The sequence below is a fragment of the Pseudomonas sp. RT6P73 genome (assembly GCF_054897715.1).
Genome location: NZ_JBUBUV010000002.1, coordinates 569,935 through 627,478, shown reverse-complemented (window position 1 = coordinate 627,478; position 57,544 = coordinate 569,935). Strand labels below are relative to the sequence as shown.

Here is a 57,544-nt window from a genome sequence, read left to right as displayed (position 1 = left end):
AAGAAGCGATCTTCACCGCGCACCTCGCCTTGCTCGAAGACCCGGCGCTGCTGGACGCCGCCAACGTCTCCATCGTTCAAGGCATGGCCGCGACACACGCCTGGAGCCAATCGATCGATGCGCAGTGCGACGTCCTCCAGCAACTCGGCAGCGCATTGCTGGCCGAACGCGCAAACGATCTGCGCGACCTTAAACAGCGGGTGCTGCGCGCCTTGCTCGGCGAAGCCTGGCATTACGACGTACCGGCCGGCGCCATCGTTGCCGCCCATGAACTGACGCCGTCGGACTTGTTGCAACTGAGCCAGCAAGGCGTCGCCGGGTTGTGCATGGCCGAGGGGGGCGCGACTTCCCATGTCGCCATTTTGGCTCGCGGCAAAGGTCTGCCGTGCATGGTCGCACTGGGTTCGGCACTGCTGGATCAGGCGCAAGGCCAGGCTGTGGTGCTGGATGCCGACGGGGGGCGCCTCGAATTGGCGCCGACGGCCGAACGCCTGGCCGATGTGCATCAGGCCCAACTCGATCATCAGCAGCGTCGTGCGCTTCAACAATCACAGGCTCACACCCCGGCACTGACACTCGATGGTGTGCACATCGAAGTCGCTGCCAATGTCGCCTCCAGCGCAGAAGCGGTCGACGCGCTGGCCAATGGCGCCGATGGCGTCGGCCTGCTGCGCACCGAGTTTTTGTTTGTGGACCGCAACACCGCGCCGGACGAACAGGAGCAAAGCCTCGCCTATCAAGCCGTGCTCGACGCCATGGACGACAAGTCGGTGATCATCCGCACCATCGACGTCGGTGGCGACAAGCAACTCGATTACCTGCCGTTGCCGGTCGAGGCCAATCCGGTACTCGGTTTGCGTGGCATTCGCCTGGCTCAGGTGCGGCCGGAACTGCTCGATCAGCAACTGCGCGCGCTGTTGCACGTCAGCCCGCTGTCGCGCTGCCGGATCCTGTTGCCGATGGTGACCGAGGTCGATGAGCTGTTGCACATCCGTCAGCGCTTTGAGGCGTTGTGCACTGAACTCGGTGTGAGTGAACGCCCGGAGCTGGGGGTGATGATCGAAGTCCCGGCCGCCGCGTTGCTGGCCGAGCAACTGGCCGAACATGCGGATTTCCTGTCCATCGGCACCAACGATTTGTCGCAATACACCCTGGCCATGGACCGCGACCACGCCGGCCTCGCCTCACGAGTCGACGCGATGCACCCGGCGCTGCTGCGGCTGATTGCCCAGACCTGCGCCGGTGCGGCGGTTCATAACCGTTGGGTCGGCGTCTGCGGCGCTCTCGCTTCCGACCCACTGGCCACGCCGGTACTGATCGGCCTGGGCGTCAGCGAGCTGTCGGTCAGCCCGGTACAAATCGGTGAAATCAAAGATCGCGTGCGCCACCTCGACGCTGCCGAATGCCAACGCATCAGCCACGACCTGCTCAAGTTGAGCAGCGCCGGGGCGGTGCGTCATGCCTGTCACCAGCAGTGGCCTCTGAGCTGAACAACAAAAAGAATCCAGGGAGATACGCCATGTACCAATACTTTATCGAAGGCCTGCAACGGCTCGGTCGCGCGCTGATGCTGCCCATCGCGATCCTGCCGATTGCGGGATTGCTGCTGCGACTGGGCGACACCGATCTGCTGAACATCGCGATCATCCACGACGCCGGCCAAGTGATCTTCGCCAACCTGGCAATGATCTTCGCCATCGGCATCGCGGTCGGTTTTGCCAAGGACAACAACGGCACCGCCGGCCTCGCCGGGGTCATTGGTTACCTGGTGATGATCTCCACGCTCAAGGTGCTCGATGCGAGCATCAACATGGGCATGCTCGCCGGGATCGTCAGCGGCTTGATGGCCGGCGCGCTGTACAACCGTTTCAAGGACATCAAGCTGCCGGAGTACCTGGCGTTCTTCGGCGGCCGGCGCTTCGTGCCAATCGTTACCGGGTTCGCCGCCGTCGGCCTGGGCGTGATCTTCGGTTTGATCTGGCCGCCGATCCAGCACGGCATCAACGGCTTCGGCACATTGATGATGGAAAGCGGCAGCATCGGCGCCTTCGTCTTCGGCGTGTTCAACCGCCTGCTGATCGTCACCGGCCTGCACCACATCCTCAACAACATGGCGTGGTTCGTCTTCGGCAACTTCACCGACCCGACCACGGGCGCCATGGTCACCGGCGACCTGTCGCGCTACTTCGCCGGTGACCCGAAAGGCGGCCAGTTCATGACCGGCATGTTCCCGGTGATGATCTTTGGCCTGCCCGCCGCGTGCCTGGCGATGTACCGCAACGCCCTGCCGGAACGACGCAAAATCATGGGCGGGATCTTCCTGTCCATGGCGCTGACCTCATTCCTGACCGGCGTCACCGAGCCCATCGAATTTGCGTTCATGTTCCTCGCGCCGTTTCTGTTTTTGCTCCATGCGCTGCTGACGGGTCTGTCGATGGCGATCACCAATGCGCTGAACATCCACCTCGGCTTCACCTTCTCTGGCGGCTTCATCGACATGGTGCTCGGCTGGGGAAAATCCACCAACGGCTGGCTGGTGGTGCCGGTGGGGTTAGCGTATGCGGTGGTCTACTACGTGGTGTTTGATTTCTGCATTCGCCGCTTCAACCTCAAGACACCGGGGCGTGAAGAAGTGCCGATCGGTGACAAGGTTGTGGTCGCCGAGAATGAACGGGCCGGGGCTTACATCAAGGCGCTGGGTGGTGCGCAGAATCTGATCACCGTCGGGGCGTGCACCACACGGTTGCGCCTGGACATGGTGGATCGCAACAAGGCAAACGATGCGGAGTTGAAAGCCCTGGGTGCGATGGCGGTTGTGCGTCCAGGCAAGGGGGGGAGCTTGCAGGTGGTGGTCGGGCCGATGGCGGACAGCATTGCTGATGAGATCCGGTTGGCGATGCCGGCGTTGGGACGTGCGCTGGTCTCCTCCCCTCCTGCTGTTATCGATGCACCGAAACCTGCCGCTGTGGCGAGTTCAGAGGCACAGCAATGGCTGAAGGCCTTGGGCGGCGGGGACAATGTATTGCAGATGGATTGCATCGCCATGACCCGGATTCGGTTGCAACTGGCGGATGGCAAGGCGTTGTCGGAGGGTGATTTGAAGGCGTTGGGTTGTCAGGGAGTCAGTCAGCTTGAGGGGGGTGTTTGGCATTTGCTGATTGGTGACAAGGCGGCGAGTTTAAGCGGGGCGTTGGAGGTGTTGGTCAGTCGCAGTGAGGTGAGTGCCAAGGTTTAGATTTTGGGTGCCTGATAGTCCGTCATCGCGAGCAGGCTCGCTCCCACATTGGATCTATGTACACCGAACATTGTGGGAGTGAGCCTGCTCGCGATGAGGCCTTGGAAGGTACCGAAGGTTCCAGCACCCAACAAAAAACCGCTGACCGACACTGGCCCAGCGGTTTGTTCCTGATAGAGGAAACTGGATTCAGCATTTCTACTGCGGTGGCATCTGTCCCGTCCTGAATAAGGTTTACACCTGTTTCAGGACTAGACAATCACATTAAAAATCCAGTGTTGAGACGTTTCCCCATTGGCTTTTGCAAAGATTGTTTGCCTTCCCACAGCCAGGTGGGTCAACGTGATGGCCCAGTTGCCGCTTTTGTTGGCGACGACACTCCCCTGTGAGAAGTCATTTTTCAACAACTCAACGACCTGACCAGGCATTGCGCTACCCGAAACTGATACCTCGGTGTCGTCAGTGGTGCCTCCGTTGGGAATATCTCCTTTAGCTCCTGTAACTTTGGCGATGGTTGTTTTCACTAGCATTGCTGAAGTCATGGATGAAGCTCCTTTTGAATGACTTGAATTGGAGGTTCATCAAACCTCAACTTTTGAGGCGCGGCTACTGTAAGAACTAACAGGTTCAGGGGCTTTCCCGACTAGCGGCAGCATCGGGAACTTGAGCAATCTGTGACAGCGGGCTTGCCCGCGACTGGGCTCAGGCAGGCACCGAAGATTCCAGCACCCAACAAAAACCGCTGACCGACACCGGCCCAGTGGTTTTTTCCTGATAGAGGAGAACTGGATTCACCGTTTCTTCTGTGGTGTCTTCACAGTAAATGTCCAGGCAAGCGACGTTCCATCAACCGTGTTTGCCTTCATTTCATGATCCCCCACAACCACGCCGTCCCAAGGGAAAAACCAGTCGCCACTTTCGGATACGGTAGCTGATCCTGGTGAGCTGCCATTGTCGAGCAACTTAACGATCCGACGAGGCGTTGCGGTGCCAAAAATTTCCACCATGGTGGCTTCAGTGGTACCTCCATCGGGAATATCTACTCCGGATCCTTCAATTCTGGTGATGACCGGTCCCACTGTTTTTGTTGAAGTCATGGATGAAGCTCCTTTTGAATGACTCGAATTGGAGGCCCATCAAGCCTCATCCACTGAGGCGCGGCTACTGTAAGAACTAACAGGTTCAGGTGGTTTCCCGACCTGCGGCAGCATCGGGAACTTGAGCAATCTGTGACAGCGGGCTTGCCCGCGACTGGGCTCAGGCAGGCACTGGAGATTCCAACGCCCCAAAAAAAACCCGCTGACCGGTAAAGGTCAGCGGGTTTTTCCTTTCAGCGACAGTCAGATCAAAAATCCTCCAACCGCCACACCTCATAAGCCGGTGTCTCGTAGGGATGGCTGAGTTTCAGCTCGGCCACCACGGCCACGATCAACTCATCCGTCACCACCAGCTCAACCTTCCATTCCTCAACCTGCTCGACCTGCCCCGCCTCACCAATAAACGGCTGACTGCCATCCAAAGGCCGAAACTGACCCAATCCAAGCACCTGCCACGCGCAGTGATCATAAGCCCCGATCCGCCCACCACCGGCAGCGAACACAGCACTCTTGACCACCTCGACATGGCTGGCCGGAACGAAAAAGCTGAGCTTATACACAGCCCTTAGTTAACCCAGACGCGCGCATTACGGAACATACGCATCCAAGGTGCGTCCTCGCTCCAGTCTTCCGAACGCCACGAGTTCTGCACGGCGCGGAACACGCGTTCCGGGTGCGGCATCATGATCGTTACGCGACCGTCGCGGCTGGTCAAACCGGTGATCCCGCGCGGCGAACCGTTCGGGTTGGCCGGGTAGTTTTCGGTGACCTTGCCGTGGTTGTCGACGAACCGCATTGCCACGCAACCCGACAGATCGGCTTCCAGCAATGCTTCTTCGCTGGCGAACTCGGCATGACCTTCACCGTGAGCGATGGCGATCGGCATGCGCGAACCGGCCATGCCTTGCAGGAAGATCGAGTTCGACTCCTGGACCTGAACCATCGCCACACGCGCTTCGAACTGCTCGGAACGGTTACGCACAAAGTGCGGCCAGAACTCGCTGCCCGGAATCAGCTCGTGCAGGTTGGACATCATCTGGCAACCGTTGCACACGCCGAGGGTGAAGCTGTCGGTACGCTCGAAGAAGCCCTGGAACGCATCGCGAGCACGGCTGTTGAACAGCGCGGACTTGGCCCAGCCTTCACCGGCACCCAGTACGTCGCCGTAGGAGAACCCGCCGCAAGCGACCATGCCCTTGAAGTCGTTCAGGTCGACACGGCCAGCCAGAATGTCGCTCATGTGCACGTCGATCGCGTTGAAACCGGCGCGGTCGAATGCGGCCGCCATTTCCACCTGACCGTTGACGCCCTGCTCACGCAGCACGGCAACCTGTGGGCGGATGCCTTTCTTGATGTAAGGCGCGGCGACGTCCTGGTTGACGTCGAAGCTGAGCTTGACGCTCAGGCCCGGGTTGTCTTCTTCCAGCAGCACGTCGAACTCTTGCTCGGCGCACTCGACGTTGTCACGCAGACGCTGGATCTGGTAGCTGGTTTCAGCCCAGGTGCGTTGCAGCAGACGACGCTGGCCTTCGAACACGGTGTCGCCGTTGAAGGTGATGTTGATCTGGCCGTTGTTCATCGGCTGACCGATCACCGAAACGCAATCGCCCAGACCGGCTGCGCTGAACTGCGCGAGGATGTCTGGCGTGGCGTCCTGACGAACCTGGATCACGGCGCCGAGTTCTTCGTTGAACAGGATCGCGGCGATGTCGGCGGAGGTTTCTGCCAGACCGTCGAGGTTCAGGCTCAGACCGCAGTGACCGGCGAAGGCCATTTCCACCACGCTGGTCAGCAGACCACCGTCGGAACGGTCGTGGTACGCCAGCAGGTGACCGTCGGCGTTGAGGCCCTGGATCACGGCGAAGAAGGCTTTGAGGTCTTCGGCATCATCGACGTCCGGTGCTTGCGAACCGAGCTTGCCGTGAACCTGGGCCAGGATCGAGGCGCCCATACGGTTCTGGCCACGGCCCAGATCGATCAGGATCAGGTCGGTGGTGCCCTTGTTCATACGCAGTTCCGGGGTCAGGGTCTGACGGATGTCAGCCACTGGTGCGAAACCGGTCACGATCAGGGACATCGGCGAGGTGACGGTCTTGTCGACGCCTTCGTCGTTCCAGCGCGTGGCCATGGACATGGAGTCCTTGCCCACCGGAATGGTGATGCCCAGCTCAGGGCACAGCTCCATGCCGACCGCTTTCACGGTGTCGTACAGACGCGCATCTTCACCCGGGTGACCGGCAGCGGACATCCAGTTCGCCGACAGTTTGATGTCGGAGATCTTGTTGATGCGCGAGGCGGCGATGTTGGTCAGGGTTTCGCCGATGGCCATGCGGCCCGACGCCGGAGCGTCCAGCAGTGCCAGCGGAGTGCGCTCGCCCATGGCCATGGCTTCACCGGTGTAGACGTCGAAGCTGGTGGCGGTGACTGCAACGTCGGCCACCGGAACCTGCCACGGGCCGACCATCTGATCACGGGCAACAAGGCCGGTGATGGTGCGGTCGCCGATGGTGATCAGGAAGCTTTTGCTCGCCACGGCCGGGTGATGCAGAACGCGTTCAACGCAATCTGCGATTTCCAGCGTCGAAGGATCGAAATCGTCGCCCAGTTCGTTTTCGCGAACGGCCGAACGGTGCATGCGCGGGGCTTTGCCCAGCAGCACTTCCAGCGGCATGTCCACCGGGCTGTTGCCGAAGTGGCTGTCGGTGACCGTCAGTTGCGGCTCGGCAGTGGCTTCGCCGACCACGGCAAACGGGCAACGCTCGCGCTCGCAGATCGCCTGGAAGCGTTCGAAGTCAGCCGGGCCGACCGCCAGAACGTAGCGTTCCTGGGATTCGTTACTCCAGATTTCGTGCGGGGCCATGCCCGGCTCGTCGTTTGGAATGTTGCGCAGTTCGAAGCGGCCACCACGGTTGCCATCGTTGACCAGTTCCGGGAAGGCGTTGGACAGACCGCCCGCGCCGACGTCGTGGATGAAGCTGATCGGGTTTTTGTCGCCCAACTGCCAGCAACGGTCGATGACTTCCTGGCAGCGACGTTCCATTTCTGGGTTTTCGCGTTGTACCGAAGCGAAGTCCAGGTCTGCCGAGCTGGTGCCGGTGGCCATGGAGGAAGCGGCGCCGCCACCCAAGCCGATCAACATCGCCGGGCCGCCGAGCACGATCAGCTTGGAGCCGACGGTGATCTCGCCTTTCTGTACGTGTTCGGCACGGATGTTACCCATACCGCCGGCCAGCATGATCGGCTTGTGGTAACCGCGAACTTCGTCGCCACGCGGGGTGGTGATCGACTGTTCGAAGGTACGGAAATAACCGGTCAGGGCCGGACGACCGAATTCGTTGTTGAACGCGGCGCCACCCAGTGGGCCTTCGATCATGATGTCCAGCGCGGTGACGATGCGCTCAGGCTTGCCGTACGGCACTTCCCACGGCTGTTCGAAGCCCGGGATCTGCAAGTTCGATACGGTGAAACCGGTCAGGCCAGCCTTTGGCTTGGCGCCACGACCGGTAGCGCCTTCGTCGCGAATCTCGCCACCGGAACCGGTGGATGCGCCCGGGAACGGGGCAATCGCGGTCGGGTGGTTGTGGGTTTCGACTTTCATCAGGATGTGCACCGGCTCCTGCACCGCGCCGTACTGGCGGGTTTCAGGGTCCGGGAAGAAACGGCCGGCGACGTTACCGACGATCACCGAAGCGTTGTCCTTGTAAGCCGACAGCACGCCTTCGCTGTGCATCACGTAGGTGTTCTTGATCATGCCGAACAGGCTTTTTTCCTGGCTCTGACCGTCGATGTCCCAACTGGCGTTGAAGATCTTGTGACGGCAATGCTCGGAGTTCGCCTGGGCGAACATCATCAGTTCGATGTCGTGCGGGTTGCGCTTCAAACCAACGAAGGCGTTGACCAGGTAGTCGATCTCGTCTTCGGCCAGGGCCAGGCCCAGCTCGGTGTTGGCTTTTTCCAGCGCGCCGCGGCCGCCACCCAGCACGTCGATCGCGGTCAGCGGTTTCGGCTCGGCGTGGCTGAACAGGCCGGCGGCTTGTTCGAGGTTGCCCAGTACGATCTGGGTCATGCGGTCGTGCAAGACGTCGGAAATCAGCTGCGCGTCGGCGTCGCTGAACTGGCCGGCCACGTAGAACGCGATGCCGCGCTCCAGGCGCTGGATCTTGCTCAGGCCGCAGTTGCGAGCGATGTCGCTGGCCTTGCTGGACCACGGCGAGATGGTGCCGAAACGTGGCAACACCAGGAACAGACGACCGGTCGGCTCTTGTACCGGAACACTTGGGCCGTACTTCAGAAGGCGCGCGAGCACCTGCTGTTCGTCGCCGGTCAGGACGCCGGTAACTTCAGCGAAGTGGGCGAATTCAGCATACAGGCCGCTGACAGCCGGGACCTTCTGGCTCAGTTGCTCAAGGAGTTTGCTGTGGCGAAAGGCAGAAAGGGCAGGAGCGCCGCGCAGGATCAACATCTTCGGGACAGCCTCGGGAAGGGGTGTGCTTTGAGGCCGTGCATTCTAGCCTAAACCGCCCGCGACATCACCCGAAACGGTGCGCGTGGCCGTACCCGAACGTCGGGCCGGGTATTTGGGCCTTCATCAGCGGTTCGCCGAGGGTTATTTTTTATGTCACAAATTACCGTTTGGGCCCATTCCTGCGGGCTCCAAGCGGGTTTTCCGCTCCCTACCAGACAAGCCCTTCGCTGTCGAGATATGGCGCTCGTGGTCCTTTGCGTATACTGCGCAGATGTTTTCCCCAACGGCTTTGCGTCCGCGGTACGCCAAATGGCTGATCGCAACCGGACTCTTCCTGATGCTCAGTGGCTGTGTTGATAAACCCAACACACTGGAGCGCATAAAGGAGGATGGCGTGCTGCGGGTGGTTACCCGAAACAGCCCCGCCACCTACTTTCAGGATCGCAACGGTGAAACCGGCTTCGAATACGAGCTGGTGAAGCGCTTCGCCGACGATCTGGGGGTGGAACTCAAGATCGAGACCGCCGACAACCTTGACGACCTGTTCAGTCAGGTGGGCAAGCCTAACGGCCCGGTGCTGGCTGCTGCCGGTCTGGTCAGCAGCGAGCAACGCAAACAACAGGTGCGGTTTTCCCACTCCTACCTGGAAGTCACCCCACAGATCATCTACCGCAACGGCCAATCGCGGCCGACCGATGCGGGCGATCTGGTCGGCAAGAAGATCATGGTGCTCAAGGGCAGCACCCACGCCGGGCAACTGGCGGAGCTGAAAAAGAAATTTCCCGGCATTGAATACGAAGAGTCCGACGCGGTTGAAGTCGTCGACCTGCTGCGCATGGTCGATGAAGGTCAGATCGACCTGACCCTGGTCGACTCTAACGAAGTGGCGATGAACCAGGTCTATTTCCCCAACGTGCGGGTCGCCTTCGACCTCGGTGACGCCAGCGACCAGAGCTGGGCCGTGGCCGCCGGTGATGACAACAGCCTGCTTAACGAGATCAATGCCTACCTCGACAAGGTGAAGAAAAACGGCACCCTGCAACGCCTGAAAGACCGTTACTACGGGCACGTCGATGTTCTCGGCTACGTGGGCGCCTATACCTTCGCCCAGCACTTGCAGCAACGGCTGCCCAAATACGAACAGCACTTCAAGGCGTACGCCAAGAAAGAGAAAGTCGATTGGCGCCTGCTGGCGGCCGTCGGTTATCAGGAATCGTTGTGGCAAGCGGCGGTCACGTCGAAGACCGGCGTTCGCGGGCTGATGATGCTGACCCAGAACACGGCGCAGGCCATGGGCGTGTCCAACCGGCTCGACCCCAAGCAAAGCATCATGGGCGGCGCCAAATACCTGGCCTATATGAAGGATCAGCTGGACGAATCGATCCAGGAGCCGGATCGCACCTGGTTTGCCCTGGCGGCCTACAACGTCGGCAGCGGTCATCTGGATGACGCGCGCAAACTGGCGGCGAAAGAAGGACTGAACCCGGACAAGTGGCTGGACGTGAAGAAGATCCTGCCGCGGCTGTCAGAGAAGAAGTGGTACAGCAAGACGCGTTATGGCTACGCCCGGGGCGGCGAGCCGGTGCATTTCGTAGCGAACATCCGTCGTTACTACGACATCCTGACGTGGGTCACGCAGCCGCAGCTTGAAGGCAATCAAGTGGCTGAAGGCAACCTGCATGTGCCGGGGGTCGACAAGACCAAGCCGAATCAGGAAACCCCGCAGCTTTAAATCTGTGTTGCTGTTGAGGACGCCTTCGCGGGCAAGCCTCGCTCCTACAGGTCCGTGTCGAACACACAATTTTGGTTCAACCCGGACCTTGTAGGAGCGAGGCTTGCCCGCGAAGGCAGCGCCTAGGTCTTAAGCCTTCAACGACGCTGCCAGAATCAGCGCTTTCATTTCGGACACAGCCGCCTTGAACCCTACAAACAACGCATGCGCCACCAGCGCATGGCCGATGTTCAATTCGTTGATGCCCTTGATCGCGGCCACCGCTTCAACGTTGTGATAATGCAGACCGTGACCGGCATTGACGATCAATCCTTGAGCCAGGCCAAACGCGACGCCGTCCGCCACACGCTTGAGCTCTTCAGCCACTTCAGTCGGCGTCTCGGCATCGGCATATTGACCGGTGTGCAGTTCGATAGCCGGTGCACCCACACGACGGGACGCTTCGATCTGCCGCTCGTCCGCATCGATGAACAGCGACACTTCGCAGCCAATCTTCGCCAGGCGATCCACAGCAGCCTTGATCCGCGCTTCCTGCCCCGCTACGTCCAGGCCGCCTTCGGTGGTCAGTTCCTGACGGGTTTCCGGAACCAGGCAAATGTGCGCCGGGCGGATGCGTTCGGCGAACAGCATCATTTCTTCGGTGACGCCCATTTCGAAGTTCATGCGGGTTTGCAGCACGTCCTTGAGCAAAAGCACGTCGCGTTCCTGGATGTGTCGGCGGTCTTCGCGCAGGTGCACGGTGATGCCGTCAGCGCCCGCCTCTTCCGCGTCCAGTGCTGCCTTGACCGGATCCGGGTAGCGAGTGCCCCGGGCCTGACGCAGGGTGGCAACGTGGTCGATGTTCACGCCAAGAAGAATGCGATTGCTGGTGGTCACGGAAGCGCTCCTGAATTTAAAGATTCGGCGCACAGCATACGGGGAGACTACGGCTTGCGAAACAGTTCGCGGCTGACGAGGGGACGGCCGCCCAGATGCACGGCCAGCGCCTGACGCATCAAACGTTTGGCAGCGGACAATGCGCCGGGCGCGGTCCAGTCGGCTTCGGCCATGGCCAGCAGTTCGGTGCCGTTGAACAGGCCGGGTTGCAGCAAGTACACCCGCTCCAGGCCGGCGTCCACTTGCAAGCGGTAGAGTCCGTCCGGCGCGATGGGCTCGCCGTGGATGTCGGTGGTCAGGGCGAAACCATAACCGAGGTCGTCGAGCAGGCGCCATTCGAAGGATCGCAGCAACGGTTCCAGTGGACGACCCTCGGCCAGCGCGAGCAATGTCGCGGCGTAGTGATCGAACACGCCAGGGTGCGGGTCTTCGGCGGGCAGCAGACGGATCAGCAGTTCATTGAGGTAGAGGCCACTGAACAGGGCCTCACCGACGAGCCATGTAGAAGTACCCGCACTTTCCATGCGCCCGACATTCTTCAACTCGCCACGCCCGCGAAACTCGACTTCCAGCGGCACGAACGGCCGCGCTAATGTCCCGGCCTTGCCCCGCGCGCTACGCAATACTGCCCGCAGCCGACCTTGCGGCGTGAGGAAGTCCACCAGCGCGCTGCTTTCGCGGTAGGCGCGGCTGTGAAGCACGAAAGCGGGTTGGCCGATGGGCTGGGACATGGAGTTCTCAATGACGGAACGCAGTTTTACAAACAACCCAAAACCAATGTGGGAGCGGGCTTGCCCGCGATGGCGGACTTACATTCAACATCTCTGCTGAATGTTACATCCTCATCGCGGGCAAGCCCGCTCCCACAGGTTCTGCGGTGCAGCGTCGATCGGGTTTACAGATCGCCGTAACCCAGCGAACGCAGAGCGCGCTCATCGTCGGACCAGCCACCTTTCACTTTCACCCAGAGGTTGAGCATGATCTTGGAGTCAAACAGCAGCTCCATATCCTTGCGCGCCTCGGTGCCGATGCGTTTGATCCGCTCGCCCTTGTCGCCAATGATGATCTTCTTCTGCCCGTCACGCTCGACGAGGATCAAGGCATGGATGTGCAGGGTTTTGCCCTGCTGCTTGAACTCTTCGATTTCGACGGTGATCTGGTACGGCAGCTCGGCGCCCATCTGGCGCATGATTTTCTCGCGCACCAGTTCTGCGGCGAGGAAGCGGCTGCTGCGGTCGGTGATCTGGTCTTCCGGGAAGAAGTGATCGTTTTCCGGCAGGTAACCGGCAATCACACGCTCCAGCGCTTCGAGGTTGTGCCCATGCTGGGCCGAGATCGGCATGATCTGCGCGTTCGGCAGCTGTTCCTGCAACCAGCTCAGGTGCGGCATCAGTTCGGCTTTGTCTTCGATGCGATCGGTCTTGTTCAGCGCCACGATCAGCGGGCCGGTCACGTACTGCACACGCTCGAGGACCATCTGGTCTTCGTCGGTCCACTTGGTGCGGTCAACCACGAAGATCACCACGTCGACGTCTTTCAACGCCGCCGAAGCGGTCTTGTTCATGTAGCGGTTCAAGGCCTTTTCGCCGCCCTTGTGCATGCCCGGGGTATCGACGTAGATCGCCTGCACGGCGCCTTCGGTCTTGATGCCCAGCATGTTGTGGCGGGTGGTTTGCGGCTTGCGCGAGGTGATCGCCAGCTTCTGACCCAGGATGTGGTTCAGCAGCGTGGACTTGCCCACGTTGGGACGGCCGACGATGGCAACATAGCCACAGCGAGTTGCAGTTGAATCAGTCATTGCCATTCTCCACACCCAGGGCAATCAGTGCTGCGGCGGCCGCTACCTGTTCGGCAATACGACGACTCACACCCTGACCTCGGCTTTTTTCATTCAGTAAGGTGATTTCACATTCGACGAAGAACGTCCGGCAATGCGGCTCACCCTGGATATCCACCACTTCGTAACGCGGCAGCTCGCAACCACGCGATTGCAGGAACTCCTGCAGGCGGGTTTTTGGATCTTTGTTGGTGTCGACCAGCGTCAGGCCTTCGAACTCACCCGCCAGCCAGGCCAGCACGCGCTCGCGCGCCATGTCCATGCCGGCGTCCAGGTAGATCGCACCGATCAACGCTTCAAGGGCATCGGCCAGAATCGACTCGCGACGGAAGCCGCCGCTTTTCAACTCACCGGAGCCCAGGCGCAGGTACTCGCCCAGATCGAAACCGCGGGCCAGTACGGCCAGCGTCTCACCTTTCACCAGTCGTGCGCGCAAACGCGACAACTGGCCTTCGCGCGCCAGCGGGAAGCGATCGAACAGCGCCTCGCCAGCAACGAAGTTGAGGATGGCATCACCGAGGAATTCCAGGCGTTCGTTGTTGCGCCCGGCAAAACTGCGGTGAGTCAGGGCCAGGACCATCAGTTCCTGATCCTTGAAGGTGTAGCCGAGCTGACGCTCTAGACGACTTAAGGAGACGCTCACGGTTTACCCACGCTGAGTTCGTGGCTGGATTCCACCGCCATGGCCGTGGTGCGGCGCAGGCTTGGGACAATTAACGCTGTGTTCAAAAATAACGTCCTGAATATCATTGGCTTCATGCTTTCGGTGCCGATTGTGTCGACTCCAGAAATGCATTCGGCGCTGTGTTCAACAGCGCCGTGTGTGATTACTTGATCAGGCCAACCCGCGAGAAATTCGGCAGGTGACTGAGTTTGGGTTCCGGCCAGCTCATCCAGACTGCGAAGGCCTTGCCGACGATATTCTTGTCGGGAACCATGCCCAGCAGATCCTTGGGAATGCTCGGATCATCCCAGTAGCGACTGTCATTGGAGTTGTCGCGGTTGTCGCCCATCATGAAGTAGTGCCCGGCAGGCACGGTCCAGGTATGGTCCGGCGATGCGCGATAGCGGCTCATTTCCTTGCGGATAAGGTGCTCGGCCGCGCCGAGTTTTTCCTTGTAGAGCTCTGCGCTGCCCAACGTGCCCGGCTCGGAGCCGACCAGTTGTTCGGCAATCGATTCGCCGTTGACGAACAGACGCTTGTCGGCGGTGTAACGAATCTGGTCACCCGGCAGGCCTACCACACGCTTGATGTAGTTGACGTTCGGATCGCTCGGGTAACGGAACACCATCACATCGCCGCGCTGCGGATCACCGACTTCGATGACTTTCTTGTCGACCACCGGCAGGCGGATCCCGTAAGAAAACTTGCTCACCAGAATGAAGTCGCCGACGTCCAGGGTCGGCTTCATCGAGCCGGAAGGAATCTGGAACGGTTCCACCAGGAACGAACGCAGCACCAGCACGATGAACAACACCGGGAAGAACGACTTGCCGTATTCGACCAGCAGCGGCTCTTTGTTCAGTTTCTCGACGACCACCATGTCAGCCTGGCTGACGCTCCCCTGATAGGAGTTGATGGCAGCCCGGCGCCGAGGCGCCAGGAACAGCAGATCGAGCAACGCCAACAGGCCGCAGACGAACACGGCGATGACCAGCAACAGCGGGAAATTTAGTGACATAGGACCTAACTATCCAACCTGAGCACCGCAAGGAAGGCTTCTTGTGGAATTTCCACGTTGCCGACTTGCTTCATGCGTTTTTTACCGGCCTTCTGCTTTTCAAGCAGCTTCTTCTTACGGCTTACGTCACCGCCGTAACATTTGGCCAATACGTTCTTTCTGAGAGCCTTGACGGAGGTCCGTGCAATGATCTGCCCGCCGATGGCGGCCTGGATCGCGACGTCGAACATCTGGCGCGGAATCAGTTCTTTCATCTTCTCGGTCAACTGGCGACCTTTGTAGTGCGCGTTATCCTTGTGCACGATCAGCGCCAGGGCGTCGACCTTGTCACCGTTGATCAGCACATCCAGTTTCACCAGATTAGCTGATTGATAACGGTCGAAATGGTAATCCAGCGAAGCATAGCCGCGGCTGGTGGACTTCAGACGATCAAAGAAGTCGAGGACCACTTCGTTCATCGGCAAATCGTAGGTCACCTGGACCTGCGTACCGAGGAACAACATGTCGTGCTGCACGCCACGCTTCTCGATGCACAGGGTAATGACGTTGCCCAAGTGCTCTTGCGGCACAAGAATGTTGGCCCGCACGATCGGTTCGCGCATGTCTTCGATCGAGGACAGGTCTGGAAGCTTCGACGGGTTGTCGACGTAAATCGTTTCACCGGTTTTCAGCAACAGCTCGAAAATTACCGTCGGCGCCGTGGTGATCAGGTCCAGGTCGTACTCGCGCTCCAGGCGCTCCTGGATGATTTCCATGTGCAGCATGCCGAGGAACCCGCAACGGAAGCCGAAGCCCAGGGCGTCGGAGCTTTCCGGGGTGTACTGCAGGGACGAATCGTTGAGCGTGAGCTTTTGCAGGGCTTCACGGAAATCTTCGAAGTCGTCGGAGCTGACCGGGAACAGGCCGGCGTAGACCTGCGGCTGAATGCGCTTGAAGCCTGGCAGCACGTCAACGTCTGGTGTGGAGCTCAAGGTCAGGGTGTCACCGACCGGTGCACCGTGAATGTCCTTGATGCCGGCAATGATGAAGCCCACTTCGCCGGCCTTCAGGTCAACGGTGGCGGTGTGTTTCGGGTTGAAGACACCGACGCTGTCCACCAGGTGGATCTTGCCGGTGGATTTGACCAGGATCTTGTCGCCCTTCTTCACACGGCCGTGGCGCACGCGCACCAGGGAAACAACGCCCAGGTAGTTGTCGAACCAGGAATCGATGATCAACGCTTGCAGCGGATCTTCGTAGTTGCCGGTTGGCGCAGGAATGGTCTTGACCAGGCGCTCGAGCACTTCGTCGACGCCCAGGCCAGTCTTGGCGCTGCACTCGACCGCATCGGTGGCATCGATACCGATGATTTTTTCGATTTCTTCTTTGACGCGGTCCGGATCGGCCTGCGGCAGGTCGATCTTGTTCAGGACCGGCATGACTTCCAGGCCCTGTTCGATCGCCGTGTAGCAGTTGGCAACCGATTGCGCCTCAACGCCCTGACCGGCATCGACCACCAGCAACGCACCTTCACAGGCCGCCAGCGACCGGCTGACTTCGTAGGTGAAGTCAACGTGGCCCGGGGTGTCAATGAAGTTCAGCTGATACTTGATGCCATCACGAGCGGTGTAATACAGGGTGACGCTGTGGGCCTTGATGGTGATCCCGCGTTCACGTTCAAGGTCCATGGAGTCCAGCACCTGGGCTTCCATTTCGCGCTCGGCAAGGCCGCCGCACATCTGGATGAAGCGATCGGCCAGCGTCGACTTGCCATGGTCAATGTGGGCGATGATGGAGAAATTGCGGATATGACTCAAATCACTCACGGATCAACACTCAAAAAGGCTGCAGGCATAGCCCGCCGAAAAATAGCCGGGAATTGTACCTGATCCACGGCGCAAGCGTCACGTTCGCAGGTCAGACGGCACCTACAAAAACGCCCCGGTCTTGCGACAGGGGCGTTTTTTATCACCAGCGGGGTCGGGAAAAACCCCTGATCAACCGGCTCGGCGCAACAGCCAGACACCGGCCAAGGCACAGACTCCGGCCGGAACCAGCACCGCAAACAGCGGCGAGAATCCGAACACCAGGCTCGAAGGCCCGAGCAAATCCTGGACGATGCGGAAGGTGAAACCGACCAGCACGCCAGTGAACACCCGCTGACCGAGGGTCACCGAGCGCAACGGGCCAAAGATGAAGGAAATTGCCATCAATACCAGCGCCGCGGTCACTAGCGGCTGCAACACCTTGACCCAAAACGCCAGCCAGTAACGGCCGTTGCTCAGCCCCTGGTCAGCCAGGTAGTGGATGTACCCCCACAGGCCGCTGATCGACAACGTGTCAGGCGACATCACTACCGTGCTCAGCAATTGCGGGCTCAAGGCCACATCCCAACGCTCGTCGGGGGTGGTAACCACTTCGGTGCTCTTTTCATGGAACACCGTGGTGGTGACGTCGCTCAACTGCCAGTGATCCTGATCGAACTTCGCCCGCTTGGCGAAGCTGGACGACAGCATATGACGCTCATTGTCGAAACGATAACGGGTGACGCCGTACAGCAGACCGTTCGGTTGCACAGAGTTGACGTGAATGAACTCATCACCCTGGCGGTGCCACAAACCATGCTTGGCGCTCTGCGCATCGCCGCCACCCTGAGCCAGTGAGCGGTTGGCCTGAGCGGTGACTTCGGTGGCCGGCGCGACGTATTCGCCGATCAGCACACCCACCACCATCAGGACCAGCATAGGTTTCATGACCGCCCAGACGATCCGGCCAACCGAAACACCGGCGGCGCGCATGATGGTCAGCTCGCTGTGGCTGGCCAGGCTGCCGAGGCCTATCAGGCAACCGATCAACGCCGCCATCGGCAACATGTCGTAAAGACGACGTGGCGCGGTCAACAAGACATAACTCAACACGTCAACCAGGGTGTAGGTATCGCTGGCATCCCCCATCTCGTCGATGAACGCAAACAGTGTGGCCAGACCGAGAATGATCCCCAGTACCGCCAGGATTGCGACGAATACGCTGCTACCGATGTAGCGATCCAGCTTAACCACGGGCCACCTCCAGTGCAGCGCGGCGACTCGCCATCTTCAAGCGCAACGGCTCCCAATAGAGCAAGCCCAGGCCAATGGCCAGGAAAATCGCGTGCACCCACCACAACCCCAGCGCCGGCGGGATCTTGCCTTTTTCGAGGGCGCCGCGGGCGGCAATCAGGATGGACAGGTAAGCCATATATAGAAGAATCGCCGGCAGCAGCTTGAGGAAACGGCCCTGGCGTGGATTGACCCGCGACAGCGGCACCGCCATCAGGGTCACGATGAACACCAGCAACGGCAGGGACAGGCGCCATTGCAGCTCAGTACGCGAGCGGATGTCATCGCTGCCGATCAAGGAACGGGTGGTCATTGCATCGCGGTCGGTGACTTCGTCGCTGACATCCGGCTTGGGCAGCAATACGCCGTATTCCTCGTATTTGATTGCCCGGTAGTCGGCCTGCCCCGGGTTACCGTCGTAGCGATAGCCGTTGTCGAGAATCAGGTAGCGATTGCCGTCAGGGCGAATTTCCTGACGGCCCTTCTCGGCCACCAGCACGGAAATCCCGCGATCCTTCTTGTCGGAGCTGATGTTTTTTTGCGAAATGAACACACCGCCCAGATTGATGCGGTCATCCGACAGCTGCTCGGTGTAGGTCACCCGGGTCCCGTCACGCAGGGCCTGGAAACGACCCGGCTCCAGGGTATCGAACTCGGTCAGCGCATCCTGCTTGTTCAGCAGCAGCTGGAACTGATTGGCACCTTGTGGCGCCAGGCTCAGACTCAACCAGGCCACAACCAGCGCCACTAGCGTGGCCGGAAACAGCGTCATGGCAAGCAGACGCTGCTGGCTCATGCCGGTGGCCGACAACACGGTCATTTCGCTCTCGAGGTACAGGCGACCGTAGGCCAGCAGGATCCCGAGAAACAGGCCCAGCGGCAGGATCAGCTGCAGAAAGCCCGGCAGACGAAAGCCCATGATCAGGAACAGGGAGCCCGGATCCAGCAGGCCCGAGGCCGCCTGGGCGAGGTATTTGATGAAGCGACCGCTCATGATGATGACCAGCAGCACGGCGCTGACGGCGCTCAAGGTCAACAGGACTTCGCGGGACAGATAACGGAAGACAATCAAACCAGACACTCCAGGGTTGTCAGGCTAAGGCGGCCAAACAAGCAAACGTATCAGACAGCCCGCAGGGCAGAGCCGCCGAAAAAGTTGGCGCATTATCCTGTGATTGGGTGCGCCTGTCACTGCGCATGCTCAAGCAGGCGGGTAATGCGTTGAAGATCGTACAACCGAGGGTTGTCAGGCGCAGTGAGCGAGGTTCAAACTGCGGCCTTTGTCGCGGGCCGTGACCTGCGTCTTTCTATTTATAAGCAAGCGTCTGTGCGCCGCCGTTTTGCCCGCGCACGTTGACCATTAATTCAGGGACCCGGACATGGAACTGGTTGTAAAAAGCGTTAGCCCAGAAACGTTGAAGACCGCCACTCTGGTGGTCGCCGTCGGCGAAGGCCGCAAGCTCGGTGCCGTGGCAAAACAACTCGACGAACTCAGTGGCGGCGCCATCAGCGCGGTACTCAAGCGCGGCGACCTGGCCGGCAAAGTAGGCCAGAGCCTGCTGCTGCACAGCCTGCCTAACCTAAAGGCCGAACGCGTTCTGCTGGTCGGCGTGGGCAAGGACGAAGAGCTGGGCGACCGCCCGTTCCGTAAAATCATCGCTGGTGTCCTCAACACCCTTAAAGGCCTGGGCGGCACCGACGCCGTGCTGGCGCTGGACGAAATCGTGGTCAAAGGCCGCGACAGCTACGGCAAGACCCGCCTGCTGGCCGAAACCCTGGTGGACGGCGAATACACCTTCGATCAGTTCAAGAGCCAGAAAGCCGAACCGCGCGCCCTGAAGAAAATCACCCTGGTGACCATCAAGGCTGCACAGGCCGAAGTCGAGCGCGCCGTGGCCCACGCCACTGCGATTGCCAACGGCATGGCGTTCACCCGTAACCTGGGCAACCTGCCGCCGAACATCTGCCACCCGACATTCCTCGGCGAACAAGCCAAGAACCTGGGTAAAGAATTCAAGAGCCTGAAAGTCGAAGTCCTTGACGAGAAGAAGATCAAGGACCTGGGCATGGGCTCGTTCTACGCCGTGGGCCAGGGCAGCGCCCAGCCACCGCGCCTGATCGTCATGCAATACAACGGCGGCAAGAAATCCGAGAAGCCGTACGCACTGGTCGGCAAAGGCATCACCTTTGACACCGGCGGCATCAGCCTGAAACCGGGCGCCGGCATGGATGAAATGAAGTACGACATGGGCGGCGCTGCCAGCGTGTTCGGCACCCTGCGTGCCGTGCTCGAGCTGAAACTGCCGATCAACCTGGTGTGCATTCTGGCCTGTGCCGAGAACATGCCGAGCGGCAATGCTTCGCGCCCAGGCGACATCGTCACCACCATGAGCGGCCAGACTGTTGAAATCCTCAATACCGACGCCGAAGGCCGTCTGGTGCTGTGCGATGCCCTGACCTACTCCGAGCGCTTCAAGCCGCAAGCCGTGATCGACATCGCAACCCTGACCGGCGCTTGCGTCGTTGCCCTGGGTTCCCACACTTCCGGCCTGCTGGGCAACAACGACGAGCTGATCGGTCAACTGCTGAGCGCCGGCAAGGCTGCCGACGACCGCGCCTGGCAACTGCCGCTGTTCGATGAGTATCAAGAGCAGCTGGACAGCCCGTTCGCCGACATCGCCAACATTGGCGGCCCGAAAGCCGGCACCATCACCGCCGCCTGCTTCCTGTCGCGCTTCACCAAGAACCTGAATTGGGCGCACCTGGACATCGCCGGCACCGCATGGACCAGCGGCGGCAAGGACAAGGGCGCCACTGGCCGTCCGGTTCCGTTGCTGACCCAATACCTGCTGGACCGCGCCAAAGCCTGAAACCGATGACCTCGGACGGCGTCACTCTCGGGTGACGCCGTCCTTGGCTCAGGAACCGCAATGACCAAAGTCGACTTCTATATCCTGCCCAGCGCCGATCCTTCGGCACGGCTGGATTTCGCCTGCAAACTCACCGAAAAAGCCTGGCGCATGGGCCACCGCATTTACCTGCATTGCAGCGATGCCGCCCAACGCGAGGATCTCGATGCACGTTTATGGGCCTTCAAGGGTGAAAGCTTCGTGCCTCACGGGCCTGCCGAAAGCGAACCCGAGGGTCTGATTGTGCTGGGGCTGGGCGATGACTGCGGTCCGCATCAGGATCTGCTGGTCAATCTCGACCTGAAAGTGCCGGTATTCGCCAAACAGTTCGCTCGGGTGGCGGAAGTGGTGGTGGAAGATCCGACGATCCGTGCGGCCGCGCGGGAGAGTTTCCGTTTCTATCGCGAACAGGGCTATCCTCTGCAAGATCACCGTTTACAGCGACTTTGAGCATTCCGATGGACACTCCAAAACCGCAACAGAAGTCCGCGCACCTGCTGGATGACCTCGAGTCGATCCGCCAACTGCTCGGCGATGACAACCTGCAACCGCCGCTGCTGACCGACACGGTCAATGACGGTGATCAGGAACAGATTCCGATGTTGTTCGATTCCGTCAGCGGCGCGCCGCAGACCGTCGAACCGACACCGCCCGCCCCAGCCGCGCAACAACCGGCACCGGCGGCCAGCAAAGGTCCTGACGCTTTGCTGCACCTGGACGGCGAACTGCGCGCTGCTGCGATGTTGATCATGCAAGACGTTATCGATGATTTTGCACCGCACATCGAAACCGAGATCAAGCGCCGGCTGGATGCGCGGATGGAGCGGTTGCTCAGCCAGTACGAATAACACCACTCTCCTGTGGGAGCGAGCCTGCTCGCGATAGCATCACCTCGATTTCCTGACAGACCGCGGTGCCTGCATCGCGAGCAGGCTCGCTCCCACATTAGATCTATGGTGTTGCTGGTGGTCAGGTTCATCCCGCGATCAACTCGCCCTCTGCCCCATGCCCCGCTATACTTGCCGGCTTTTCCTGAATAAATGCCAATAGGGTCCCGCCGCGCATGGATAAGACCTACCAGCCGCACGCCATTGAAACTTCCTGGTACAACACCTGGGAGTCAGAGAATTACTTCGCCCCGCAAGGCGCGGGCGAGTCCTACACCATCATGATCCCGCCGCCGAACGTCACCGGCAGCTTGCACATGGGTCACGGCTTCAACAACGCGATCATGGACGCCCTGATCCGTTTCCGCCGCATGCAGGGTCGCAACACCCTGTGGCAGCCGGGTACCGACCACGCCGGTATCGCCACGCAAATGCTGGTGGAACGCCAACTCGAAGCTCAAGGCCAGAATCGCCACGACCTGGGCCGCGAAAAATTCCTCGAGAAAGTCTGGGAGTGGAAGGATCAGTCCGGCGGCAACATCAGCCGTCAGATCCGCCGCCTCGGCTCGTCCGTCGACTGGAGCCGCGAGCGCTTCACCATGGACGACGGTCTCTCGGAAGCGGTTAAAGAAGCTTTCGTTCGTTTGCACGAAGACGGCCTGATCTACCGCGGCAAGCGCCTGGTCAACTGGGACACCAAGTTGCACACGGCGATTTCCGACCTCGAAGTGGAAAACCACGACGAGAAAGGTTTCCTGTGGAACCTGAAGTACCCGCTGGCCGACGGCGTCAAGACCGCTGAAGGTAACGACTTCCTGATCGTCGCGACCACTCGCCCGGAAACCATGCTCGGCGACGCCGCCGTCGCTGTGAACCCGAACGATGAACGCTACAAAGCCCTGATCGGCAAATTTGTAGAGCTGCCGCTGGTCGGCCGCCGCATCCCGATCATTGCCGACGATTACTGCGATCCTGAATTCGGCACCGGTTGCGTGAAAATCACCCCGGCCCACGATTTCAACGACTACGAAGTCGGCAAGCGCCACAACCTGCCGCTGCTGAACATCTTCGACAAGAACGCTGCCGTCCTGCCGGCCTGTCAGGTGTTTAACCTCGACGGCACGCTGAACGAAAGCATCGACGGCAAGATCCCGGCCGAATACGCCGGTCTGGACCGTTTCGAAGCGCGCAAGCAGATCGTCGCTGCGTTCGATGCAGCCGGCCTGCTGGTCAGCATCAACGATCACGCCCTGAAAGTGCCGAAAGGCGACCGTTCCGGCACGATCATCGAGCCATGGCTGACCGACCAGTGGTACGTGTCGACCAAGCCACTGGCCGAGCCTGCGATTGCTGCCGTTGAAGACGGTCGTATCCAGTTCGTGCCTAAACAGTACGAAAACATGTACTTCTCGTGGATGCGCGACATCCAGGATTGGTGCATCAGCCGTCAGTTGTGGTGGGGCCACCGGATTCCGGCCTGGTACGACGAATCTGGCAAAGTCTATGTCGGTCGCGACGAAGCTGAAGTACGTGCCAAGCACAACCTTGGCCCGGACGTTGCGCTGCAACAGGACAACGACGTTCTCGACACCTGGTTCAGTTCGGGACTGTGGACCTTCTCCACCCTGGGCTGGCCTGAGCAGACCGAGTTCCTGAAGAAATTCCACTCCACCGACGTGCTGGTCACCGGTTTCGACATCATTTTCTTCTGGGTCGCCCGGATGATCATGATGACCATGCACCTGATGAAGAACGAGGACGGCACGCCGCAGGTTCCATTCAAGACCGTGTACGTGCACGGCCTGGTGCGTGATGGCCAGGGCCAGAAGATGTCCAAGTCCAAGGGCAACGTCCTGGACCCGCTGGACATCATCGACGGTATCGAGCTCGAAGAACTGGTGCAGAAACGCACCTCCGGCCTGATGCAGCCGAAACTGGCGAAAAAGATCGAGAAGCAGACCCGCGACGAGTTCGCTGAAGGCATCGCCAGCTACGGCACCGACGCCCTGCGCTTCACCTTCTGCTCGCTGGCGTCCACCGGTCGTGACATCAAGTTCGACATGGGGCGCGTCGAAGGCTATCGCAACTTCTGCAACAAGATCTGGAACGCCGCGCGTTATGTTCTGGACAAGGGCGAAGACTGCGGCCAGAACGGCGAGGCTTACGAGCTTTCACTGGCGGATCGCTGGATCATCTCGCAGCTGCAACGCACCGAAGCCGAAGTGACTCGTCAACTTGACCAATTCCGTTTCGACCTGGCCGCACAAGCCTTGTACGAGTTCATCTGGAACCAGTATTGCGACTGGTACCTGGAACTCTCCAAGCCTGTGCTGTGGGACGAAAACGCCCCGGTCGAGCGTCAGCGTGGCACCCGCCGCACCCTGGTTCGGGTGCTGGAAGTTGCCCTGCGTCTGGCGCACCCGTTCATGCCGTTCATCACCGAAGAAATCTGGCAGCGCATCGCGCCGCTGGCTGGTATCGAAGGCAAGACGATCATGCTGCAACCTTGGCCGGTGGCCAATGAAGAGCGCATCGATCCGGCGGCCGAGAACGACATCGAATGGCTCAAGGAACTGATGCTCGGCACGCGCAACATCCGTGGCGAAATGAACATCGGTCCGGGCAAGCCGCTGAACCTGTTCCTGAAGAACGTCAGCGTCGAAGATCAGCGTCGTCTCACCGAGAACGAAGCCCTGCTGAAGAAGCTGGCTCGCCTCGAATCGATCACTGTGTTGGCTGCCGGCGAAGAAGCACCGCTGTCCGCCACCGCATTGGTCGGCGAAATGGAAGTGCTGGTGCCGATGGCCGGCCTGATCGACAAGGACGCCGAACTGGCGCGCCTGGACAAGGAAATCCTGCGTCTGCAGGGCGAAGTTCAGCGGGTTGGCGGCAAGCTGTCGAACGCCGGTTTCGTCGACAAGGCCCCTGCCGAAGTCATCGAGAAGGAACGCGCCAAACTGGCTGAAGCTGAACAGGCTTTGGGCAAGCTGGCCGAGCAGCATGCGCGGATTGCCAGCCTGTAACGGCAAATCGCAATGAAAGAGGGAGGCCCATGTGGCCTCCCTTTTTTTTCCAAATTTTCCGGAACACCGATAATCCTGTGGGAGCGGGCTTGCCCGCGATGAGGCTATAAAATCCAACATCAATGTGCCTGATAGATCGCCATCGCGGGCAAGCCCGCTCCCACAGGGATTCGTGCTTATCTTCACAATTGGGTTCACAAGGCCGGGATGTGGGACAATACCCGCCACTTTCAGCCATACCCGAATCGACCACGCCCATGAACGCCCCCCGCACACCAAGACCTGCGCGCAAGAAGCCTGACACCGCGACCCCGGCCAAAGCCGTTGAGCCGCGTGAAAAGGCCAGCCTGCACCCGCGCAATCGCCACCAGGGTCGCTACGACTTCCCGGCGCTGATCAAAACCACGCCGGAACTGGCGAAGTTCGTGATCATCAACCCGTACGGCAAGGAAAGCATCGACTTCGCCAGCCCCGATGCGGTGCGTGTGTTCAACCGGGCGCTGCTCAAATCGTTTTATGGCATCGCCCATTGGGACATCCCGGCCGATTACCTCTGCCCACCGGTTCCGGGGCGTGCCGACTACGTGCACTTCCTCGCCGACCTGCTGGCCAGCGTCAACGATGGAGAAATCCCGCGCGGCGCGCCGGTCAAGGTGCTCGATATCGGCATGGGCGCCAACTGCGTCTATCCATTGATTGGCTACAGCGACTACCGCTGGCACTTCCTCGGCTCGGAAATCGATCCGACGGCTGTGGCCGCGGCCAAAGCCATCGTGCAATCCAACGGGCTGAACAAGGCCATCCAATTGCGCCAGCAAAGCAATCCCAAGCACATCCTGCTGGGTCTGCTTGAACCCGGCGAACGCTTTGACCTGACCATGTGCAACCCGCCGTTCCACGCCTCGATGGATGAGGCGACCAAGGGCAGCGAGCGTAAATGGCGCGCCCTGGGTCGCGCCGACCCGAAGCGCAAGCTGCCGGTACTGAACTTCGGCGGTCAATCGGCCGAATTGTGGTGTGAAGGTGGCGAAGCACGCTTTGTGACGCAGTTGATCGCCGAGAGTGCGCATTTCCAGCACAAAGTGCTGTGGTTCAGCACGCTGGTTTCGAAGGCGTCAAACCTGCCTTCGATCCAGACGGCGCTGAAAAAGGCCGGCGTACTGGAAAGCCAGGTTGTGGAAATGTCCCAGGGGCAGAAGCAAAGCCGCTTCGTTGCGTGGACCTTCCAGACCAAGTCCGAACAGCAGGTGTGGCGCGAGCGTTGGGCTCGCAAGAGCTGAATAACGGCTGACAAACCCACGCTCCCCTGAGCGATGAAAATCCTTGTGGGAGCGGGCTTGCCCGCGATGGCGGCGTTTCCGTAGCCTGATTTGTCGCCTGATACAACGTCATCGCGGGCAAGCCCGCTCCCACAGGAATATGCGGTGGCTCGAAGAATTTATGGCACAAAAAAGCCGTGCCCGGATTGCTCCGGAGCACGGCTTTTTTTACAGCGTCTTACTTGTTAACAGCGTCGGTCAGGCCTTTGGCCACAACCAGCTTGATAACTTTCTTGGCAGCGATTTCGATGGCAGCGCCAGTCGAAGGGTTGCGGCCGGTACGGGCTGGACGCTCGGTCACTTTCAGTTTGCCGATACCTGGCAGAGTGATTTCGCCGCCGTTTTCCAGCTGATCGGCAACGATTTGGCCCAGTTGGTCCAGAGCGTTACGCGCGGTGGTTTTTGGCGCGTCGATAGCTTCAGCGATGTCGGCGATCAGTTGGTCTTTAGTAAGAGCCATGTAGTGTTCCTTCCCTATCAAATTCATATGGATTGCAGAGTGCAGTGTCAGCCATCGAGCCCGATCTTCTGGATCTGGCACCCTCGGCCAATAACCACGGGATCGGGGTTATAGATACCGAAATCAGGGTTTGGTTCGACCTGACAAATGCTGAATGCACGCTTAACGCAGTGACTTCGCGTAAGACGGGGCAAAACTAGCACAGAGACGGGGAAATATCCGCCTCTAGCTACCCATTTGGTCAGCTTTATTGCTCTAAAACGGCAAAAAACTGCATAAGGGCCGCCGGACGGCTGTGAATTACCCTGCGAGCCGCGCCAAAACCAGTGGTTGCGGTACACTTGGCACTTTTTTGGGGGAGTACGCCCTCCTCTCTTCAATCAGCCGAGAAGCCCATGCCGATCCGTCATTGCATCGTCCACCTGATCGACAAAAAACCCGACGGCACACCTGCAGTTCTCCACGCCCGCGACTCTGAACTGGCCGAGTCGAGCGCCATCGAGAACATGCTTGCCGACCTCAACGAGAGCTATAACGCCAAACAAGGCAAGGCCTGGGGATTCTTCCATGCCGAGTCCGGCGCGCATCCGTTCAGCGGCTGGCTGAAGGAATACCTCGAGGGCGGCAAGGATTTCACGGCGTTCAGCCGGGTGGCGGTGGAACACCTGCAAAAACTGATGGAAGAGTCGAACCTCTCTGTGGGCGGCCACGTGCTGTTCGCGCATTACCAGCAGGGCATGACCGATTACCTGGCGATCGCGCTGCTGCACCACAGTGAAGGCGTTGCAGTGACCGATCAGCTGGACGTGACGCCGTCCCGGCACCTGGATTTGGGCCAGTTGCACCTGGCGGCACGGATCAATGTGTCCGAGTGGCAGAACAACAAGCAGTCCAAGCAGTACATTTCGTTCATCAAAGGCAAGAACGGGAAAAAGGTTTCGGAGTATTTCCGCGACTTCATCGGTTGCCAGGAAGGCGTCGACGGCCCCGGCGAAACCCGCACCTTGCTCAAGGCCTTCAGTGATTTCGTTGAAAGCGAAGATTTGCCGGAAGAGTCCGCCCGCGAGAAAACCAAAACATTGGTGGATTACGCCAGCAGCCAGGCCAAGCTCGGCGAGCCGATGGGTCTGGAAGAACTCTCGGAACTGATCGATGAAGAACGCCCGAAAGCCTTCTACGATCACATCCGCAACAAGGATTACGGCCTGTCGCCGGAGATCCCGGCGGATAAACGCACCTTGAACCAGTTCCGTCGCTTCACCGGTCGCGCCGAAGGCCTGTCCATCAGCTTCGAAGCGCACTTGCTGGGCTCGAAGATCGAATACGACGAAGAAGCCGGCACGCTGATCATCAAGGGCCTGCCCACGCAGCTGACCGATCAGCTCAAGCGACGCAACTGATGCTCAACGGCCTGCTGAAAAAATGCCTGCTGATCCTGCTGGTGGTCGTGGTTTACCAGAACTGGGGCAAGATCGAGCGGGTATTCAATCCCTCGCAAGTGGTGTCCGAGCAGACCCAGGCCAAGGCCAACGTCGTGCTCTACGCCACCGAGTGGTGTGGCTACTGCAAACTGACGCGGCGCTTTCTTGACCAGAAAGGTATTCCGTTCAAGGAATTCGATATCGAGAAAGACGCCGAGGCGCGCAAGGCCTACGAGGCGTTGGGCGGCGGCGGGATTCCGATTATCGATGTAAACGGGACGTTGATTCGCGGGCATGACCCCGACGCGATCCTTGCAGCACTGAAATAAATACAAAACCCGTAGGAGCGAGGCTTGCCCGCGAAGAACGATAACGCGGTGTAATAGTTGGACCGCGTTATCGTTCTTCGCGGGCAAGCCTCGCTCCTACATGGTTCAGTGTTTTTCGATACGGAACCCAAACCGCGGAAAGTGCACATGCACCACTCCGCCCCGCTCGTCTTCCCGGCGCAGAATCAACTCTTCGCGCCCCGCAAACAGCAACTCACCTGCCACCGGGTCAACGCCGTAATCCGTTGCGGCGATGACCACCTGTTGGCCAGCCTCAAAACCATTCGGCTCATCGAACTGCTCATCCGGCAACGCGGCCGGAGTTGCATTGCGCGCCACCGCCAACGCTTCCTCGGACGACATCTCGCTGAACGCGCCATGCCCGAACCCCATCACACGTCCAAACCACGCCGACACCGCCGGATAAGCATCCACCAATGGTGAAGTCACGGGCGTGGCCTTGAGGAACCACAAAGGATGAGCCAGGGCAAAATCGGCAATCGACGGTTCGCCAAACAGGAAGTCGCCCTGCTCACGTTGAAGTTGCTGCTCCAGACGCGCCATGATTGTTGGCCATTGGTGCCGGGCTTGCTCGGCGGACAACTTGGTCGCGCTGCCACCGCTGAAGAGTCCGGCGCGATCAGCCAGAAATGCCTTGATCGCTTCCGGCGGTAAACTGCCGAAACGCACCGCTATCGATTCCGGCTGAAACACCAGGCTGACCGCATGCTGGAATACCACCGAATCTGCCCAGGCGGCGAAGGTCGCGGCGATCATTTCCTGACCTTCCGGGAAGAAGGCCGGCAAGGCTTTTTCCTGCTCCAGACGACGGGCAATCAGCGACGTGTCGCAATAAATATCAGCACCGATCTGCAACACCGGCGTCCTGCGGTAGCCACCGGTCAGGGCTGTCAGGTCAGGTTTTGGCATGATCGGCGCGATCTTCACCGAGCGCCAGGACAGCCCCTTGAAACCCAGTAACAGGCGGGCCTTTTCAGCGAAAGGGGACGTCGGGTAATGATGCAGAATCAACTCGGACATGCTCGGCTCCGCCGCACGGATAATGAATCCGCAGCTTAGCGCGCAATCGGCAAGCAGCCTACAGATCTGCCTGATGGGAACTTATCAGTCAGGTTGATAAGCCCGCAGCAGCGCTCGCGACCAAACATTCCTTGGCGCTTTTCCTGAGTTTTTTGATCAAGCGTTCCTGACGCAATGCTTCGCTTTTGTCGCGGCAGACCTCCGTGTAGACCAATGCAACAGCTGGACTGGAGAGGAAGAAGCGTGCGCCTTTGCCACTTTGGTGGGTGGCGAAGCGGCGGACGGGATCATCGCTGATCCCGCAGTACAGCGAACCATTGGCCGCGCGAACGAGGTAGACGAACCAGGGTTTGTTCACCGGCGTGTCGGCGTCGACAGGGATTTCGCTGAGGGTAGTCACGTAACGATCAAGGCTTGAAAGGAAACAAGCCGCGATCTTATCAGCGACTGGCCTGGAATGCCTTCAACCCCTTCAACGCTTGAGCGCGAACGGCATTTCTCACCGCCGGCGACCAGCCGAGCAGCAGCCCCTTGAAACCCAGCGCCTGCCGCGACCAGGCCCACATATCGAAGCTGTCATGGTGCTCGCAAATCTTGCCGTCACGAAAGATGAACTGCGCTTGAATATCGTTGACCACCGTGTTGCCGGTCTGGCTGAACAGGTAGGTCGCGACCCAATGCGCACCGCCCGTGCGCTTCTCGGCTCGAACGTTGTCGAACGTCAGGGAAAAATCCTTCGCCCGAGTCGTGAGCATGCGCCACATGTCGCCGGCATCGCGCCCGCGCAGTTCGCCGAATGCCGGATCGCTGAACAGCACATCGTCGGTATAGCAGGCGCTCATGGCCTCGGCATCCAGCCGCTGGAAGGCTTGATAGAACCGGGTTATCAATTCGCGGTTGGCATCACTCATGGACAGACTCCGAAGTGTTTACAGGATTGCCTGCACGATAGTCTGCAAATGCACGGAACACTATTGGCATTCGTGGCGGAAATACCCTGAGGTGCGCCGAAGCCTAATGCACCATGCCGCTGTCACGGGCATAGGCAAAGAGGTCCACGTCCGTGGAAATGCCCAGCCTCTGCATGGCCATGCTTTTCTGTTTACTGATCGTCGACACGCTGCGTTTGAAGTAGCTGGCGATTTCACTGACAGTCATGCCGCTGGCGAGCATTCTCACCACTTCATGTTCTTTGGCCGACAGCGAAGGGGAGCGGGACTGAGCAGCGGTGTCTGCCTGAGCCAACGCCGTACGCAAAGACTCGCTGATGAATCGCCGCCCTTCGCTCACCGACTTGATCGCGAGGGGAAGCTCCGTCGCCGAGGCATCCTTGGCGACGATCGCCATCACGCCTTGAGCGAATGCCACTCTCAGCGTCGCAACGTTGGCAAACATCGTGACCAGAATAATCGGCGTCGAAGCGTAGTGACGTCGAACCGTGCTCAGCATCTTCAGTCCGTCGGCCTGTTGGTTGCCCGGCATGGAGAAATCCGTGATCAGCAGATCGCAAGGTGTGGTCGAGAGAAGGCTCAACAGGCTGTCCGGCCCATCGGCCTCGCCCACGACCACACACGTGCGGCTTAAATCGATGAGCATCCGTAACCCGATGCGGACGACAGGATGGTCGTCAGCAATAATTACGCGCATTGTCGGATTTATCCTGTTTGGTGACTGGAATACGCGAAAAATAACGCCGTCCCATTCCGACCACAACGACCAATCTCGACCGATTAACCACTTCCCCCAACGTATCCGGGACTCTGTCCTTTCTCTGATAAAACAAAAGGAACCGCCCTACGTTTTAAAGCTACGCAGCTCACACCAAAAGACTACAGACAACACGTCGAAAAATAAGATCTGTAGCCCGCCATGAACTTTCATACACCCGGCCCTCCTTTTTCGTATTAGTTGCATTCCGCCCGGCTACCCCGACCGATAGATTGCGCCCTGCCTGCACAGGGCAAGCTCCCGACAATCTTTCATCAAGGAAAAGCCGACACATGAACAAAAAACTATCCCTCCTGACGACTGCTTTGCTGCTCACCGGTGCATCGTCCGTTTTTGCCGCCTCCAGCACGGACCTGACCGTGAAGGGTCTGATCACGCCGAATGCATGCACGCCAGTACTGGCTGGGGGCGGTATCGCCGACCACGGCAAGTTTTCCGTACAAGACCTCAATCCCGATAAACCCACTTACTTGCCTGAAATAATCATGCAAATGACAGTGAGCTGCGATGCCGCTACGCCGTTTGCCATAAACCCGATTGATAACCGTGCAGGTACAGGTACTTCGAGCAGTTACTTTGGCCTGGGGCTGATCAACACCAACGAAAAGCTGGGCAACTTTCGCGTTGTTCCGCGCAATGTGATGGCGGACGCCACCCGCGCTCAAGCCATTCTCTCCACTGATGGCGGCGAAACCTGGCTAAAGGAAGGGTCTACAGCATTTTGGGGAGTCAACAACATCTGGAGCGTCGGCGCCCTGGGTGCCGTCATTGCGCCAATCGCGATGAAGGAGTTGAGCCTTGATCTCTATGTCCGTACCGGCATCGCCCCCGCCAACAGCCTGACCCTGACCGACGAAGTCACACTCGACGGCTCCGCAACCCTGCAGATCAAGTACCTGTAACCCTCCCTCATCAACGGGCAACACCCGGCAAACGGCGATGCCCGCTCACTCAAAGGACGACCCATCATGGACAGATGCTCCCTCGCTCTATTGATTCCCCTGTTGCTCATCGGCGCGCCCGCAGCCTTCGCCGCCAGCAGCACCGAACTGAGCGTCACCGGCCTGATCACACCCAGCGCCTGCACACCCAGCCTGTCCGGCGGCGGCATCGTCGACCACGGCAAAGTGACGGTGAAAGATCTGAGACCGGACCAGCCCACGGCCCTGGAAAACGGCACGTTGTATTTGGAGGTGAATTGCGATGCCGCCACGCTGTTTAACCTGACGACGATCGACAACCGCGCAGGCTCTTCCGTCTTCCACCCCAATAGTCACGGGCTGGGCGTCGTCAACGACGACCAGAACCTGGGCAGTGTTGCGTTCGGCCTGTTCGATACGGTGGCCGATGGGGCGGCGGTGAAGACCATCATTTCACTCAACGACGGTGCCTCCTGGCGAGTGTCCTCCTACCTGGGACACGCCGGCCGGACCGCGTTCGCGGCGTTGAGCGACCTGAGCACACCGATCGCCATCAAGGATTTGCGCGCTCGGGTCACGGCGTTTACCACGATCGTTCGCGCGAACGACCTGACGCTGACCGACGAAATCCCCATCGATGGGCATGTCACCGTGCAGCTGAACTATTGATAGGTCGGTGATTCCGGCTGCAATTTTTTTGAACATTCAACGAGACACGTCATGACGATGTTTTCCAAAGTCACCCGTCATCTGTTCCATTCCGGCATCGGCGCATTCGCCTTGCTGTTGACCGCATACGCTCAGGCCGACGGCATGGTGCCGAACACTTCAGTGGTCATCGTCAACGAGGCCGACGGCGAAGCGTCCGTGTCGGTGACCAATACCGATGCCAACCTGGCGTTGATGCACGTCACCCTCGAAGACATTGCCGAGGACAGCGAATCGCTGGTGTTCGTGACGCCACCGTTGGCACGCGTCGAAGCGGGCAAAACCCAATTGGTGCGATTCATTCTGCAATCGGAAAAACCCCTGCTCACTCAGCGCTTGAAGCGGGTGATCTTCGAAGGCATCCCCCAGGGCAAAGCCGCCGCCAAGGCGGGGCAGGCACGGGTCGGCGTGACAGTACGCCAGAACCTGCCGGTGATCCTGCACCCCAAAGGACTGGCGCCCAATCGCACGCCATGGACCGACCTGCAATGGTCGCTGAAGGACGGTCAACTGACCGTGCGCAACGACACGCCTTACGTGGTCCGTCTGGGCCAGGAAGTGCAATTGCTGCCGGCAGCGGGCAACGCGATGTTGCCTAAAACCTACGTGCTGCCCGGTGAGCACATCAGCATCAAGGTGCCCGAAGGCGCCGCCACGCAGGTGCGTTTTCAACCGGCGACGGTCTACGGCTTTGCGGTGCCGCATTACGAGGCGCCCATCCAGTCCTGAACCATCCTGATGGCGTCATCAAGGAACGATGAACTCTCATGTTTTCAAGGCGACGGCCGCTGGGCCGTTGCCAGGGCGTGCCCGTAACCGCACTCCGCAATAACCCAAGTGAACCTGATGACCACAGTATCGATTTACCGTGATGGCGAAGCCGTGCCCGTTATTCGGGCCGGCGCTCGCTCTCATCCATGGCGGCGGCGAACCACGATGGCGTTGCTGCTGAGCAACGCGCTGATGATGCTCGACGCCCACGGAGAGGTATTGTTGCCGGCGTCGTTCGACAAGGACACATTGCTGCAGCGAGGCATTGATCCGGCGCTGGCGACGTTGCTGATGCAGGCACCGCGGTTCACGGCCGGCCGGCATCCGGTCACGCTCAGCGTCAACGGCCAGCGCCAGGGCCGGGTCGACGTCACGTTCAATCGCGAAGGGGCCTTGTGCTTCGATCGCGCGCTGCTCGATGCGGCGAACCTGGAGGTGCCCGCGCTTACTCTGGATGATGGCCAGTGCCACGATTTTCTTGGCACCGCGCCGCAAACCGTCATCGAACCGGACCCCGCGAGCCTCGCCCTGTCGTTGATCGTGCCCACCGATGCGATACGCCCTACTGCCCGGGATTTTTCCGGCTATCAAACCGGCGGCATCGCCGGTTTGCTCAACTACGACGTCACCGGTTTGCACAGCCGCTCAGGGGACAGTTCGAGCCGCTACGCTTCGGCCAACACCGAACTCGGCTTCAATGCCGCTGACTGGATCGTGCGCAGCCGTCAGGTCCAGACCTGGCAGGACGACATTTCCCGCACCACGCACATTGCGGCCTACGCCCAGCGCACCTTCGCCAGCCGGGAAGCGGTGCTGCAGGCGGGTCAGATCAACCTCTACAACCCGGTGCTCGCCGGTGCGCAGATCACCGGCGTGCAAGTGCTGAACGAGCAAGCGCTTCAGGTCGAAGGGCAAAGCGCAGTCATCGAAGGGATCGCCAACAGTCAGGCCCAGGTTGAGGTCCGCCAGAACGGTTCGCTGATCCATTCCACGGTGGTGCCCGCCGGCCCGTTCGCGCTCGCCAACGTGCGACGGCTCAACACGCGCTCCGACGTTGAGGTCACGATCAAAGAGGCCGATGGCAGCGAGCGCAGTTTTACCGTGCCTGCCGCGATGCTGGGGGTCAGTTTGCCAGCGCCCGGTTATTCGCTCGGTGCCGGCCAGGTGCGCAGTGTCGGTGACGCGCAGGGTGGCGATCCCTGGGTGATCAGCGGCGGCTGGAGCGGTGCGCTCACCCCGCAAGTGTTGCTCAGCGCCGGCCTGACCGGCGCCGCCGACTATCGCGCAGCGGGTGCCAGCGTCGGCCTGTTGCCCTCGCCTGCCACCCTGGTACAAGCCACGCTGACCGGCGCAGATGCCGGTGGCAGACAAGCCAGTCAGGGACTTCAGGCTGACCTGAGCGTCTCGCAACGGTTGAGCGAACAGTGGGCGCTCAATGCCGGCAGCTCCTACCGAACCCTGGGCTACCGGGAACTGGAAGAGGCGGTGTTCGACACCACTTCCGACGACAGCAAGTCCCGTTACCGCGATCAGCAAAGCGTGGCCCTGTCGTGGTCGCATCCATGGCTCGGCGCCTTCAGCAGCGGGTTCACCCGGTCGAGCTCGTTCGATGGCCAAAGCAGCAGCCGCGCCCTCGCCTCCTGGGGCACCAGCCTCGGTGGTGTGTCTGTCTCGGCGACCGCCGAATGGCAGGTCAGTGGCGCGAGCGGCAACGATGACAGTGTCTACGTGAACCTCAGCATTCCGTTGGGCGAGAACCGCCGAGCGCGCACGTGGGTGCGCAGTTCCGCGGGCGAATACCGCAGCGGCGTCGGCTTGGGTGAGCAGGTCAACGATCAACTGGCGTACAGGGTTGGCGTCGAACATGACACGCGCAACAAACAAGTGCAGTCCACGGCCGGCGTTTCGCTGCTGCCGCGCTACACCCAGCTTGATCTCAACTACACCCGCGCCGATGCCGAACGCTCCAGCTATCAGGCCAGCGCCCGTGGCGGCGCCGTGTTCCACGGCGGTGGCGTGACGCTGTCGCCCTACCCGGTGAGCGACACCTTTGGGCTGCTGTCGGTGGGCGACCTGGGTTCGATCAAAGTGTCGACGCCCAGCGGTCCGGTGTGGACCGACTGGCAAGGTCAGGCGGTGATTGCGCAGGTGGCGGCATACGGCAACAGCCCGGTTGAAGTCGACACCAAAACCCTGCCGCGCAACGCCGACATTCACAACGGGTTGGCGGTGATTTCGGCTGGTCGCGGTGCGGTCGACAACGTTGAATTCGGCATCACGATGACCCGTCGAGCCTTGCTCAAGGCCACCACCGCCAACGGCGCGCCCCTGCCGCGCGGTGCCGCCGTGAACACTGAGGATGGCGAGTTCGTGACCTTGGTGCAGGACGGCGGCCTGGTGTTTTTGCCCAACGTTTTCGACCGCCGCGCGCTGTGGATCAGCGCACCGGGGCTGGAGCGCTGCGAATTGCACTTCGAACTGCCCGCGGACGCGGACACCCATGCGTACTACGAAACCGCCCCCGCCCAGTGCCGAGCCCTCTGAGGATGACTTCATGAACCTGCCACGCTATCTGCTGCTGACCCTCGCGCCCCTGGTAATGAGCGGATTCACTCCACTGACCAAAGCGTCGACTGACGACTGTCAGTTCAACCTGAACCCTCCGGTGCTCGATTACGGGCTGATGAACCGGGCGATCCGCCCCGATTCGGCACTGGAACGAAACCTCGGTGAGCGCCCGCTCAGCCTGACGTTGAGCTGTTCGCAGCCCATCGACATGAGTCTGTTTTACCGGGCCATGGCCGCGACCGCCGAGCGCTTTCACTTTGCCGAACGCGGCAGCTATCAGATACGGATTCGCGACGCCGTGCTTGACGGCCAGTCGGTGGAGATCGGACTGATTGCCGGGGTCGGTCAACCGCCGGCCGAAACGGCGTCGAACCTGATCTGGCGACCGGAACACGGGGTCGTGCCGGTACAGGCCGGCGTGCCGGTGCAGGGTCGCAGTTTTTCGGCGCAACTTGAGTTGACCGCCTGGGTTCAAGAGCAAGGGATGCAGGTGCGTGACGCGGTGACCTGGGAAGCCTACGGGGTGTTCGACGCCGTCGCCGCCGGACGCACCCGCGAGGCGACCTTGCGCGCCCGCTTCGCTCCGGCAGCCTGCGAGCCGGTGCTCTCCAACGGCGGTGTGGTCGACTTCGGCACTCTGTCAAAGAAAGACCTGAACGCAGACAAAGACACACGCCTGCCACCCAAATCGTTGACGCTGATGGTCAGCTGCGACGCGCGGGCGTCCTTCGCCTTGATCATGCATGACAACCGCGCAGGCTCGGCGACAGTCGACAGCGAGATGGACTACGGGCTGGGCAAGGACAGCCGCGGCAACAAGATTGGCCGGTACTCACTGAATGTGGACCCGGCCGGCGCCAATGCCGATGGCTTCGCCCGCCTCTATCGAACCGACTCCTCCACCGCCGGCACGGCCTGGAGCACCGGCAGCGCCAACCCGATCCCCATCGGCCAAATCCGTTACCTGGCGTTCACCGACAGCGCCGGCAGCAGTGCCGGCCCGGTGCTGATCCAGAACCTCAGCACCACGTTGACCCTCGACGCCGTCATCGCCCCCACCAGCAGCCTCGACCTGAGCACCGCCATCGAGCTCGATGGCGCGGGGACGATCGAGATTATTTATCTGTAGCACCCAACCCGATCCTGCTGGATCCGGGGCGCACTTGAGCGTTTCCGGGCAGTCAGGACACAACCGTAGAAGTGAGTAAACAATGATTAAAAAGTACTTTGCAGCACTCTCCGCCACCGCGTTGATTGGCGTTGCGCCTAATGCATTGGCGGCTTCGAGCATTGACCTGACTGTCACAGGTCTCATTACGCCGAAAGCGTGTACACCTTCGCTGTCCGAAGGAGGATTGGTCGACGTCGGCCAGGTGCAGGCAAAAGACCTCAACCTGACAAGTTACACGAGAGTAGGCAGTCATCCGATGCAATTGACGGTCGCGTGTGACGCGTCAACACTATTTGCACTTAACGGCATAGATAACAAAGCCGGAACATCATCGGCCAGCCAGTATTTCGGATTGGGCTTGACCGGCAATAACGAAAAAATAGGTTATTTCACGCCATCGATCCAAAGCGCTCTTGCGGACGGACAACCTGTGCACTCGATCAGATCAATTGATAACGGTACGAGTTGGACGCGCATCTATCAGATCCTCAAGGACAACCTCACATCGACAAGCGCTGTCGGCACTCTCATTCCAATCTCCGTGAAAGACCTCACCATGGAGCTGACGATTTACACCTTCATTACCCGCGCCGACAGCCTCACCTTAACCGACGATGTCGCTATCGACGGTTCAGCAACATTTGAAATGAAGTACCTGTAAGCCGTGCACCTTGCCCGAGGTCACGCTTCGGGCAAGGACTGATTCCGCTAACCACACAAAGCGAAAACTGTCCCATGAAAAAAATCCCACACGCTCTGACGATGGCGTTTATCGCCCTGGCGTCGCCGCTCACCTTCGCCGCCTCGTCGACGGACCTGACGGTCACGGGCCTTTTCACCCCACGCGCTTGCACACCGATGCTGTCCAACAACGGCCTCGTCGACTTCGGAAAAATTTCCCGGCAGGACCTCAGCGTCGACAAGCGCACGCGATTGCGCGACCAGACGCTTGACCTCAACATTCAATGCAATGCGCCCGCGCGTTTTGCCCTGCTGATGCGCGACAACCGCGACGGCTCGGCGATCGTCAACAGCGAGATTTACTACGGCCTGAACCACGACCGCAGCCACAATAAAATCGGCTTGTATTCACTGAACTTCGATCCGGCCAGCACCGTGGCGGACGACCTGACGCAGGTCTATCGAACCGATTCCACCACGGGTGGCAAAGCCTGGAGTTCGTCGAACAGCCAGGTCATTCCGATTGGTGCCAAAAGCTATCTCGGCTTTACCGACAGAGCGGGCAGCAACGCCGGCCCGATTGCCATCCGCACGCTGACCAGCCGGGTGACGGTCGAAACGGTCATCGCGCCCACCTCCGAGCTGGACCTGAGCGCCGAGGTGCAACTCGACGGTTCGGCGACGCTGGACGTTGTTTACCTGTAGTCAGACCTTTTCGCTGACCACCTGCACATACAACGAACGCCCGGCGCCAAGGCCAGCAACAATTGCGCCGAGACCGATCACGCCAAAGATCCAGCCCAGCGCCGTCCAGCCCCCGGTCCAGTCATGCACGATACCCACCGCGAACGGCCCCATCGACGCCAGGGTGTAACCGAAGCCCTGGGCCATGCTCGACAGGTTGGCCGCAACATGGGCATCGCGCGATCGCAGCACGATCAGGGTCAGCGCAAGGCTGAACGTACCGCCCTGCCCCAGGCCGAGCAGAATCGCCCAGCCCCACAAGCCTTCGATCGGCGCATAGAGACAGCCAAACAGACCGCCGAGGGTCAGCAGCATGACCACCACAATCGCCAGACGCTGATCCTTGCCGCGAGTCGCCAGCCAGGGCGCCGCCAGAGAACTGGCCAGCTGGACGATCACCGAGCCCGAGAGCACAAGGCCGGCCTGGGTCGGTGTCAGGCCGCGACCGATCAGGATCGACGGCAACCATCCAAACACGATGTACGCCAGCGACGATTGTAGGCCCATGTACAACGTTACTTGCCAAGCCAGAGGATCACGCAACAGACCGCGGACCCGATACGCAACGTTATGTGCGCCGTGTTTCTGGCCGACTTGCGGCAACCAGAAAATCGCCGCGACCAGCGCCGGCATCACCCAGAAACCGAGACCCAGGGCCCAGCTCTGGTCGAAATGCTCGCTCAGCGGCACCGTTGCACCCGCCGCCATCGCCGCGCCCAGGCATAGCGCCATGGTGTAGACGCCCGTCATTGTCCCGGCCTGTTTCGGGAAATCGCGCTTGACGATGCCCGGCAACAAAACGCCGATCACACCGATGCTCGCGCCGGCCAGGACGCTACCGGCAAACAAGCCGATCTCACCGAACGAACTGCGCAGGATGATCCCGCCGGCCAACATCAGCAGAATGCCCAACACCACGCGCTCGGCGCCAAAACGTCGCGCCAGCAAGGGCGCCAACGGAGCGAACAAGCCGAGGCAGAGTACCGGCAACGTCGTCAGCAACCCGGCCTCGGCCGCCGACAAGCCGAGGGTCTTCGAGACTTCGCTGAGCATCGGCGCCATGCTCGACAGCGCCGGGCGCAAGTTCAGCGCCACCAGAATCAGACCCAGCAGCAACAGCCACGGACGCCGCAGGATCGGGTGACTTTGCTGGACCTCTTCGTCATCGGCCTCGGCGTCGATCAGCAGCTCTTCGAGTTCTGCGGTGCGCTTGGGTTGAGTGGTGTTGTGGCTAGACATGGAGTTCTCGGTTTCAAGGTTCATTGATCAACTGCCTCGACAGGGCTTTGGCCCGTTCCGGATCGCGTTGCTCGACGGCATCAAGCAGTTCGATATGAAGGTCGAACACCTCTTGGCGTCGAGGGGAGATGTTCAGGGTCTGGCGCAAATGCGCGCCGACGATGCTGGAGAAATAGCGATACAACTCGCTGAGGGTCGGGTTGTGCGCGGCGTCCACCAGACGGCGGTGGAACACCAGATCGCAGGCGATGTAGCTGTCGAGATCACCGTGGTAGTGGCTGCCGCTGACGCCCAGTGCTTCGCGCAATGCCACCAGGTCTTCGTCCGTTCTGCGCAGGGCAGCGAGGCCGATGGCTTCGACTTCAAGGATGTGCCGGGTCTCGCGGGCCTGCTCGTGGGAGCAGCGCGACAAGGCTTTCATGGTGTCCAGCGGATCGATCACCGCCCGCAGGTAACTGCCGTCGCCCTGACGTATTTCGATCAGCCCGGAAAATGCCAATACGCGCATGGCTTCACGCACCGTGTTGCGGCTGATGCCCAACTCGGTGGACAGCTCTGGCTCGGTGGGCAGACGCTGGCCAACCTGCCAGGCGCCGTCGCTGATGCGTTGACGCAGCTGATCCAGGGCCTGATCGACCAGGGATCGCTTAATGAGTGGAGAAATGTCTGACATAGGATTCGCTCTTTCATCCAATCATAGGATGAATTTTCTGACATGTTAGTCAGCTTCATGTAGGACGGCAACCGCCTACTGTCAGGGAGAGGGGAATAGAGCGGGATTTTCGATTGGTCAAAATTACCCTTTAAGGGTAATTTCAGGGACAGGGTTTAGGTTTCTTATGGAAAAGAGCACACCCCATTACGACTTGGCGGTGATCAAAGCGGATGTCAGGCGACTTGGGGGCAAAGCATTCACCAGCACGGCTAAAAACGGCGGCAGGGTACTTGGCTTAACCCTGGTGGAGATGCGGGAGATCATTTTCGAGCTCCAGGGAAAGATGCTGTTCAAGTCGATGACCACCTATGACGATCATCGCGTCTGGCAAGACGTTTACCACATCAACTCATACGGTCTGGAGATTTATATCAAGGTGACGTATCGCCCCAGCGGTGGCCCACCCGTAATCTCCTTCAAGGAGAAATCCCAATGAAAACCCAGCAGTGTTTTAGCTGTGGAGCCCGGGAAGGAATGCGACATTTCGAGGGTCGCGGCGAAACCATGAGCGTAAATGGTATGGAGCGCCGCGTAGATGATTTATCTGGCTGGGAATGCCAGATGTGTGGCGAGGTCGAGTTAGACGACAGTTGTTCAGAGCGTCATTCAGATGCGGGCGACGAACTGGTTATCGCAGCAAGGCAGATGATCGGCGACGAGATGAAGCGAATCCGTCGCAAACTGCATCTGACGCAAAAAGAAACCGTGCAACTTCTGTCCGGTGGCGGGCACAACGCGTTTTCCCGTTACGAGCGTGGCGAAGTACTTCCTCCGAAAACATTGGTACTGCTGATGCGCCTGCTTGACCGCTATCCGCATTTGCTCGCTGATGTGAAGTCACTGGGTGAAGGGGCGGATTTGAGGGGGTTCAAGCATACAGACCACAAAGAGCACGAAACCCTAACTGTTACCTGAGCGTAAAAAACAAACCCGGCGCGAGGCCGGGTTTGTTTAACCAGTCATCCTGGTATCAATGCAAAATCTGGCTCAAGAACAGCTTCGTCCGCTCATTCTGCGGGTTATCGAAGAAGTCGTTCGGCGCAGCCTGCTCGACGATTTCACCCTTGTCCATGAAGATCACGCGATTGGCCACGGTACGGGCAAAGCCCATTTCGTGGGTTACGCAGAGCATGGTCATGCCGTCTTCTGCCAGGCCGATCATGGTGTCCAGAACCTCTTTCACCATTTCCGGATCGAGTGCCGACGTCGGTTCGTCGAACAACATGATTTTCGGTTTCATGCACAAGGCACGGGCAATCGCTACACGCTGTTGCTGACCACCGGACAGTTGCCCCGGGAATTTATGCGCCTGCTCCGGAATGCGGACGCGCTCCAGGTAATGCATGGCGATTTCTTCGGCCTGGCGCTTGGGCATCTTGCGCACCCACATCGGCGCCAGGGTGCAGTTCTGCAGGATGGTCAGGTGCGGGAACAGGTTGAAGTGCTGGAACACCATGCCGACTTCACGGCGGACCGTTTCGATCTGCTTGAGGTCGTTGGTCAGCTCCACGCCATCGACCACGATGCGGCCCTGCTGGTGTTCTTCCAGACGGTTGAGGCAACGGATGGTCGTCGACTTGCCGGAACCCGACGGGCCGCACAGGACGATTCGCTCGCCCTGCTTGACGTTCAGGTTGATGTCTTTCAGCACGTGGAACTGGCCGTACCACTTGTTCACGCCCTGCATCTGAATAATGCCTTCGGGGCTCACTGTCTTTTTGATTGCTTCGCTCATTACAGAACTTCCCAAATTAGGTAGCGACTTAGCGCTTGTGCCCAGTGTCGAGCTTGCGTTCCAGATGCATGGAATAGCGCGACATACCAAAACAGAAAATCCAGAACACCAGGGCCGCGAACACATAGCCTTCAGTGGCCATGCCCAACCATTTCGGGTCGGCGGCGGCTTGTTTGACGCTGTTGAGCAGGTCGAACAGGCCGATGATGATCACCAGGCTCGTGTCCTTGAACAGCGCAATGAAGGTGTTGACGATGCCAGGGATCACCATCTTCAGGGCTTGCGGCAGAATCACCAGGCCCATGCTGCGCCAGTAACCGAGGCCCATCGCTGCGGCCGCTTCGTACTGACCTTTGGGAATCGCTTGCAGACCGCCACGCACCACTTCGGCGACGTAGGCCGACTGGAACAGGATCACGCCGATCAACGCCCGCAGCAGTTTGTCGAAGTTCATGCCTTCGGGCAGGAACAACGGCAGCATCACCGAGGACATGAACAGCACCGTGATCAACGGCACGCCGCGCCAGAATTCGATGAAGGTCACACAGACCACTCGAATCGCCGGCATGTTCGAACGACGGCCCAGCGCCAAAACGATCCCCAGTGGCAATGCACCGGCGATACCGACGGTGGCGATTACCAGGGTCAGCATCAGGCCGCCCCATTGGCTGGTCGCCACCTGGGTCAGGCCGAAAACGCCGCCATGCAACAGGCACCAGGCAATGATCGGGTACAGCACCAGGAAGCTCAGGCCATACACGGCTTTATGGTGGAAGCGCGAGATGAACAACGGTGCCACGCCGATGACCGCCAGCCACACGGTCAGGTCCACGCGCCAGCGCAGTTCCGGCGGGTAGTAGCCGTACATGAACTGGCCGAAGCGCTGCTGGATGAACACCCAGCAGGCGCCTTCCTTGGTGCAGTCGGCCTGGGAGGTGCCGACCCAGTTGGCGTCGAGGATCGCCCATTGCAGGATCGGCGGAACCACCAAGTAGATGAGGTAGAACGCGAACAGGGTCAGCAGGGTGTTGAGCCAGCTGGAGAACATGTTCGCGCGCATCCATGCGACCACACCGATGCTGCTGCTCGGTGGAGGCATGTCAGGTTTGAATGTATGAGTACTCATGCGCTTTTCCTTACCGCTCGATCAGCGCAATGCGCTTGTTGTACCAGTTCATCAGCAGGGAAATGCTGATACTGATCGCCAGGTACACGCTCATGGTGATGGCAATCACCTCGATCGCCTGCCCGGTCTGGTTCAGCACCGTACCGGCAAACAACGACACCATTTCCGGATAACCGATACCGGCCGCCAGCGAGGAGTTCTTCGCCAGGTTCAGGTATTGGCTGGTCAGCGGTGGAATGATCACGCGCAGGGCTTGCGGGATGATCACCTTGCGCAGGGTCGGACCGTTGCGCAGCCCCAACGAGTGCGCCGCTTCGGTCTGGCCGTGGCTGACCGACTTGATGCCCGAACGCACGATCTCGGCGATAAACGCCGCGGTGTACACGGTCAGGGCCAGGGTCAGCGCCAGCAGTTCCGGGATCAGTACCCAGCCACCTACAAAGTTGAAGCCTTGCAGCTTGGGCATTTCCCAATGCACTGGCGCGCCGAAGATCAATGCGCACAATGCCGGGATCACCAGGATCAGCGCCAGGCCGGTCCAGAACTTGTGGAACGGTACGCCGGTCGCTTCGAAACGTTTATTGGCCCAGCGGCACATCAGCACGATGGCGACAATGGCCACGACGATGCTGGCCACAAACGGCCAGAAACCCTCTGCCGTCAACGCCGCCGGCATGTTCAGGCCGCGGCTGCTGACGAAGAAGGTGTCGCCGAAGTTATGACTGTTGCGTGGCCCCGGCATGGTCAGGAACACCGCGAAGTACCAGAACAGGATCTGCAGCAGTGGCGGAATGTTGCGGAAGACTTCCACATAAACAGTCGCCAGCTTGGCAATGATCCAGTTCTTCGACAGCCGTGACACACCGACGATGAACCCGAGGATCGTCGCCAGGATCACGCCGATAAAGGTGACCAGCAGCGTGTTGAGCAAGCCGATGACAAACACCCGGGCATAGCTGTCCGATTCGGTGTAGTCGATCAGGTGTTGAGCGATGCCAAAACCGGCACTGCGCTCCAGAAAACTGAAACCGGAGGTAATGCCCCGGTGTTGAAGGTTGGTCTGTGTGTTATCGAACAGGTACCAGCCCATCGAGACCACCGCCACAATGGTGATGATCTGAAATAGCCACGCACGCACTTTGGGATCGCTGAGGCTGAGCCTCTGCTTTGGTGCGCCGATTGAATTTTGCATGAAGTGCCCCGGATGTAATGGAACAGAACATCACCCGGCGGTTGGCCCACCGGGTGATAGAACCATCAGCGCACTGGTGGTGCGTATTGAATGCCGCCGTTGTTCCACAGAGCGTTCAGCCCGCGGTCGATGGCCAGTGGAGTGCCCTTGCCGAGGTTTTTCTCGAACACTTCACCGTAGTTACCTACTTGCTTGACGATCTGCACGACCCAGTCTTTCTTCACTTTCAGGTCTTTGCCGTATTCACCGTCAGCGCCCAGCAGACGAGCAACGTCCGGGTTCTTGGTGGCTTTGGCTTCAGCTTCAACGTTTTTCTGGGTGATGCCCATTTCCTCAGCGTTGACCATCGCGAACAGGGTCCACTTGACGATGCTGAACCACTCTTCGTCGCCTTTACGCACGACCGGGCCCAGAGGCTCCTTGGAGATGGTTTCCGGCAGAACGACGTAGTCGGTCGGGGTCGCCAGCTTGCTGCGTTGTGCGTAGAGCTGGGATTTGTCGGAAGTCAGCACGTCGCAACGACCGGATTCCAGCGACTTGGCGCTTTCATCGGAGGTGTCGAAAGTGATCGGGGTGTATTTCAGACCGTTACCGCGGAAGTAGTCGGAAACGTTCAGCTCGGTGGTGGTACCGGCTTGAATGCAGATGGTGGCGCCGTCGAGCTCTTTAGCGCTTTTCACGCCCAGCTTGTTATTCACCAGGAAGCCGATGCCGTCGTAGTAAGTCACGCCGGCAAACACCAGGCCCATGCCCGAATCGCGGGAGCTGGTCCAGGTGGTGTTACGCGACAGCACGTCGATTTCGCCGGACTGCAGCGCGGTGAAGCGCTCTTTGGCGTTCAACTGGCTGAATTTGACCTTGGTCGCGTCGCCGAATACGGCAGCGGCCACAGCGCGGCAGACGTCAGCATCGATACCGATGATCTTGCCAGTAGAGTCTGGAACCGAGAAGCCCGGCAGACCGTCACTTACACCGCACTGTACGAAACCTTTCTTCTGCACTGCATCCAGGGTTGCACCCGCCTGAGCGAACCCGCTGACACCGAGTACTGCGGCTGCAGTCACGATGGCCAGGGTGGATTTCAACATCTTCATTCAAACCTCCAGTTTTGCTCTTGTTGTGTCGGAGCTTGAGTCCTGTCGCACCCTTATGAGGCGTAGTCGACCCGTGTTGGCTTTTTTTGGGGTCAACCGACGTAGGACCTGCGCTATGAGTCTAGTAGGAGAAAATCCAAATCATGGACCACTCACTTCTCACCAATCGGCCGAACGGGCTGTAGCCCTTTCACGTTCGCGAAGCCCGTAGCGGCCACTGGCGAACATCCATCACCGGATTCTTTGCTATCCCACCAACCACAATGGCCTGATAGTGTTACCGCCAGGCGTGGGATTTTCAGTACAGGCTTTCCTATAGCAAAGCCCGTACCAGACCGCTCGCCGAAGCCGTTCGGCGACAGGTCAATAGCAAAACTTGTACCCTTGCGACATCTTCTTAACGGATCAACCAGACGCGCACTCACCTCTCGCACTCAATGAGAGCGCACGCACAAAATTGGAGCAGCCATGACCGAGCCCTTGATTCTTCAACCCGTCAAGCCCGCAGACGCCTGCGTTATATGGCTGCACGGCCTGGGCGCCGACCGCTACGACTTCCTGCCCGTGGCCGAAGCCTTGCAGGAAAGTCTGCTGACCACCCGCTTCGTTCTTCCCCAGGCACCGACCCGCGCCGTCACCATCAACGGCGGATACGAGATGCCGAGCTGGTACGACATATTAGCCATGAGCCCCGCGCGCGCAATCAGTCGTGAGCAGCTGGAGGCCTCGGCGCAAAGAGTTTTTGATTTGATCGAAGAGCAGAAAGCCGGCGGAATAGACGCCTCGCGGATTTTTCTTGCAGGGTTTTCACAGGGTGGCGCCGTCGTATTGCACACCGCGTTCCTGAAATGGCAGGGGCCGTTGGGTGGCGTACTTGCCCTCTCCACTTATGCACCGACGTTCAGCGAAGAACTGGAGCTTTCCGCCAGTCAGCAGCGCATTCCCGTGCTGTCTTTGCACGGCCAGTACGATGACGTCGTTCAAAACGCCATGGGGCGCACCGCTTACGAGTTCTTAAAGCAGCATGGTGTCACCGTGACATGGCAGGAATACCCAATGGGCCACGAAGTGTTACCCGAAGAAATTCGCGACATCGGCGTCTGGCTGGCCGAGCGTTTACGCTAAAAGCTCCCCATTGATCCATCCCCCTACGCCGCGCCCGATTCTTGCATTACACTGGCCGGCGTATATTCCTTAACCAATCGATGAGATGACCGTGCTCAAAGCACTCAAGAAAATGTTCGGTAAAAGCGAGACTGAGCAGCTCGCGCCAGTTCCCAGCGCTCCGTCTCACATCCCCAGCCACCGCACCGACGGTAATCAGCCTGGCCGGACCGCAACCGTAGCGGCACCGAAACACGAGCCTGTGACCACACCGGCCGACCAACCTGTCGAGACTTTCGCCGCCGAGCCACCAAGCAGCGAAACGCCGAAACCTGCAAAACCGCGTCGCGAACCGAAACCGAAAGCGCCGGTCATTCCCTGGAAACTCGAAGACTTCGCCGTCGAACCCCAGGAAGGCAAAACCCGTTTCCACGATTTCAAACTTGCTCCGGAACTGATGCACGCCATCCAGGACCTGGGCTTTCCGTATTGCACGCCGATCCAGGCGCAAGTGCTGGGCTTCACCCTCGCGGGCAAAGACGCCATCGGTCGCGCCCAGACCGGCACCGGCAAAACCGCCGCGTTCCTGATTTCGATCATCACGCAACTGCTGGAAACCCCGCCACCCAAGGAACGCTACATGGGTGAACCGCGGGCGCTGATCATCGCGCCGACCCGCGAGCTGGTGGTGCAGATCGCCAAGGACGCCGCCGACCTGACCAAATACACCGGCCTCAACGTGATGACGTTTGTCGGCGGCATGGACTTCGACAAGCAGCTCAAGCACCTCGAAGCCCGTCACTGCGACATTCTCGTGGCCACTCCGGGCCGCCTGCTCGACTTCAACCAGCGCGGCGACGTGCACTTGGACATGGTCGAAGTCATGGTCCTGGACGAAGCCGACCGGATGCTCGACATGGGTTTCATCCCACAAGTGCGTCAGATCATTCGCCAGACTCCGCCGAAGGACGAGCGTCAGACGCTGCTGTTCTCCGCGACCTTCACCGAAGACGTGATGAACCTGGCCAAGCAATGGACCACCGACCCGTCGATCGTCGAGATCGAGTCGCAGAACGTGGCCAGCGAAAACGTCGAGCAACACATTTACGCCGTGGCCGGTGCCGACAAATACAAACTGCTCTACAACCTGGTCAACGACAACGGTTGGGAACGGGTGATGGTCTTCGCCAACCGCAAGGATGAAGTGCGGCGCATCGAAGAGCGTCTGGTGCGTGACGGGGTCAACGCTGCGCAGCTGTCCGGCGATGTGCCGCAGCACAAACGCATCAAGACCCTGGAAGGTTTCCGCGAAGGCAAGATCCGCGTGCTGGTCGCCACCGATGTGGCCGGTCGCGGCATCCACATCGACGGCATCAGCCACGTGATCAACTTCACGTTGCCGGAGGTCCCGGACGATTACGTGCACCGCATCGGTCGTACCGGTCGTGCCGGCGCGGATGGCGTGTCCATCAGCTTCGCCGGTGAAGATGACTCCTACCAGCTACCGTCTATCGAGGCGTTGCTGGGTCGGAAAATCAGCTGTGAAACGCCGCCGACGCATCTACTGCGGGCAGTTGAGCGTAAGCGCCCGTAACTCGGGCCTTACTGAAAAGGGCGCAGCCGGCAACGGGCTGCGCTTTTTTTTCGCCCCGATATTGCTCGATACAACTAAAAGTCCATAATAGACAAATTAGTTTACTTTCAGTGCCCGGAGCCGACCATGTCCAGTACGCCTTACGTGATCACCCAACCCCAGGCCCGCGAGCTGCTGGCGCAGATTGACGTGCCGCAGATCCTGCGCAAACTGTTCCGCGATTTGGCCGCCGGGCAAGCGGTGCAACCGGCACAGCAGCTGGTGGAATTCCCTCAGGGCGCTGGCGACTTCATCAACTACCTGGGCGTGCTGGCCGAAGATGGCGTCTACGGGGTCAAGACTTCGCCTTACATCGTGCGCGAGCAAGGCCCGTTGGTGACCGCCTGGACGTTGTTGATGTCGATGCAGACCGGCCAACCGTTGCTGCTTTGCGATGCCGGCGAACTGACCACCGCACGCACGGCCGCGACCACCGCCGTCGCCGTCTATGCCCTCGCCCCGTTGAAAGCGCAGCGTCTGGCGATCATCGGCAGCGGCAAGGTCGCTCAGGCACATCTGCATTACGTCAAGAATCTGCGTGACTGGCAGAGCATCAGCCTCTACTCGCCGAGCCTGAGCGATAAAAATCCTGAAACCCTGGCACAGCTCAAAAGCCTCGATCCACGCCTGACCATCGCCGAGAGTTGCGATGCGGCGATTCACGACGCCGACGTGATCATGCTCTGCACTTCGTCCGCAGGCCCGGTGATCGACCCATCCAGCTTGAGCAAACCGGCGCTGATCACCTCCATCAGCACCAATGCTCCGCGTGCCCATGAAGTACCACCACAGAGCCTCAATGACATGCAAGTGTTCTGCGACTATCGTCAGACCACCCCGGGCTCGGCGGGTGAAATGCTGATTGCCGGTGAGCAACATGGCTGGGACAAGAGCGCCATCGTTGGCGACTTGCCGGACCTGCTGAGCGGCAAGGTGCCACGCCCCGATTACGATCGTCACGTGTTCTTCCGTTCCATCGGGCTGGGCCTGGAAGACATTGCGCTGGCCAATGCCATCTACCGCCTACAGCACTAACACCTAAATCCCTGTGGGAGCGGGCTTGCCCGCGATGCAAGCGCCGCGCTCTGTCAGGCACACCGCGGTGATGCCATCGCGGGCAAGCCCGGCTCCCACAGGGATTATCTATAACCATGGCATTTGCGCACTACAGGAGACGTTCATGAGCCAGGCAGATTTCATCATCATCGGCGGCGGGATTGCCGGCGCTTCCACCGGCTTCTGGCTCTCGCAGCACGCCCGGGTGATCGTGCTCGAACGCGAATCCCATCCGGCCTATCACTCCACCGGACGTTCTGCCGCACTGTTCACCGCCGCTTATGGCACGCCGCAAGTCCGGGCGCTGACCCAAGCCAGCCGCGACTTCTTCGACGCGCCCCCCACCGGTTTCTGCGAACACCCGCTGCTGACCCCGCGCGGCGAGATGACTGTGGACTTCACCGGCGATCCGGCCGAGCTGAACAATCAATACATGAGCGCCAAGGCCACTGTGTCTGAGATGCAACTGCTCAGTGCCGACGAAGCCTGTGCACGCCTGCCTATCCTGCGCCGGGAAAAAGTCCACGGCGCAATCTACGACCCGACCGCCAGCGACATCGATACCGATGCCCTGCACCAGGGTTACCTGCGCGGCATCCGTCGCAATAAAAGCGAAGTCCATACCGACAGCGAAGTGTTGAGCCTGACGCGTACTGCCGAAGGCCTGTGGCAGGTTCAAACCAACGGTCAGACCTTCAGCGCTCCGATCATCATCAACGCTGCGGGTGCCTGGGCCGACAAGATCGGTGAACTGGCCGGCGCCAAGCCGCTGGGCCTGCAACCGAAACGTCGCGCGGCGTTCATTTTCGCCGGCCCCGAGGGCGTGGACATTCACCACTGGCCGATGCTGGTCAGCCTCGACGAATCCTTCTACATGAAACCCGACGCGGGGATGTTCCTCGGTTCGCCGGCCAACGCCGACCCGGTCGAGCCCCACGACGTGCAGCCCGAAGAGCTGGACATTGCGATGGGCATCTACCAGATCGAAGAAGCCACCACCCTGACCATCCGCCGTCCGACCCGCACCTGGGCCGGCCTGCGCAGCTTCGTTTCTGACGGCGATCTGATCTGCGGCTTCGATCAACACGTGCCCGGGCTGTTCTGGGTCGCGGCACAAGGTGGCTACGGCATCCAGACATCACCCGCCATGGGCCAGGCCGGCGCTGCGCTGGTACGCGGTGAAGCCTTGCCAGAACAGCTCAGCCGTTTCGGCCTGGACGCCGAGATGCTCTCCCCCGCTCGCCTGGGCTGATTTTCGTCCTCAGGTGACGTGTCGACACGATTGCGGCAAACTTCCAGCGCCCTTTTTGCAGGGCGCTGACGCTGCCTGGAGCTCCACTGTATGAACGCACCTGAAAAAGACCCGGCCCTGGACAACTACCGGGCAATCGCCGATGCGATCGCCACGTTGTTCTTCCCTCATGCCGAGGTGGTGCTGCACGATCTGCGCACGCAAAAAATCGATTACATCGCCAACAATCTGTCCAAGCGGGAAGTGGGCGATGACGCCGCGCTGGAAGACATGCTCAGCGACGATGTCAGCGAACGGAACATCGGGCCGTACGAAAAGCTCAATTGGGATGGCCAGAAGATTCGCAGCCTGAGCAGTGTCTTGCGCGACAGCGACGGCCATCCGCTGGCGGTGCTGTGCATCAACCTGAACATTTCGCTGTTCGAAAATGCCAAGGCTGCTCTGGATCTGTTCCTGTCGCCAAGCAAGCTGATTCCGCAGCCGGACTCACTGTTTCGCGATGACTGGCAGGAGCGGATCAATACCTTTCTGCACGCCTGGCTGCGTGAACGTCAGCTGAGCCTGAACCTGCTGACGCGCGACCATAAACGCGAACTGGTGCTGGCGCTGCACGCCGAAGGGGCCTTCAAGGGCAAAAGCGCTTCGAACTATGTGGCCAATGTGCTGAACATGGGGCGGGCGACTGTTTACAAGCATTTGAAGGAATTGAAGGGCTGAAGCCCTGAGAGGTGTGCTGACTGATAGGGCCTCATCGCGGGCAAGCCCGCTCCCACAAGGATTTTCATGAGACACACATTCTGTGCTTCACGTAGATCCCTGTGGGAGCGGGCTTGCCCGCGAAGACGGTAGATCAGTCGCCGTAGATGTCGGACTTGAAATACTTCTCGGAAATCTTCTGATACTCGCCACTCGCACGAATACCGTCGATGGCCGTGTTCAGCTCAGCGACCAACTCGCTGTTACCTTTGCGCACTGCAATCCCGGCACCCTCACCCACATACTTCGGATCCTTGAGCTCCGGCCCGGTAAAGGCATAGCCCTTGCCACGAGGCATCGCCAGGAAGTCACTCAGCGGAATAGTGTCGGCAAAAATGGCATCGAGGCGACCCGCTGCCAGGTCCATGTAAATTTCTTCGTTGTTGCCGTAGCGCTTGACGTTGATGCCCTTCGGTTCAAAAACCTCGGTGGCGTAACGGTCAGTGGTGGTTGCACGCTGCACACCGACAGTCTTGCCCTTTAGGCTGGCGTACTGGTCATCCACTGCCGCGCCTTCCTTCATTACCAGACGCGATGAGGTGAAGTAGTACTTGTGGGTGAAGTCGACCGACTTCTTGCGGTCTTCGTTGATGGTCATGGACGACAGCGCCATGTCGATTTTCTTCACTTTCAGAGAAGGAATCAGACCGTCGAATTCACCTTCGACCCACACACACTTGACCTTCATCTGCGCGCACAGGGCATTGCCGATGTCGTAGTCGAAACCGACGATCTCGCCTTTGTCGGTCTTGGACGCGAAGGGTGGATAAGCGGCTTCGATGCCGATGCGCAGGGTTTTGTCGGCGGCGAACAGCGTGCTGCACGCCAACAAGCTCAGCGCCAGACCGGTGATGAGGGGGAATATCTTCATGTTCGTTCTCTCGCGGGTTGTTGTTGGTTTGGCAAGACAGAAGAAAGAGCTGGAACGGGAAACGCCTTTTTTGTACTTATAATTCCATAATGGACTTTTATGTATTAGTCGTCAATCGGGGCGATGGCCAACGGTCGGGTGGTGTGTCAGGAAGATATTGGAGGATGCAATGGCCTCTTCGCGGGCAAGCCTCGCTCCTACGGGTTTTGTGTCGTATGCACGTTTTGTAAACAACACAAAATCTGTAGGAGCGAGGCTTGCCCGCGAAGGCGTACTTGCAGACACCGCAGGAATTACTGCTTCCAGCGATCCGCCGCCGCATGATCGCTGTCACGTCCGTCAACCCAGCGTGCCCCGTCACTGGTGTTTTCCTTCTTCCAGAACGGCGCACGGGTTTTCAGGTAGTCCATGACAAAGGCGCAGGCGTCGAACGCTGCCTGGCGGTGGGCGCTGGCGGCGCCGACGAAGACGATCGGCTCGCCCGGTTCCAGGGCGCCGATCCGGTGCAGCACTTCAAGCTTGAGCAGCGGCCAGCGCTGTTCAGCTTCAACGGCGATTTTGCCGAGGGCTTTTTCGGTCATGCCCGGATAGTGTTCGAGAAACATCCCGGCCACATCGAGCCCGTCATTAAAGTCGCGCACGTAGCCGACGAAACTCACCACCGCGCCAACACCGACATTGGCGGCGTGCATGGCATTGACTTCAGCACCCGGATCGAAGGCCGTAGATTGCACGCGAATCGCCATGATCAGCCCCCGGTCACGGTCGGAAAGAACGCCACTTCGTCACCCTCAGTCACCGGCTCGTCGAGCTGGCAGAGGTCCTCGTTACGGGCGCACATCAGGTTCTGCTCGCTCAGCACATCGGCACCGTCACGTTGAGCCAGCAGCGCACGCACATCGTCGACCGTGGCGAAATCACCCTCAACCGTCACCGAATCCACGCCGAGCGCTTCGCGGTAACGAGCGAAAAACTTCACGGTGACGTTCATGGCTGATCTGCCCGGTAATGGCCGCTCTTGCCACCGAGTTTTTCCAGCAACCGCACGCTTTCGATGGTCATGCCACGGTCCACGGCCTTGCACATGTCGTAAATGGTCAGCGCCGCCACACTGGCGGCCGTCAGAGCTTCCATCTCGACACCGGTCTGCCCGGACAACTTGCAGCGCGCGACGATGCGCACGGTGTCATCGCCTTCGGCGCTGAGCTCGACTTTGACGCCGGTGAGCATCAGCGGATGGCACAAAGGGATCAGATCGCTGGTTTTCTTCGCCGCCTGAATACCGGCGATGCGCGCCACGGCGAACACATCACCCTTGGGGTGACCGCCACTGACGATCATCTGCAGGGTTTCGGGCAGCATGCGCACCAGCGCTTGGGCCGTCGCTTCACGGAACGTCACGGCTTTTTCAGTGACGTCGACCATGTTGGCGCGACCTTGGGAATCGAGATGAGTCAGCACGGGGTTACTCCTGATCAGGAGCGTCGATTGTAAACCTGCGGGTCAATTTTCCGCACGTTTGATTGCAATGTCCTTGTAGGAGCGAGGCTTGCCCGCGAAGGCGGTGTGTCAGGCATGTTGATGTTGGCTGTGCCGCCGTCTTCGCGGGCAAGCCTCGCTCCCACAGGGGATTTGTGTTGGGCATAAAAAAACCGGGCGGCTTTTGGGGCCGTCCGGTTCTGGTGACGTGGTTACAAATGCGATTCGGCGTATTCGGCCAGAATCGAACGTGGCACCCCTTGCAGGGTGATGTGTACACCGTTCGGGAAGTCTTTGAAGCGCTCGGTCAGGTACGTCAGTCCGGAGCTGGTCGCGGACAGGTAAGGGGTGTCGATCTGCGCCAGGTTACCCAGGCACACCACTTTGGAACCGGCGCCGGCACGGGTGATGATGGTTTTCATCTGATGCGGTGTCAGGTTCTGGCATTCATCGATCAATATCAGACTCTGCTGGAAGCTGCGGCCTCGAATGTAGTTGAGGGATTTGAACTGCAACGGCACTTTGCTGAGGATGTAATCGACGCTGCCATGGGTGTTTTCGTCATCCATGTGCAAGGCTTCGAGGTTGTCGGTGATGGCGCCTAGCCAAGGCTCCATTTTTTCCGCTTCGGTGCCGGGCAGGAAGCCGATTTCCTGGTCCAGGCCCTGCACGCTGCGCGTCGCGATGATGCGGCGGTAGCGCTTGCTGACCATGGTCTGCTCGATCGCCGCGGCCAGCGCCAGAATGGTTTTCCCGGAGCCGGCAGCACCCGTCAGGTTGACCAGGTGGATATCCGGATCGAGCAAGGCGTACAGCGCCAGGCTCTGATAGATGTCACGTGGTTTCAGGCCCCAGGCTTCCTGGTGCAGCAGCGGTTCCTGATGCAGGTCGAGAATCAGCAGGCGGTCTTCCTCGATCTCCTTGATCCAGCCGACAAAACCCTGTTCATCGATGATGAACTCATTGATATGCACAGCCGGCAGGTTGTCGATCAGCTGCACCTGATGCCAGGTGCGACCGTGGTCCTGGCGGGTTTCGACATTCTTCACGCGATCCCAGAAGGAGCCGTCCATGTTGTGATAACCATTGGGCAGCAGCGAGACGTCGTCGACCAGTTGGTCGGTGCTGTAGTCCTCGGCCGCGATCCCGCACGCCCTGGCCTTGAGGCGCATGTTGATGTCTTTGGTGACCAGCACCACGGGCAGTTTCGGCTCGCGCGCGTGCAGGTCAATCAACTGGTTGATGATGATGTTGTCGTTCAGGTGTTCGGGAAGAATGATGTTCGGTTCAGCACGTTTGCTCATCAGAATTGACAGCAAACCCTTCGGCCCACTTTTGCCACGCTGGATCGGTACACCGAGTTCTACGTCTTCGGGGCTGGCATCGCCCAGCGTCTTGTCGATCAGGCGAATCGCCTGACGGCATTCCGCAGCCACGCTGTGATGCCCGCTCTTGAGCTTGTCCAGCTCCTCAAGCACGGTCATCGGGATGGCAACGTGGTGTTCTTCGAAGTTAAGCAGGGCGTTTGGATCGTGAATCAATACGTTGGTATCGAGTACATAAAGGATTGGCTGGTTGGAGGAAGAACTACGTCCGTGATCATCCATACTCGGTCACCTTTGTGGGAGCCATTCGACGCAATACCTTGGCGGTGCTGCGCCTCGAAGTGACTACCGAATTCACCTGTGATGATTCAAGTGAACTGCTCACACAAACTGGGTCTTGGGAGACGCCACCTGTGTTGCAGGTTTCGGCGGTCTGTCTTCGTAATACTCCAAAACCCATGACAGAAAAAAGTACTTTGACGCTTTTTTGAAGTTTATTTTTCAGAGTGACCAATAGCACTAGGCGGATGGCCATCACCCCGTTAAAGTCGGAAGTCCGCCTGCTGTTTAGGACTGAGATAAATACCAGGGTAGCTGTGAGGTAAACCCGAGACAATCCGGGATTCGATGGTCCATGGTGGTATGGGGTTTGGAATTGAGTTGCAGCCAGTGCAATCAGGTGTGACCCCGGTCTGTTGCTGGTGACCGGGGTGCAGTGTAGGCAGGAGAGGCTATTTTGTTCCGGTGTCTACTCATCCAGGTGGGTGGTGAACAGATCGCCTTGGTCACGGGCGATGACTGCTTGCCGCATTCTTTTAACCACCTTGTAAACGAATGCCAGCGAGATGTTGTGCTTCATGGCGATCTCACGATGATTGCGACCCTTCCACTCATCAAAAATCTGTTGATGCAGCTTCGACGCCTGTATGTGAATACCCTTCGGCATGTACAGCTGTTGGCCACCCCAAACGGTAGCCATTTGCATGGCAACTTCAATACCGTGTGCCTCGGCGAGTTCGTCACTGACGTGAAGCGTTTCTTTCGCTGACTGGGTGACGTGGTCCGCCAAGGTCTGGAGCAGCTCGCCTGCCGTGCTACTGGGCTCTTTCATACACCCTCCTTAATAATCACGCGGCTCTGCCACTGTTTCAGGTTCTCAATAACTCGACTGGCCTGGCCTGTGTTGAGCCATTGCAGTGCTGAGACCTTTGTCATGTTCAGCACAAAATTGGCCAGAGCTTCCTCGGAAGGATCGCGGACGGCGCCCAGATCATGGAGGGTCAGCCACAGCGAACGGATTTTCTTGGACTGCTCATCCTTGGCCTTCGGCCGCTTTCCTGCCGAGTTTGGACGAACCTTAAAGCCCCGCTGCTTGAGCTGCTCCAAAACCTTCACCAGGTTTGGAACGCTCAAGTCTGCGGTCGAGGTTGCCCCGTCCAAACCTTTCATGCCCGCAAGCATCAGGCGATAAGTGTCGTCATCCATGCGTAGTTCGCGCCGAGCGACATGGATCAGCTTGATGTAACGCAGGCGCTCAGGATTGGAAGGCGCGCTTTTCACCGAACACCTCCAGAGACTGCGCGCGTCATGTAAAGACAAATCATCGAAGAAATGCCATGCAATGCGAAAACCGCAGCACACGCCACAGCAAACCAAGGATCTGCGCTAGTGTTTGAGGCGATGAGCCAGAGCGGCGCAGCAACGGTATTCACCTGTAAACCGGTCATATCTCACGCCTCCTCAAACGCAAGATCGAGATCGACCTCGATCTCAGCGTTGACCAAGCGAATGCCACACCAACCGAAATCTGAGCCCTGCACGGTTCCGCCCCATCCTTCCTTGTTGTGGCGGTCCTCTGTCCATATCCGTGACTGCTCTCCATCGGAGACCCGCATGCCACCGGCCTCCAGCAAGTCAAAAACCCACCCCTCGGCGGCAAGCTTGATTACGGCACGCACTACGTCGTCATTTGCTTCATTGAGACGATCATTAGCACTAGCCCAGAAAGTGTTGATCACGGTAGCGCGCTCTGAGGTCAGGATGTCGTGGTCGACCTCAAGGGTGATTTCCCATTCTTTCCACGTGTCTTTCAGCGTGTATGTCTTGAGGTTGGTCATATCACACCCCCGCAATATCAAGGCTAATGGCGCGGTACTGATCCGAGTCACCGATCCGCTCATACACGCGGATGTAGGACTTGGAGCCAACTACCTGGCACGCTTCGCCGATTGCCTGCATAGCTCGCTGCCAACGCTCATCCTTGATGTCCAGACGGCGCAGCGCAAG

56 protein-coding genes (2 of these 56 running past the window's edge) are annotated in these 57,544 nt (G+C 59.6%); 24 read left to right on the top strand and 32 right to left on the bottom strand.

Features of this window, described 5'->3' with window-relative positions; genetic code table 11:
• Positions 1-1,490: the 3' portion of a phosphoenolpyruvate--protein phosphotransferase gene (gene ptsP / locus ACYZT6_RS03130; protein WP_462025684.1), read on the top strand. Its footprint begins 1,027 nt before the window's first position; the window shows 1,490 of its 2,517 coding nt (coding positions 1,028-2,517); the start codon falls outside the window, past its left edge; the stop codon is at positions 1,488-1,490.
• Between the two features lie 29 nt (positions 1,491-1,519).
• Positions 1,520-3,235, top strand: a complete 1,716-nt coding sequence (gene nagE / locus ACYZT6_RS03125) for an N-acetylglucosamine-specific PTS transporter subunit IIBC (protein ID WP_462025683.1) — start codon at positions 1,520-1,522, stop codon at positions 3,233-3,235.
• 251 nt (positions 3,236-3,486) lie between these two features.
• Here nagE and ACYZT6_RS03120 read toward each other — a convergent pair whose 3' ends face one another.
• From ACYZT6_RS03120 to purL, 4 genes are all read right to left on the bottom strand, one after another.
• Positions 3,487-3,777 (bottom strand): hypothetical protein, encoded by a 291-nt coding sequence (locus ACYZT6_RS03120; protein ID WP_462025682.1) that lies wholly within the window; start codon positions 3,775-3,777, stop codon positions 3,487-3,489.
• Positions 3,778-4,026: 249 nt separating this feature from the next.
• Complete coding sequence (locus tag ACYZT6_RS03115) at positions 4,027-4,332, bottom strand: hypothetical protein (RefSeq protein WP_462025681.1); 306 nt, start codon at positions 4,330-4,332, stop codon at positions 4,027-4,029.
• Positions 4,333-4,580: 248 nt separating this feature from the next.
• The gene (locus ACYZT6_RS03110; protein WP_462025680.1) at positions 4,581-4,892 is read right to left on the bottom strand and encodes an NGG1p interacting factor NIF3; all 312 of its coding nucleotides are present in this window, start codon (positions 4,890-4,892) and stop codon (positions 4,581-4,583) included.
• A 5-nt stretch (positions 4,893-4,897) separates the two neighbouring features.
• The gene (gene purL, locus ACYZT6_RS03105) at positions 4,898-8,794 is read right to left on the bottom strand and encodes a phosphoribosylformylglycinamidine synthase (protein WP_462025679.1); all 3,897 of its coding nucleotides are present in this window, start codon (positions 8,792-8,794) and stop codon (positions 4,898-4,900) included.
• A gap of 274 nt (positions 8,795-9,068) precedes the next feature.
• Between purL and mltF the strand changes: the two genes are divergently transcribed.
• Positions 9,069-10,529 carry a membrane-bound lytic murein transglycosylase MltF gene (gene mltF / locus ACYZT6_RS03100; RefSeq protein WP_462025678.1) on the top strand — a complete coding sequence of 487 codons (1,461 nt, stop codon included), beginning with the start codon at positions 9,069-9,071 and terminating at the stop codon, positions 10,527-10,529.
• Between the two features lie 129 nt (positions 10,530-10,658).
• On the opposite strand, the gene pdxJ is transcribed toward mltF, so the two are convergent.
• The 8 genes from pdxJ to lptF form a co-directional block, all read right to left on the bottom strand.
• Positions 10,659-11,405, bottom strand: coding sequence for a pyridoxine 5'-phosphate synthase (gene pdxJ, locus ACYZT6_RS03095; protein WP_462025677.1), 747 nt, complete (start codon positions 11,403-11,405; stop codon positions 10,659-10,661).
• 47 nt (positions 11,406-11,452) lie between these two features.
• Positions 11,453-12,136 (bottom strand): DNA repair protein RecO, encoded by a 684-nt coding sequence (gene recO, locus ACYZT6_RS03090; RefSeq protein WP_462025676.1) that lies wholly within the window; start codon positions 12,134-12,136, stop codon positions 11,453-11,455.
• A 164-nt stretch (positions 12,137-12,300) separates the two neighbouring features.
• A complete protein-coding gene (gene era, locus ACYZT6_RS03085; RefSeq protein WP_059403406.1) occupies positions 12,301-13,203 on the bottom strand; it encodes a GTPase Era in 903 nt (300 codons plus the stop codon).
• Complete coding sequence (gene rnc, locus ACYZT6_RS03080) at positions 13,196-13,885, bottom strand: ribonuclease III (protein ID WP_010463056.1); 690 nt, start codon at positions 13,883-13,885, stop codon at positions 13,196-13,198. Before rnc ends, era begins: the two co-directional genes overlap by 8 nt.
• Before the next feature lie 184 nt (positions 13,886-14,069).
• On the bottom strand, positions 14,070-14,924 hold the full coding sequence (gene lepB, locus ACYZT6_RS03075; protein ID WP_462025675.1) for a signal peptidase I: 855 nt from the start codon (positions 14,922-14,924) through the stop codon (positions 14,070-14,072).
• A gap of 5 nt (positions 14,925-14,929) precedes the next feature.
• Positions 14,930-16,729 (bottom strand): translation elongation factor 4, encoded by a 1,800-nt coding sequence (gene lepA / locus ACYZT6_RS03070; protein ID WP_008151572.1) that lies wholly within the window; start codon positions 16,727-16,729, stop codon positions 14,930-14,932.
• A gap of 171 nt (positions 16,730-16,900) precedes the next feature.
• Complete coding sequence (lptG, locus tag ACYZT6_RS03065) at positions 16,901-17,962, bottom strand: LPS export ABC transporter permease LptG (RefSeq protein ID WP_462025674.1); 1,062 nt, start codon at positions 17,960-17,962, stop codon at positions 16,901-16,903.
• Positions 17,955-19,073, bottom strand: a complete 1,119-nt coding sequence (lptF, locus tag ACYZT6_RS03060; protein ID WP_461979742.1) for an LPS export ABC transporter permease LptF — start codon at positions 19,071-19,073, stop codon at positions 17,955-17,957. The genes lptG and lptF overlap by 8 nt, the downstream gene beginning before the upstream one ends.
• 307 nt (positions 19,074-19,380) lie before the next feature.
• Between lptF and ACYZT6_RS03055 the strand changes: the two genes are divergently transcribed.
• The 5 genes from ACYZT6_RS03055 (at position 19,381) to rlmF (ending at position 26,100) form a co-directional block, all read left to right on the top strand.
• Positions 19,381-20,871 (top strand): leucyl aminopeptidase, encoded by a 1,491-nt coding sequence (locus tag ACYZT6_RS03055; protein ID WP_462025673.1) that lies wholly within the window; start codon positions 19,381-19,383, stop codon positions 20,869-20,871.
• Between the two features lie 60 nt (positions 20,872-20,931).
• Positions 20,932-21,360 (top strand): DNA polymerase III subunit chi, encoded by a 429-nt coding sequence (locus ACYZT6_RS03050; RefSeq protein WP_131062823.1) that lies wholly within the window; start codon positions 20,932-20,934, stop codon positions 21,358-21,360.
• Positions 21,361-21,368: 8 nt separating this feature from the next.
• A complete protein-coding gene (locus ACYZT6_RS03045) occupies positions 21,369-21,758 on the top strand; it encodes a DNA polymerase III subunit chi (protein ID WP_462025672.1) in 390 nt (129 codons plus the stop codon).
• A gap of 215 nt (positions 21,759-21,973) precedes the next feature.
• Positions 21,974-24,820: a valine--tRNA ligase gene (locus ACYZT6_RS03040; protein ID WP_462025671.1), complete on the top strand. Its 2,847-nt coding sequence runs from the start codon at positions 21,974-21,976 to the stop codon at positions 24,818-24,820.
• 257 nt (positions 24,821-25,077) lie between these two features.
• Positions 25,078-26,100 (top strand): 23S rRNA (adenine(1618)-N(6))-methyltransferase RlmF, encoded by a 1,023-nt coding sequence (rlmF, locus tag ACYZT6_RS03035; RefSeq protein ID WP_010463074.1) that lies wholly within the window; start codon positions 25,078-25,080, stop codon positions 26,098-26,100.
• A gap of 217 nt (positions 26,101-26,317) precedes the next feature.
• Here rlmF and ACYZT6_RS03030 read toward each other — a convergent pair whose 3' ends face one another.
• Positions 26,318-26,599: an HU family DNA-binding protein gene (locus ACYZT6_RS03030; RefSeq protein WP_007905514.1), complete on the bottom strand. Its 282-nt coding sequence runs from the start codon at positions 26,597-26,599 to the stop codon at positions 26,318-26,320.
• Between the two features lie 395 nt (positions 26,600-26,994).
• Between ACYZT6_RS03030 and yejK the strand changes: the two genes are divergently transcribed.
• Positions 26,995-27,999, top strand: coding sequence for a nucleoid-associated protein YejK (gene yejK, locus ACYZT6_RS03025; protein ID WP_010463075.1), 1,005 nt, complete (start codon positions 26,995-26,997; stop codon positions 27,997-27,999).
• Positions 27,999-28,349, top strand: coding sequence for a glutaredoxin family protein (locus ACYZT6_RS03020; protein WP_462025670.1), 351 nt, complete (start codon positions 27,999-28,001; stop codon positions 28,347-28,349). Before yejK ends, ACYZT6_RS03020 begins: the two co-directional genes overlap by 1 nt.
• Positions 28,350-28,454: 105 nt before the next feature.
• Here ACYZT6_RS03020 and ACYZT6_RS03015 read toward each other — a convergent pair whose 3' ends face one another.
• The 4 genes from ACYZT6_RS03015 to ACYZT6_RS03000 form a co-directional block, all read right to left on the bottom strand.
• The gene (locus ACYZT6_RS03015; RefSeq protein WP_462025669.1) at positions 28,455-29,390 is read right to left on the bottom strand and encodes a glutathione S-transferase family protein; all 936 of its coding nucleotides are present in this window, start codon (positions 29,388-29,390) and stop codon (positions 28,455-28,457) included.
• Between the two features lie 88 nt (positions 29,391-29,478).
• Positions 29,479-29,790: a GIY-YIG nuclease family protein gene (locus ACYZT6_RS03010; RefSeq protein WP_462025668.1), complete on the bottom strand. Its 312-nt coding sequence runs from the start codon at positions 29,788-29,790 to the stop codon at positions 29,479-29,481.
• A gap of 40 nt (positions 29,791-29,830) precedes the next feature.
• A complete protein-coding gene (locus ACYZT6_RS03005) occupies positions 29,831-30,301 on the bottom strand; it encodes a nuclear transport factor 2 family protein (RefSeq protein ID WP_462025667.1) in 471 nt (156 codons plus the stop codon).
• Between the two features lie 103 nt (positions 30,302-30,404).
• Positions 30,405-31,037, bottom strand: coding sequence for a response regulator (locus ACYZT6_RS03000; RefSeq protein ID WP_462025666.1), 633 nt, complete (start codon positions 31,035-31,037; stop codon positions 30,405-30,407).
• Between the two features lie 353 nt (positions 31,038-31,390).
• Between ACYZT6_RS03000 and ACYZT6_RS02995 the strand changes: the two genes are divergently transcribed.
• From ACYZT6_RS02995 to ACYZT6_RS02965, 7 genes are all read left to right on the top strand, one after another.
• Positions 31,391-32,020: a DUF1120 domain-containing protein gene (locus ACYZT6_RS02995; RefSeq protein ID WP_462025665.1), complete on the top strand. Its 630-nt coding sequence runs from the start codon at positions 31,391-31,393 to the stop codon at positions 32,018-32,020.
• Between the two features lie 66 nt (positions 32,021-32,086).
• Positions 32,087-32,707: a DUF1120 domain-containing protein gene (locus tag ACYZT6_RS02990; protein WP_462025664.1), complete on the top strand. Its 621-nt coding sequence runs from the start codon at positions 32,087-32,089 to the stop codon at positions 32,705-32,707.
• A 51-nt stretch (positions 32,708-32,758) separates the two neighbouring features.
• The gene (locus ACYZT6_RS02985) at positions 32,759-33,475 is read left to right on the top strand and encodes a fimbria/pilus chaperone family protein (protein WP_462025663.1); all 717 of its coding nucleotides are present in this window, start codon (positions 32,759-32,761) and stop codon (positions 33,473-33,475) included.
• 117 nt (positions 33,476-33,592) lie between these two features.
• Entirely contained in the window at positions 33,593-36,061 is a 2,469-nt protein-coding gene (locus tag ACYZT6_RS02980) for a fimbria/pilus outer membrane usher protein (protein WP_462025662.1), read from the top strand.
• A gap of 10 nt (positions 36,062-36,071) precedes the next feature.
• Positions 36,072-37,214 carry a DUF1120 domain-containing protein gene (locus tag ACYZT6_RS02975; RefSeq protein WP_462025661.1) on the top strand — a complete coding sequence of 381 codons (1,143 nt, stop codon included), beginning with the start codon at positions 36,072-36,074 and terminating at the stop codon, positions 37,212-37,214.
• Positions 37,215-37,296: 82 nt separating this feature from the next.
• Positions 37,297-37,917, top strand: a complete 621-nt coding sequence (locus ACYZT6_RS02970; protein ID WP_462025660.1) for a DUF1120 domain-containing protein — start codon at positions 37,297-37,299, stop codon at positions 37,915-37,917.
• A gap of 74 nt (positions 37,918-37,991) precedes the next feature.
• Positions 37,992-38,642, top strand: a complete 651-nt coding sequence (locus tag ACYZT6_RS02965; protein WP_462025659.1) for a DUF1120 domain-containing protein — start codon at positions 37,992-37,994, stop codon at positions 38,640-38,642.
• Here the strand turns inward: ACYZT6_RS02965 and ACYZT6_RS02960 are convergent, their stop codons facing one another.
• Together ACYZT6_RS02960 and ACYZT6_RS02955 are read right to left on the bottom strand one after the other, a co-directional pair.
• Positions 38,643-39,944: a CynX/NimT family MFS transporter gene (locus tag ACYZT6_RS02960; protein ID WP_462025658.1), complete on the bottom strand. Its 1,302-nt coding sequence runs from the start codon at positions 39,942-39,944 to the stop codon at positions 38,643-38,645.
• Entirely contained in the window at positions 39,934-40,593 is a 660-nt protein-coding gene (locus tag ACYZT6_RS02955; RefSeq protein WP_462025657.1) for a FadR/GntR family transcriptional regulator, read from the bottom strand. Before ACYZT6_RS02955 ends, ACYZT6_RS02960 begins: the two co-directional genes overlap by 11 nt.
• A gap of 166 nt (positions 40,594-40,759) precedes the next feature.
• Here ACYZT6_RS02955 and ACYZT6_RS02950 point away from each other — a divergent pair, with 166 nt between their 5' ends.
• Both ACYZT6_RS02950 and ACYZT6_RS02945 read left to right on the top strand, forming a co-directional pair.
• Positions 40,760-41,071, top strand: coding sequence for a type II toxin-antitoxin system MqsR family toxin (locus ACYZT6_RS02950; RefSeq protein WP_462025656.1), 312 nt, complete (start codon positions 40,760-40,762; stop codon positions 41,069-41,071).
• Positions 41,068-41,550: a type II toxin-antitoxin system MqsA family antitoxin gene (locus tag ACYZT6_RS02945; RefSeq protein WP_462025655.1), complete on the top strand. Its 483-nt coding sequence runs from the start codon at positions 41,068-41,070 to the stop codon at positions 41,548-41,550. Before ACYZT6_RS02950 ends, ACYZT6_RS02945 begins: the two co-directional genes overlap by 4 nt.
• Positions 41,551-41,605: 55 nt before the next feature.
• Here ACYZT6_RS02945 and ACYZT6_RS02940 read toward each other — a convergent pair whose 3' ends face one another.
• The 4 genes from ACYZT6_RS02940 to ACYZT6_RS02925 all read right to left on the bottom strand — a co-directional run bounded on the left by ACYZT6_RS02940 (position 41,606) and on the right by ACYZT6_RS02925 (position 45,782).
• A complete protein-coding gene (locus ACYZT6_RS02940) occupies positions 41,606-42,370 on the bottom strand; it encodes an amino acid ABC transporter ATP-binding protein (protein WP_462025654.1) in 765 nt (254 codons plus the stop codon).
• A 28-nt stretch (positions 42,371-42,398) separates the two neighbouring features.
• A complete protein-coding gene (locus ACYZT6_RS02935) occupies positions 42,399-43,496 on the bottom strand; it encodes an amino acid ABC transporter permease (protein ID WP_462025653.1) in 1,098 nt (365 codons plus the stop codon).
• A gap of 10 nt (positions 43,497-43,506) precedes the next feature.
• Positions 43,507-44,688, bottom strand: a complete 1,182-nt coding sequence (locus ACYZT6_RS02930; protein ID WP_462025652.1) for an amino acid ABC transporter permease — start codon at positions 44,686-44,688, stop codon at positions 43,507-43,509.
• Between the two features lie 65 nt (positions 44,689-44,753).
• A complete protein-coding gene (locus ACYZT6_RS02925) occupies positions 44,754-45,782 on the bottom strand; it encodes an amino acid ABC transporter substrate-binding protein (RefSeq protein ID WP_461957330.1) in 1,029 nt (342 codons plus the stop codon).
• Positions 45,783-46,250: 468 nt separating this feature from the next.
• Between ACYZT6_RS02925 and ACYZT6_RS02920 the strand changes: the two genes are divergently transcribed.
• The 5 genes from ACYZT6_RS02920 (at position 46,251) to ACYZT6_RS02900 (ending at position 51,544) form a co-directional block, all read left to right on the top strand.
• Positions 46,251-46,907, top strand: a complete 657-nt coding sequence (locus ACYZT6_RS02920; RefSeq protein WP_462025651.1) for an alpha/beta hydrolase — start codon at positions 46,251-46,253, stop codon at positions 46,905-46,907.
• An 85-nt stretch (positions 46,908-46,992) separates the two neighbouring features.
• A complete protein-coding gene (gene rhlB, locus ACYZT6_RS02915; RefSeq protein WP_462025650.1) occupies positions 46,993-48,480 on the top strand; it encodes an ATP-dependent RNA helicase RhlB in 1,488 nt (495 codons plus the stop codon).
• 126 nt (positions 48,481-48,606) lie between these two features.
• Complete coding sequence (locus tag ACYZT6_RS02910; protein WP_462025649.1) at positions 48,607-49,554, top strand: ornithine cyclodeaminase family protein; 948 nt, start codon at positions 48,607-48,609, stop codon at positions 49,552-49,554.
• A 145-nt stretch (positions 49,555-49,699) separates the two neighbouring features.
• On the top strand, positions 49,700-50,827 hold the full coding sequence (locus ACYZT6_RS02905; protein WP_462025648.1) for an NAD(P)/FAD-dependent oxidoreductase: 1,128 nt from the start codon (positions 49,700-49,702) through the stop codon (positions 50,825-50,827).
• Positions 50,828-50,917: 90 nt separating this feature from the next.
• Complete coding sequence (locus tag ACYZT6_RS02900) at positions 50,918-51,544, top strand: helix-turn-helix transcriptional regulator (RefSeq protein ID WP_462025647.1); 627 nt, start codon at positions 50,918-50,920, stop codon at positions 51,542-51,544.
• Positions 51,545-51,677: 133 nt separating this feature from the next.
• Here the strand turns inward: ACYZT6_RS02900 and ACYZT6_RS02895 are convergent, their stop codons facing one another.
• The 9 genes from ACYZT6_RS02895 to ACYZT6_RS02855 all read right to left on the bottom strand — a co-directional run.
• Entirely contained in the window at positions 51,678-52,454 is a 777-nt protein-coding gene (locus ACYZT6_RS02895; RefSeq protein WP_462025646.1) for an ABC transporter substrate-binding protein, read from the bottom strand.
• A 293-nt stretch (positions 52,455-52,747) separates the two neighbouring features.
• Positions 52,748-53,200 carry a molybdopterin synthase catalytic subunit MoaE gene (moaE, locus tag ACYZT6_RS02890; protein ID WP_462025645.1) on the bottom strand — a complete coding sequence of 151 codons (453 nt, stop codon included), beginning with the start codon at positions 53,198-53,200 and terminating at the stop codon, positions 52,748-52,750.
• A gap of 2 nt (positions 53,201-53,202) precedes the next feature.
• Complete coding sequence (moaD, locus tag ACYZT6_RS02885) at positions 53,203-53,445, bottom strand: molybdopterin converting factor subunit 1 (protein ID WP_462025644.1); 243 nt, start codon at positions 53,443-53,445, stop codon at positions 53,203-53,205.
• Positions 53,442-53,915 carry a cyclic pyranopterin monophosphate synthase MoaC gene (gene moaC, locus ACYZT6_RS02880; RefSeq protein WP_462025643.1) on the bottom strand — a complete coding sequence of 158 codons (474 nt, stop codon included), beginning with the start codon at positions 53,913-53,915 and terminating at the stop codon, positions 53,442-53,444. The genes moaD and moaC overlap by 4 nt, the downstream gene beginning before the upstream one ends.
• 230 nt (positions 53,916-54,145) lie before the next feature.
• On the bottom strand, positions 54,146-55,540 hold the full coding sequence (locus tag ACYZT6_RS02875) for a PhoH family protein (protein ID WP_109628080.1): 1,395 nt from the start codon (positions 55,538-55,540) through the stop codon (positions 54,146-54,148).
• Between the two features lie 466 nt (positions 55,541-56,006).
• Entirely contained in the window at positions 56,007-56,369 is a 363-nt protein-coding gene (locus ACYZT6_RS02870; protein ID WP_448092458.1) for a Mor transcription activator family protein, read from the bottom strand.
• Positions 56,366-56,818, bottom strand: a complete 453-nt coding sequence (locus ACYZT6_RS02865) for a gp16 family protein (protein WP_462025642.1) — start codon at positions 56,816-56,818, stop codon at positions 56,366-56,368. The genes ACYZT6_RS02870 and ACYZT6_RS02865 overlap by 4 nt, the downstream gene beginning before the upstream one ends.
• A 170-nt stretch (positions 56,819-56,988) precedes the next feature.
• Entirely contained in the window at positions 56,989-57,375 is a 387-nt protein-coding gene (locus tag ACYZT6_RS02860; protein WP_462025641.1) for a DUF2528 family protein, read from the bottom strand.
• Between the two features lies 1 nt (position 57,376).
• On the bottom strand, positions 57,377-57,544 hold the end of the coding sequence (locus tag ACYZT6_RS02855) for a DUF3164 family protein (RefSeq protein WP_462025640.1). The gene runs 459 nt beyond the window's last position; 168 of the gene's 627 nt are visible here — the last part of the coding sequence; the start codon falls outside the window, past its right edge; it ends in the stop codon at positions 57,377-57,379.

Bases quoted from the DNA above. Each gene is read 5' to 3' on its own strand.
- nagE (WP_462025683.1), top strand. From the start codon at position 1,520: ATGTACCAATACTTTATCGAAGGCCTGCAACGGCTCGGTCGCGCGCTG.
- ACYZT6_RS03120 (WP_462025682.1), bottom strand. From the start codon at position 3,777: ATGACTTCAGCAATGCTAGTGAAAACAACCATCGCCAAAGTTACAGGA.
- ACYZT6_RS03115 (WP_462025681.1), bottom strand. From the start codon at position 4,332: ATGACTTCAACAAAAACAGTGGGACCGGTCATCACCAGAATTGAAGGA.
- purL (WP_462025679.1), bottom strand. From the start codon at position 8,794: ATGTTGATCCTGCGCGGCGCTCCTGCCCTTTCTGCCTTTCGCCACAGC.
- mltF (WP_462025678.1), top strand. From the start codon at position 9,069: ATGTTTTCCCCAACGGCTTTGCGTCCGCGGTACGCCAAATGGCTGATC.
- recO (WP_462025676.1), bottom strand. From the start codon at position 12,136: ATGTCCCAGCCCATCGGCCAACCCGCTTTCGTGCTTCACAGCCGCGCC.
- era (WP_059403406.1), bottom strand. From the start codon at position 13,203: ATGACTGATTCAACTGCAACTCGCTGTGGCTATGTTGCCATCGTCGGC.
- lepB (WP_462025675.1), bottom strand. From the start codon at position 14,924: ATGTCACTAAATTTCCCGCTGTTGCTGGTCATCGCCGTGTTCGTCTGC.
- ACYZT6_RS03055 (WP_462025673.1), top strand. From the start codon at position 19,381: ATGGAACTGGTTGTAAAAAGCGTTAGCCCAGAAACGTTGAAGACCGCC.
- ACYZT6_RS03050 (WP_131062823.1), top strand. From the start codon at position 20,932: ATGACCAAAGTCGACTTCTATATCCTGCCCAGCGCCGATCCTTCGGCA.
- ACYZT6_RS03045 (WP_462025672.1), top strand. From the start codon at position 21,369: ATGGACACTCCAAAACCGCAACAGAAGTCCGCGCACCTGCTGGATGAC.
- ACYZT6_RS03040 (WP_462025671.1), top strand. From the start codon at position 21,974: ATGGATAAGACCTACCAGCCGCACGCCATTGAAACTTCCTGGTACAAC.
- rlmF (WP_010463074.1), top strand. From the start codon at position 25,078: ATGAACGCCCCCCGCACACCAAGACCTGCGCGCAAGAAGCCTGACACC.
- ACYZT6_RS03030 (WP_007905514.1), bottom strand. From the start codon at position 26,599: ATGGCTCTTACTAAAGACCAACTGATCGCCGACATCGCTGAAGCTATC.
- yejK (WP_010463075.1), top strand. From the start codon at position 26,995: ATGCCGATCCGTCATTGCATCGTCCACCTGATCGACAAAAAACCCGAC.
- ACYZT6_RS03020 (WP_462025670.1), top strand. From the start codon at position 27,999: ATGCTCAACGGCCTGCTGAAAAAATGCCTGCTGATCCTGCTGGTGGTC.
- ACYZT6_RS03015 (WP_462025669.1), bottom strand. From the start codon at position 29,390: ATGTCCGAGTTGATTCTGCATCATTACCCGACGTCCCCTTTCGCTGAA.
- ACYZT6_RS03005 (WP_462025667.1), bottom strand. From the start codon at position 30,301: ATGAGTGATGCCAACCGCGAATTGATAACCCGGTTCTATCAAGCCTTC.
- ACYZT6_RS03000 (WP_462025666.1), bottom strand. From the start codon at position 31,037: ATGCGCGTAATTATTGCTGACGACCATCCTGTCGTCCGCATCGGGTTA.
- ACYZT6_RS02995 (WP_462025665.1), top strand. From the start codon at position 31,391: ATGAACAAAAAACTATCCCTCCTGACGACTGCTTTGCTGCTCACCGGT.
- ACYZT6_RS02990 (WP_462025664.1), top strand. From the start codon at position 32,087: ATGGACAGATGCTCCCTCGCTCTATTGATTCCCCTGTTGCTCATCGGC.
- ACYZT6_RS02985 (WP_462025663.1), top strand. From the start codon at position 32,759: ATGACGATGTTTTCCAAAGTCACCCGTCATCTGTTCCATTCCGGCATC.
- ACYZT6_RS02980 (WP_462025662.1), top strand. From the start codon at position 33,593: ATGACCACAGTATCGATTTACCGTGATGGCGAAGCCGTGCCCGTTATT.
- ACYZT6_RS02975 (WP_462025661.1), top strand. From the start codon at position 36,072: ATGAACCTGCCACGCTATCTGCTGCTGACCCTCGCGCCCCTGGTAATG.
- ACYZT6_RS02970 (WP_462025660.1), top strand. From the start codon at position 37,297: ATGATTAAAAAGTACTTTGCAGCACTCTCCGCCACCGCGTTGATTGGC.
- ACYZT6_RS02965 (WP_462025659.1), top strand. From the start codon at position 37,992: ATGAAAAAAATCCCACACGCTCTGACGATGGCGTTTATCGCCCTGGCG.
- ACYZT6_RS02960 (WP_462025658.1), bottom strand. From the start codon at position 39,944: ATGAACCTTGAAACCGAGAACTCCATGTCTAGCCACAACACCACTCAA.
- ACYZT6_RS02955 (WP_462025657.1), bottom strand. From the start codon at position 40,593: ATGTCAGACATTTCTCCACTCATTAAGCGATCCCTGGTCGATCAGGCC.
- ACYZT6_RS02950 (WP_462025656.1), top strand. From the start codon at position 40,760: ATGGAAAAGAGCACACCCCATTACGACTTGGCGGTGATCAAAGCGGAT.
- ACYZT6_RS02945 (WP_462025655.1), top strand. From the start codon at position 41,068: ATGAAAACCCAGCAGTGTTTTAGCTGTGGAGCCCGGGAAGGAATGCGA.
- ACYZT6_RS02940 (WP_462025654.1), bottom strand. From the start codon at position 42,370: ATGAGCGAAGCAATCAAAAAGACAGTGAGCCCCGAAGGCATTATTCAG.
- ACYZT6_RS02935 (WP_462025653.1), bottom strand. From the start codon at position 43,496: ATGAGTACTCATACATTCAAACCTGACATGCCTCCACCGAGCAGCAGC.
- ACYZT6_RS02930 (WP_462025652.1), bottom strand. From the start codon at position 44,688: ATGCAAAATTCAATCGGCGCACCAAAGCAGAGGCTCAGCCTCAGCGAT.
- ACYZT6_RS02925 (WP_461957330.1), bottom strand. From the start codon at position 45,782: ATGAAGATGTTGAAATCCACCCTGGCCATCGTGACTGCAGCCGCAGTA.
- ACYZT6_RS02920 (WP_462025651.1), top strand. From the start codon at position 46,251: ATGACCGAGCCCTTGATTCTTCAACCCGTCAAGCCCGCAGACGCCTGC.
- rhlB (WP_462025650.1), top strand. From the start codon at position 46,993: ATGACCGTGCTCAAAGCACTCAAGAAAATGTTCGGTAAAAGCGAGACT.
- ACYZT6_RS02910 (WP_462025649.1), top strand. From the start codon at position 48,607: ATGTCCAGTACGCCTTACGTGATCACCCAACCCCAGGCCCGCGAGCTG.
- ACYZT6_RS02905 (WP_462025648.1), top strand. From the start codon at position 49,700: ATGAGCCAGGCAGATTTCATCATCATCGGCGGCGGGATTGCCGGCGCT.
- ACYZT6_RS02900 (WP_462025647.1), top strand. From the start codon at position 50,918: ATGAACGCACCTGAAAAAGACCCGGCCCTGGACAACTACCGGGCAATC.
- ACYZT6_RS02895 (WP_462025646.1), bottom strand. From the start codon at position 52,454: ATGAAGATATTCCCCCTCATCACCGGTCTGGCGCTGAGCTTGTTGGCG.
- moaE (WP_462025645.1), bottom strand. From the start codon at position 53,200: ATGGCGATTCGCGTGCAATCTACGGCCTTCGATCCGGGTGCTGAAGTC.
- moaD (WP_462025644.1), bottom strand. From the start codon at position 53,445: ATGAACGTCACCGTGAAGTTTTTCGCTCGTTACCGCGAAGCGCTCGGC.
- ACYZT6_RS02875 (WP_109628080.1), bottom strand. From the start codon at position 55,540: ATGGATGATCACGGACGTAGTTCTTCCTCCAACCAGCCAATCCTTTAT.
- ACYZT6_RS02870 (WP_448092458.1), bottom strand. From the start codon at position 56,369: ATGAAAGAGCCCAGTAGCACGGCAGGCGAGCTGCTCCAGACCTTGGCG.
- ACYZT6_RS02860 (WP_462025641.1), bottom strand. From the start codon at position 57,375: ATGACCAACCTCAAGACATACACGCTGAAAGACACGTGGAAAGAATGG.